This is a genomic window from Streptomyces sp. NPDC107517 (assembly GCF_055582645.1).
The window spans coordinates 1-57,671 of record NZ_JBVJPM010000011.1; the positions used below are offsets into that span (position 1 = coordinate 1).

A 57,671-nucleotide genomic window follows, 5' to 3' on the forward strand; every position below is an offset into this window, starting at 1 on the left:
CCGGTGGCCGTTCTCATATCCGGACCCTCACCCCGACGCCGGAACAAACACCCGGATCAGGTGGGAACCGGTACACCACTTCCTTGGACGTAACCTGTGAGGGAGGTTGATCAATTCGTACCCACTCACTGACCGGCATGGGGGAAAGCCCGCCCCCACCAGTCCGCAGGCGAACGGAAAACTGATGGAGGCTCCCGCAACCACCCACCCCCATCAGCCACGCAATCCGCTTTTGAGTTTGCGGGCGCGGGCGCGGGCGGGGTCGCGGGCGCAGCCGCTCACGCATCCCTGCGGCGCAGCATGAACAGGGTCGCCCCGCAGGCCAGTGCCGCCAGGCCCGTTCCGACGCTGATCAGGACCTGCGGGACGCCGTCGAAGGCGAGGCTGGTGGAGACGTTGACGGCGAGGGCCGCGATGAGGACGAGCCAGAGCAGGGCCTTCATGAGCTGGTTCCTTCCGATGTGTGGCGGGCGCTGTCGCGGTCAAGTCTGTCGTGGTGCGGGTGCCCGGGCGAGGGTGCCCTCCACCGGACTCATGGTGTAGCGCGCTACACCATGAGAGGGGAGTGGGCTGGACCGCGTACTCGTGCGGGGTCGCCTAGCCTGTGGCCATGGTCATGGCCATGGGGGAGACGGTGCGGGGGGCGGCGCGTGCCACAGGGGAGTTGGCCGTGGCCGCCGGTCTGGCGCTCGTCTCCTACCTCTTCATCGGGCTGCTGCTCTTCACGGCGGTGGTGACCCTGCTCGTGATCGGCGCCGGGGTGCTGCCCGAGACCGTGCTGCTCCTGCGTCGTGTCGCCGGATTCAAGCGGCGGCGCGTGGCGGCCTGGTCGGGGCGGGAGGTCCCGGAGGCGTACGTCCCGCTCACGGGGACGCTCGCCGAGCGCGTGCGTGCTGGGGTCTCGGATCCCTGCACGTGGCGTGACCTGCGCTGGCTCGCCGCGCACTTCCTGTACGGGTGGCTGCTGCTGTACGTGTCCCTGGTGGTCTGGGCGTTCGGGCTGCTCGTGGACGGCGTGTGGTGCGGGCTGCTCGGGCGGCGCGCAGTGGTGCTGCCGCTGGTGGCGCGGCTCGCGGACCTCGATGCCTCCTGGTCCGGCGCGCTCCTCGGGCCCCCGTCGAGCGCGCGGCTCACGGACCGGATCGAGCAGCTGACGGCGACGCGGGCGGGAGCGGTTGCCGCGCACGGGGCCGAACTGCGGCGTATCGAACGGGACTTGCACGACGGGGCGCAGGCCCGCCTCGTCTCCCTGTCGATGCGGATCGGGCTGGCCAAGCGGGCGTACGACCGTGATCCTGCGGCTGCGCGCAAGCTCATGGACGACGCCCAGGGCCAGGCCGAGGAGGCGCTCGCCGAGTTGCGGCACGTGGTGCGCGGCATCCATCCGCCGATCCTCACCGACCGTGGTCTGGCCGGAGCCGTGCGGGCGCTCGCCGCCGGAAGCGGGCTCGACGTGACCGTGTGCGAGGACGGCGTGGCGGACGGGCCGCGCGCCCCGGCGGCCGTGGAGGCGGCGGCGTACTTCGTGGTCGCGGAGGCGCTGACGAACGCGGCGAAGCACAGCGGCGCCGACCGCGCGACCGTGGAACTGGCCCGGACGCGGGGCGGGTTGAGGGTTTCCGTGCGGGACGAGGGGCGGGGTGGCGCGCAGGGGTCGGGCGGCTCTGGGCTGCTCGGCATGCGGCGCCGGGTTGCCGCGCTCGACGGGACGACGGAGGTGTCGAGCCCCGTCGGGGGGCCGACCGTGATCGAGGTGGAGCTGCCGTGCGTGTGGTGATCGCTGAGGACAACGTGCTCCTGCGCGAGGGGCTCGTCCTGCTGCTGAGCTCGGCCGGGCACGAGGTCGTGGCCGTCGCCGAGAGCGGGCCCGAGGTGCTGCCCGCGCTGCTGGAGCACCGGCCGGAGGTGGCGGTGCTCGATGTGCGGATGCCGCCGGGGTTCCGGGACGAGGGGCTGCGGGCGGCCCTGGAGGCCCGGAAGTCCGTGCCGGGACTGCCTGTTCTGGTGCTGTCGCAGTACGTCGAGGAGTCGTACGCCGCCGAACTCCTGGGTGACGGCGCGAGCGGTGTCGGCTATCTGCTGAAGGACAGGGTCGGCCGGGTCGACGAGTTCCTCGACGCGCTCGACCGGGTGGCCGGGGGCGGTACGGCCCTGGACCCCGAGGTCGTCACGGAGTTGCTCAGCCGCCGCCGGGACGATCCGGTCGACGGGCTCACGCTGCGCGAGCGCCAGGTGCTGGAGCTGATGGCGGAGGGCCGGGACAACACGACGATCGCAAAGACGCTGGTGGTGTCCGAGCGGGCCGTCAGTAAACACATCGGCAATGTCTTCGCGAAGCTCGGGCTGCCCCCGAGCGACAGCGGGCACCGGCGGGTGCTCGCCGTCCTGGCCTACCTCAACAGGGCGTAGGAGGCGGAGGCAGCCGGCAGTTGGTTTCTACGACTGGTTCCCCCGCGACCCCGCCGAACGCCGGGCAGATCTTCGGCTTCATTTCATGGCCCGCGCCGAACGGACCCACCTCACGGCGCGGCCCGTGCACCGCCCCAGCCCTGCCGTGCCGAACGGGACTCACCTCACGGCGCCCGTGCACCCCCAGCCCTGCCGCGCCGAACGGACTCACCTCACCGCGGTCCCGTGCACCCGGACCCACCCCTGCCACGCCGACTCGACCATGTCGCGTACGTCGCGCTTCGCCGTCCAGCCGAGTTCCTTCGCGATGCGGTCCGCGGAGGCGACGACGCGGGCCGGGTCGCCGGGGCGGCGCGGGGTGACGACGGGGTCGGTGCCGTGGCCCGTCGTCGCGTTGATCAGCTCGACCATCTCCAGGACCGAAACGCCTTCGCCGCGGCCGATGTTGAGGGTGAGGTCCGTGCCGGGGGCCTCGCCGGAGAGGCGGCGGGCGGCGGCCACGTGGGCCTCGGCGAGGTCGACGACGTGGATGTAGTCGCGTACGCAGGTCCCGTCCGGTGTCGGGTAGTCCGCGCCGAAGATCCGCGGGGCCTCGCCGTCGGTGAGCCTCTCGAAGACCATCGGTACGAGGTTGAAGACGCCGGTGTCGGCCAGTTCGGGGGTGGCCGCGCCCGCCACGTTGAAGTAGCGCAGGGAGGCCGTGGCGAGGCCGTGTGCCCGGCCCGTCGCGCGGACCAGCCACTCGCCGGCGAGCTTCGTCTCGCCGTACGGGCTCATCGGCAGGCACGGGGTGTCCTCGGTGACGAGGTCGACGTCGGGCATGCCGTACACGGCGGCGGACGAGGAGAAGACGAACGACGGGACGCCGCCCGCCGTGACCGCCTCCAGGAGGACGCGCAGGCCTTCGACGTTCTCGCGGTAGTAGTGCAGCGGCAGCTCCACCGACTCGCCGACCTGCTTCTTCGCGGCGAGGTGGACGACGCCGGTGATGCCGTGCTCGGCGATGGTGCGCGCCACGGCGTCCGCGTCCAGGGTCGAGGCGACCACGAGGGGTACGCCGTCCGGGACGCGTTCGGCGACGCCGGTGGACAGGTCGTCGTAGACCACGGTCCGCTCGCCCGCCTCCTGCATGGCGCGGACGACGTGCGCCCCGATGTATCCGGCACCGCCGGTGATCAGCCAGGTCATGTCGGTCAGGGTCCCCTCGGGTCGTGTCGTGCCTTGTCGTGCGCGTGCGGCCGGCGTTCTAGTGAACCAGGCGGTTGAGGCGGCCGCGTGCCACCGCCAGGGCTCCGCGTACGCCTGGTGCGAGGCGTACGGCGAGGGCGCCGGAGTGGGTCGCGTACGGGTGGGCGAGCAGCAGGCCGTGGCGCAGGCTCGGCAGGGCGGTGCGGCGCAGGAGGCCGGGGCCGGTGACGGCGTGGGCGCTCGCGTCGCGGCTCGTGCCGTCCGCGAAGTTCACGTGGAGGCGCAGGTCCCAGGTGCCGGCGGCGAGCGCGGACAGGTCGAGGGACGTCTCGGCCTCCCAGGTCCCGGCGTCGCGCCCGGGTACGAGGGTCACGGTGCGGCGCCTGGCGGGGCGGTGGCGCCGGCGGTCGATGACCTCGATGCCGACGGTGGCGGGGCCCGCCTCGGCGACGCGCCCGTACAGGTCGTGCAGGCGCAGCCGCAGCCGTGAGCCCCGCACGTGCGGCCGCAGTTCCGCCTCCATGGCGATGGGGAGGAGGCCCATGGGGCGTACGAGGAGGTGCTCCAGGGTCACCTGGGGGAGGTCGTCGGACCAGATCGGCGTGCCGTCCGCGGCGCGTGCGTAGGGCGGGCGCAGCCGGGCGGGGCGGGCCGCGACCTCCTTGAGGCGGGGCAGGTCGCGCGGGTGGTCGGAGGCGAGGATCACGCGGGCGACGACGCGGCCGGGGGCGGGCGCCGCGTCGATGTCGGCCGTGTCGAACGTGGCGAGGTAGGCGCGGGTGCGGTCCCACCACTTGTCGCGGTACTCGGTGCTGCGCAGGTCGAGCTCGCGTGCGTACATGCGCAGGCTGTGGTCGAGGAAACGGGTGCGGGCCGCGCGCGCCAGGCGCTTGTGCGAGGCGGTCAGGAGGATGTCGACGGACTGGCGGTGCGCCTCGATGCGGCCGGTCCAGTTGTCGAGTCCGGCCCGGTCGAGGGAGAGCGACAGGCGGTCGGCGTCGCGGCGCACGTTCCAGATGTAGACCGTGTCGGGAACGAGCGCGATGCGCGGTCCGGCGGCGAGCACGCGCGCGGTGAACACGAAGTCCTCGTAGAGGAAGCGGCCGTCGGGGAAGCGGATCCCGTGCTCGCGCAGGAAGTCCGTGCGGTAGAGCTTGTTGACGCAGAGGGTGTCGTGGACGAGGCGGGGGCGGCGCTCCGGGTGGGGGACCACGGCGGGCTCTGCGTACAGCTCCGCCTGCCACGGGATGTCGCGGCCCGAGGGGAGTTCGCGGCGCACGCACAGGCCGGCGGCGACCTCGGTGCCGTGGGCGAGCGCCGCGCCGAGCAGGGCGTCGACGGCGCCGGGCGGCAGCACGTCGTCGCTGTCCAGGAACATGAGGTACGGGGCCGAGGCAGTGCCGATGCCGTCGTTGCGCGGGGTGCCGCAGCCGCCGCTGTTCGCGGCGCGGCGCACCACCTTCAGCCGTGGCTCGTCGTCCGCCATGCGCCGGAGCAGCTCGCCGCTGCCGTCCGTCGAACAGTCGTCGACGGCGATCACCTCGCGGACCGCGGGGCCCTGGGAGAGGGCGGAGCGTACGGCGTCGGGGACCCGTGCGGCGTCGTTGTGGCCGATGACGACGACGGAAACCTGTGACTGCGGGGGCGACGGCTGGTGGGGCTGGGGCTGCACTGCTTCCACAGAAGGAAATCCTAGGCGTTTGCGGTAATTGTCCGGTAAGTAAAGTTCTTACGCCTCTGATCCCTTCCAGAGGGAACGGAACGAGAGGACGGCACCTCCGAGGAGCAGACCGTTGCGCGCCAGCATCAGCAGTGATCCCGTCCAGGTGGCGGCCTCGACGTCGCGGTACAGGACCGGGTACGCGAGCCCGCTCAGGCCGGCCGCCGCCACGACGAGTACGGCGACGAGGCGCTGGGTGGTGTGGCGCGAGGTGAGGCAGACCGCGGCGAGACCGAGCAGCCAGATCAGGTACTGCGGGCTGATCACGCGGCTGGTGACGGTGAACAGCAGGACGGCGCACAGGGCCGCGTCGTACGGCGTCGCGGGGCTCCAGGTCACCGCCCGCAGCCGCCAGAACATCAGCAGCGCCGCCGCGACGACGGTGAGTACCAGGGAGGCCGCGGCCGCCATGCCCACGTGCGGGCCGACGTACTCCATCGCCCCGAACTGGTAGCGGATGTGTCCGGGCCAGCCCGCCCGCCGCGCGAACGACAGGACCGTGCCGCCCAGCGACTCGATCTGCACGCCCCGCTCGCCCTGGTGGCGCAGGAACGAGAACGGCGAGCGGAACGCGACGGCGAGGGCCAGCAGGATCGCGACGGCGGAGGTGAGCGCCGCCGTCCACGCCTCCCGGCTCGTACGTCCCCGGGGCGTGCCGAGCAGCGTGAGCGCCGGCCACACCTTCACCAGCGCGCCGCACGCCGCGAGCGCGCCGCCCGTGCGCGGGAACCGCCCCATGAGCAGCAGCGCGAACACGGCGAGGGCGGTGACCTCGATGTCGTAGCGGGCCAGTGGGACGTGAAGCAGGAGCGGCAGCCCGGCCACCCACAGCCAGGCGCCGCCCGCGCAGCGTCTCGGCCGCGCGCCGGTCCGGGCGAGGACGAGCGTGACCAGGGCGTCCGTGGCGAGCGTGAGCGCGACGAAGGCCTGGAAGTAGGTGAGGCCGGGGATCAGGCCGGGCGCCAGGAGGACGGGGCCCGCGCCGGGCGGGTACTGCCACATCGCGTCACCGGCGGGGAAGGCGCCGGCGGCGAGGGTGACGTACCACTGGGCGTACAGCGTGTGCACCTCGTGCGCGACGCCTCCGACGCCGAGCGGGGCGCGCTCGTCCGTGACGAGCAGGGCGAGCATCGCGGCGCGGGTGGCCAGCCAGGTCAGGGGGAGCGCCGCCCGTGCGAGGGGTCCTGGGCGGACCCAGGTCGCGTGGACGGGCGCTGAGGTGCTGGGCGGCTGAGTCTCGAGCGTCACCTGTGCGAGCGTACGAGCGAATGCCCGTATATGCGGTGATAATCAGCAGAATGCGGCTTTCGTGTCGGGCGGAGTGGCGCTGCATCCGGCGCCGGTGGCCCGCTATGCGTCCAGCGCCGCCCCGTCCAGCGCCGTCGTCAGGCGGTCCAGGCGGGCGCGCATGTCCTCGATCTCCGCCAGGTCGAACCCCGTCGCGGCCGCGATCCTGCGCGGCACCAGCGCCGCGCGCTCCCGCAGCTCGGTGCCCGCGCCGGTCGGCCGGACGTTCACCGAGCGCTCGTCGCGCGCGCTGCGCTCCCGCTGGACGAGGCCGGCCGCCTCCAGTCGCTTGAGCAGCGGCGACAGCGTGCCCGAGTCGAGCCGCAGCCGCTCCCCGAGCCGCTTCACGGGCAACTCGCCGTCCTCCCAGAGCACGAGCATGACCAGGTACTGGGGGTAGGTCAGGCCCAGGTCCTTGAGGAGCGTGCGGTAGACGCCGCCGAACGCGCGCGACGCGGCGTTCAGGGAGAAGCAGATCTGGCGGTCGAGCCGCAGGAATTCCTCGTCGCCGGGCGTCTCGGTCGTCTCGGTGGTCATGGGTCCAGGGTACCGGGACATCCCGGTGCACAACTTGGTTGTGCACAACTGAATTGCGTGCTCTACTTGTATCTGTCAGCGCAACACGTACTCCACCGCGGACGTCACCGCGGCCCCACCGCAGGAGGATGTTTTTCCATGGAAGCGATCTACACCGCCGTCGCCACCGCCACCCACGGCCGTGACGGCCGTGCCGTCAGCTCCGACGGCCGCCTCGACCTCCAGCTGGCCATCCCCACGGAGATGGGCGGCGCCGGCGGCCAGGGCACCAACCCCGAGCAGCTCTTCGCCGCCGGGTACTCCGCCTGTTTCGCCAGCGCGCTCGGCCTGGTCGGCCGCGCCGCGAAGGTCGACGTCAGCGACGCCGCGGTGACCGCCGAGGTCGGCATCGGCAAGCAGGGCGAGGGCTTCGGGCTCGCGGTGACGCTGCGCGTGGAGCTGCCGGACACGGTCGACGCCGAGACCGGTCGCAAGCTCGTCGAGCAGGCTCACCAGGTCTGCCCGTACTCGAACGCGACCCGCGGCAACATCGACGTCGACCTCGTCGTCGAGTAGTCGAGTAGTCGAGCGGGTCGAGCAGGTCGAGCGGGTCGAGCGCTCGGCGGGAGCGCGCGGCCGGTCGGCAGGGTCGGCAGGGTCGTACGGCGGCGACGTCCCGGCCCCGCCCCCGTTCGTCGAGAACGGGGCCGGGCCGGGGCGTCGCCGCGAGATCCGGTCTGGTCGCTCCGGTCGGCAACTGCGCCTTCGCCCGCCCGATCGGGTGATGCGAGGTCTTCGGCGGTCGGGTGGCGCGCCCCGCCATCGCCAGGTGTTATGTCCCGTTTCTCCGCCACTGTCCCGCGCCGCACGCGTGATCCCTGACGGCAAGGCTGCGTCACGAATCGGATCATTTGGGACAGGATCGGCGCGTGCGCATCTCTCCGGACGGTCCGCGCGGCCGCGTCTCCAGGCCCCTTCCCGCCGCACCCGCCGTGACGGCGGTCCTGCTGCCGGGCCTGGTGATGATGGGCCTCGGGCTCTGGGGGCTCGACCGCGGCACGATCTGGCGGGACGAGGCCGCGACGATACTCGTCGCCACCCGCTCCCTGCCCCAGATCCACCATCTCCTCGGCAACATCGACGCCGTCCACGGCCTCTACTACGTACTGATCCACTTCGTGCTCGGCGGGCAGACCGACGCCTACCTGATGCGACTGCCGTCCGTCTTCGGCGCGACCGCCGCGGCCTGCCTCGTCGCCGCGCTCGGGGTCCGCCTGGCCCGGCCCCGCGTGGGCCTGTGGGCCGGACTCCTGTACGCCGTCTCACCGTTCACCGGCTACTACGCGCAGGAGGGCCGCTCGTACGCGATCGTCGCGGCGGGCGCCGCCGCGGCGACGCTCCTGCTCGTCCACTGCGTACGGCATCCGTCGTGGCCCGCCTGGGCCGGGTACGCCGCGCTCGTGACGGTGACGGCATGGCTCCACGAGTTCGCCGTGCTCGTCCTCGCCGCGCACGCCGTCACCCTCCTCGTCTCGCGCGCCGCCCCCGTGCTGTGGCGGGGCTGGGCGTCCGCCGCCGCTGCCGCCGTCCTGCTCGTCCTGCCCCTCGCCGAGCGGGCGCGGGGGCAGAGCTTCCAGGTGGCGTGGATCCGCAGGCCGGGCTGGGAGGACGCGGAGGCGTTGCTGCGGCTCGCCGCCGGCCACCCCGGTGGCGTCTTCAACACCACGCTCGTGCTCGCCGCCGCCGCGCTGCTCGCCCCCGCGGTCCGCCGGGGGACGTGCGGAGTGGTGGCGGTCGCGCTCCCGCTGGCCGTGGTGCCGCCCGCCCTGCTGTTCACCGTCTCGCAGTGGCAGCCGCTGTACGCGCCGCGCTACACGTTCTTCGCGTTCGCCGGGCTGCCCCTGCTGGTGGCGGCCGGCGGGGACGCGGTCCTGCGGCGCCTGCCGCACCGGGTGCGCCCTTCGCGGTACGTCCAGGTGACCGCCGGGGCCGCACTGGTCGCGGTGGCGTTCTGGATGCAGTTCCCGGCGCAGGTGCGCGAGCGGTCGCCCGAGGGCCGCAGGGACGACTTCGGGTCGGTGGCGCGGATGGCGGAGCGGGACCTGCGGCCCGGCGACGCGCTGCTCTACCTGCCGAAGACCGGCCGGCGCCTGACGGAGACGTATCCGCACGCCGTGGCCGGCGTGCGCGACGTGGCCCTGAAGTCGACGGGCGCCCGCTCCGGAACCCTGTACGGCGTGGACGTGAGCCCGGCCGAACTGCGCGCCCGGATGGCGTGCCTGACCCGCGTCTGGGTCCTCTTCGACGCGGAGGCGGGCCGCCCCGGCTGGCACACCCGCAACAAGATCGAACTCACCAAACTCGCGCTCCTGGAACGGGATTTCACCCCCCTTACCCAGTCGAGACGCCGCAGCGGGCTGCTGCGCCTGTACGAGCGTGTGGGCGGCCCGGCGCCCACGTGCGCGGCCTCTGCCGGACCGCCTGCCGGGGCGACCGCCGCTCCCACCGAGCCCACGCTGGAGTCACCGTGAACGCCACGCTCCTCGCCCTCCTCGACAACCGCCGCCCCCGCAGGGCGCGGACCGTGCCCGCCCCACGTGCCTCGCCCGCGTCCCGCGTGCGCCGCTGGGCCGACCCCGTCGCCGTCCTCGCCGCGACGGCGCTGATCGCGGTCAGGGCCGCGGGACTCGGGCGATGGATCGTCGACGACGCCGCCGTCACCTTCGCGTACGCACGCAGCGTCGACGAGGGCCTCGGCCCGGTCCAACTCCCGGGCGCCGCACCCGTGGAGGGCTACTCCAACCCGTCCTGGCTCGCCCTGATGGCCCTCGGCCGCAGACTCGGACTCTTCGACCACGGCGCGTTCCTGGGCGTCAGCGACCTCGTGCTCTACCCGAAAGCACTCGCCCTGCTGTGCACGGCCGGCACGCTCGCGTGCATCGCCCGGACGGCCCGCGCCGTGCTCCCCGGCCGCGCGTGGGCGGTGACGCTCCTGGCGGGCGCGGCCCTCGCCGCGAACCTGTCCTACGTGGCCTGGTCCTTCTCGGGCCTGGAGAATCCGCTGTACGGGCTGAGCGCCGCCGCTACGGCCGCGCTTCTCGTCCGGGGCGTCACCCGCGGAGGCCTCACCGCCTCCCGCACCGCGGTCGCCGCCGGCGCGATCGCCCTGCTCGCCGCGCTGACCCGCCCCGACGGTGCCGTACTCGCGGGCGCCTACCCCCTCGTCCTGGCCCTCTTCGTGCGCCGGTGCGAGCTGCCCCGCTCGGTCCGCGCGCTGGCCCTGCACGCAGGTGTCGTCGCCGTGCCCTACGGGGCGTTCCTGCTGTGGCGGCACGCCGTCTTCGGCCTGTGGGTGCCGAACACCGCGGTGGCCAAGGCGCAGCAGCCCCCGCGACTCGCCCAACTCGCCCAGGCCGGCGATCTGTTGACGTACGCCGGCTGGGCCTTCGCGTTGATCGGCGCGCTGTGCGCCGGTGCCGTCCTCGCGCGGCCGGGCAAGGGCCGGCGGGCCCTGGTGGCGCTGCTCGTGCCGCTGCTCCTGTCGCTGCTCGCGTACGGGGTGCTCGGCCGGGACTGGATGGCCCTGTACCGGTTCGCGACGCCGGTGTGGGTGCTCGCGGCGGCCGCCGCCGCGCTGTCGGCCGTAGCGCTGTGGGAGGGGGAGGAGGCACGCGGCCGGGCCGTCCTCGCCACGGCACTGACCGGCGCGCTGGTCCTCGCACACGCCGGACAGGCCGAGCGCGAGACCTCGTTCGAGGCTCACCCGACGCTCTCCATGTGCTTCGTCGCGGAACGCTACGGCCAGGTGTTCAACACGTACGCCGAGCGCCTCGGCCTGCGCCGCGCCACCGTCGCCCTGCCCGACCTCGGCGGCACACTGCTCACCACGCGACTGCGCGTACTGGACCTGGCCGGCCTGACGGACCGCCGCATCGCGCACGCGTACGCCTCCGGCGACATGAGCGCCCTGCGTGACCATGTCCTTCGCGCCGAGCGCCCCGAACTCCTGCACGTCCACGGGGCCTGGGTGGACAAGCCGGGCCTGACCCCCGCACGTCTGGCGGACGCCGGGTACGTCCCGCTGTACCGGCAGCAGAACGGCGGTGACTTCGTCCGGGCCGACGCCGTCCCCGACCCGGCCCGGATCGCCGCCGTACGCGCCTGGGCCAGACCCCGCCTCGACCACTTGATCGCAGGGCAGGACCACACCAGCGGCTGCGGCGCCACCCTCACCCCGGGCCGGGGAGCCGCCCTGTGACTGCCGTTCTTCTCCCCGCTCCCGCCCGCCCCCGCCGCGCGGATGCGCGCGTGCCGCGGCTCGATTCGCTGACCGGGATGCGCTTCGTCGCAGCACTCGCCGTCTTCGTCCACCACACCACCGGACTCGCCCCGGGCAGCGGTCTCGCGCAGGCGCCCGTGCTCTTCCCGTACTCGACCATGGGTGTCAACGGCGTCGGGTTCTTCTTCGTGCTGTCCGGGTTTCTGATGGCCTGGGGGCACCGTCCCGGCACGCCTCGCGGTCTCTTCTACTGGCGTCGCGCCGGCCGTATCTGGCCCGCGCACCTCGTCGCGACGATCCCGTGCATCTGGGTGTTCTACCTCTGGGGCGGCGTACCCACGGACGCGTTCAGCTTCGTCACGTCGCTGCTGCTCGTGCAGACCTGGTTCCCCGGCGTCGTGCCGATGTTCCCCGGCAACGGCGTGGCCTGGACGCTCAGTGTCGAGGTGTTCTTCTACCTCCTGTTCCCGTGGGTGATCGGCCCCGCGCTGCGCCTGCGCACCCGCACCCTCGCGCTCCTCGCGGCGTCCGGTCTCGCCGCCATGTGGGCCGTCAACTGGTGGGCCGCCGCGCACCTTTCGCCCTTCGCCCGCGAATGGGTCATGCGCCACCCGGTGACGCGCCTTCCCGAGTTCGCGGTCGGCCTCGTGTGCGCGATCGCCCTGCGCCGCGGCCACCGGATCGCCCTGCGCCCGGCCGCACTGCTCGCCGCCTTCGCCGCTTACACGGTCGTGTACTGCCACCGGGCCGTCTGGTTCCCGCCCGGCGTGGTGGGCCAACTGCAGTGGACCGTACGGCCGTTCGTCGCCGTGTTCTCGGTGCTCTTCATCGTCGCGTACGCCCAGCGTGAGCTGTCCGGGCGCCGCGGAGCGCTCTGTTCGCGCCCCATGGTGCTGCTCGGCGCGTGGTCGTACGCGTTCTATCTGCTGCACCAGACGCTGAACCGGTACGTGCAGGACACCTGGGGCCGGATGCGGCCCGACGACTCCGCCCTGTTCACGCTGTGCGGACTCGCCGTCGCGGTGATCGCTCTGTCCTGGGCGCTGTTCACGTACGTCGAGGAACCGGCCAGAAAGTGGTGGTCCCGGCACACACCGCGCCGTCTCGCACGGTGACCCCACGCGGACCTGCGCGTTGAAGAGCCGTCAAGCCGCCCCGAACCCCCTTGATGGAGGCCGACGTGCACCAGTCCGCGTACGAACAGATGGAGCTCTGTGTCCGGAGCTACCTGCCGCGCGGGCGGCGGCTGCGGGTGGTCGACCTCGGCGCGCGGGTCTCGGACGGGCAGGCGCGCACCCACAAGTCGCTCTTGGAGGGGTACGACACCGAGTACATCGGCGTCGACGTGCTGGAGGGGCGCAATGTGGACGCGGTGATGACGAAGCCGTACCGCATCCCGGTCCGGTCCGACAGCGCCGACTTCCTCATTTCCGGCCAGGCCTTCGAGCACATCCCGTTCTTCTGGGCCTCGATGCTGGAGATCGCCCGGGTCCTCAGACCGCAGGGCACCGCGTTCATCACGGCCCCCTCGCGCGGTCATGCGCACGACGCGCAGGACTGCTGGCGCTACTACCCGGACGGGATGCGTGCCCTCGCCGCGTACACGCGCCTCGAACTGCGCGAGGTGTACACCGACTTCCCGCCGATGAAGGGCATCCGGCACGCCTACGGCAGCATCGACGCCAAGCACGCCTACTGGGGCGACACCGTCGGCGTCTTCCGCAAGCCGGCCAAGTACCCGCGTCTGACCATGGCGTTCGTGCGCTCGACGACGCGCTGGTGGGCCAATCGCGTCGGTGGCGTCGACGGGGTGCCGCTGCCGACTCCGCTCGCGGGACGGGAGCGTTGCGGCCGGCCGCCGGCCGTTCCCCAGCCGGCCGGCGCATCAAATGGTGAGAAACGCCTACGGGTTGACGAAAAGTGACATGCAGAACAACACGGACGTAAGGTGCCGCGCATGGCATGGCGAAGCGCAGTGAATGGCGTCATCAAGCAGCTCACCGGTTATCAGCTGACCCGCGTACCGGTGCCCGCTCCCCGGCATCCCGCCCGTGCGTCCGAGCCTGTGCCGCCGGCCCCGGCCCCGGCGCCCAAGCCGACGCCGAAACCCAAGAGCCTGGTCCTCCCCGAGGACTACGACGACGAGGCGAAGGCCGTCATCCGCGCGGTCAAGCCGTACACGATGACCTCACCGGAGCGGCTCAACGCCTTCATCCTCGCCGTCCGTCACATCGTCAGGCACGACATCCCCGGCGACATCGTCGAGTGCGGCGTGTGGCGCGGCGGTTCGATGCAGGCCTGCGCCAAGACCCTTCTCTCGCAGAGCGACACGGAGCGCGGCCTCTACCTCTTCGACACGTACGAGGGCATGACGCCGCCCACCGAGGAGGACCTCAGGCGCGACGGCAAGTCCGCCGAGGAACTGCTCGCGGCCCAGGGCAAGGACCGCCCGATCTGGGCCGTCGCCACCCTCGACGACGTCAAGTCCGGTTTCCAGGGCATTCCTTACCCCGCCGACCGGCTCCACTTCGTACAGGGCAGGGTCGAGGACACCGTCCCCCAGCAGGCCCCGGAGCAGATCTCGATCCTGCGCCTCGACACCGACTGGTACGCCTCCACCAAGCACGAACTCGAGCATCTCTACGACCGGTTGGTGCCCGGCGGCGTCCTCCTCATCGACGACTACGGCTACTGGCAGGGCTCGCGGAAGGCCGTCGACGAGTTCCTGGAGAAGACCGGTGAGCGGCTGTTGCTCCTGCGCATGGACGAGGGGCGCATCGCCGTCAAGCCCTGATCCGGCCCGTGTCGGTGCTCCCGCACCCCCGACCCGACCGATCCCGCGCAACGCGGCCGCCCGCCGGCCCGCTGCGCGGGATCGCGTGCTTGATCACCCGATCGGCTCAGGCGTGGTGACCCGGATCCGGAGAGCGGGTTGTTAACAAGTAGGTCCCTCGCGGGTCGCGCAGCCGTGCCCGTCAGTTCTCCGGAAGGAATGTGCGCAGCGCATGACACCACGACTGACCGTCGTCGTCCCCATCTACAACGTCGAGGCGTACCTCGACGCCTGCCTGGAGTCGCTGGCCGCGCAGACCATGCCCGACCTCGAAGTCGTGATGGTCGACGACGGCTCCACCGACGGCAGCCCGTTGATCGCCCGCGCCATGGCGGAGCGCGACCGGCGCTTCCGTTATGTCGGGCAGGGGAACGCGGGCCTCGGCGCGGCGCGCAACGCGGGGGCGGCTCTGGCCACGGGCGCGCATCTCGCCTTCGTGGACAGTGACGACGTGGTGCCGCACGACGCGTACGAGCGCATGCTCGACGCCCTGGCGGAGTCGGGCTCCGACTTCGCCACCGGCAACGTGCACCGGCTGCGCGTCGACGGGACGACCGAGCAGTCGGCCATGTTCCGCAAGGTGATGGGCACCGACCGCTCCGCCACCCACGTCACCCGGCACTGGGGCCTGCTCGGGGACCGCATCGCCTGCAACAAGGTGTTCCGCAGGGACTTCTGGGACCGCCACGGGCTCGCGTTCCCCGTGGGCGTGCTGTTCGAGGACATCCCGGTCGTGGTGCCCGCGCACTTCCTCGCCCGCAGCGTGGACGTCCTGTCCGGGCCCGTCTATCTGTGGCGTGACCGGCCGGGCTCCATCACCAACCGGCGGGCGAGGCCGTGCGCCGTCGTCGACCGCACGGCCGCCGTCCGGTCGGCCAGCGGCTTCCTCGGGGACAAGGCGCGCGAGACGGCCGGCACCCCGCAGGCCGCGGGCTGGCTTGAGGGCAAGCGACGTTACGACGCGACGGTGCTCGCCGGGGACCTGTGGCTGTTCATGGAGGCGCTGCCGCTCGGCGACGCCGCGTACCACGAGGCCTTCCTCGACTACGCCAACTCCTTCGCGGACACCGTCGACCCGGCCGTCCTGGCCGGGCTGCCGCTGGCCCTGCGCGTCAAGTGGCAGCTCATCCGGGAGCGCCGTCTGACCGAGCTGTTGGCGTTCATGACGTACGAGAAGAGCAACGGCACGACGTTCGTGGCGCGCGGGCCGCGCCGGCGCCGGGCGAAGTTCCCGCCCGTCACCGGGCCCCTGCCGCGCGGCGTGACCGCGCTCCGCAAGGCCGATCTTCCGCTGAAGTCGCACATCACCGAGGCGTCCTGGGAGGAGGACGGACGGCTGCGGCTCAAGGGCTTCGCCTATGTACGGAACCTGCCGGCGGGCCGGGTCGAGGCGCGCGCCAAGTTCGCGTGGCTGCGGTCGGGCAAGCGGCGCGCGGTGCCCCTGAAGGTCCGCACCGTCCGCTCCCGCGAGGCGACGTACCGCTCCAAACAGGGGCTGCACAACTACGACCGGTCCGGGTTCGAGACGGTCATCGACCCGGCGCGGCTCGTCACCAAGCGGCCGACCACCGTCTGGAACGTCGAGATGGCCGCGTTCGGAGGAGGCCTGCTGCGCACCGGACCCGTGCGGATGGGCGGGCTCGCCGAGCTGCCCGTGCGCTACCTGGACGACTTCCTGCGGATCACTCCCCGGCTCAGCGCGGGCCGGCTCCGGCTGCGGGCCGAGCGCGTGAAGGCCCGGCTCGTGCGCCACGAGGAGTCCGGCGGCACCCTCAGGCTGGAGGGCGATCTCGCCCCGGGAGCGCCCGCCGACCTCAAGGCGCTGCGCGTCAAGAACTGGCACACCAAGGAGGCATACGACCTCCCCGTCGAGCGCTCGGGTCGCGCCTTCTCCGCCGAGCTGCGCCTCGACCTGATCGCGGATCCCGGGACCGACGACACCGGTGCGCCCCGCAAGACCGACCCGTGGGGCGTGGGCCTCGTGCGTGGGGACGACGCATGGGTGGCCCTCGCCGTCCGCCCCGACACTCCGGCGGGCCGCCACCCGCTCGGCGCCGGACGCGAACTCCTCGTACTCGCGAACGCCGCCGGGAACGTCGAGCTGCGCAATCAGACCGTACGGCCGCTCGTCGACACCCTGACCTGGGACGACGACGGGCGGCTCACCGTCGGGGGCAGCTTCCCCGACGAATCCGGGACGGCGTGGGAGCTGCTGCTCCAGCACAGCGGCCACGGCGAGGAGGCCGTCCTTCCGGTCGAGGTGTCCGGCGGAAGGTTCGGCGCGGCGCTGTGTCCGGACGCGGTCGCGGGTCCGGCCGGAGTCCTGCCGCTCGCCGAGGGCCGCTGGCACCTCTTCCTGCGTGAGCCCGGCGAGACCGACCCCGGCCGGTACCGCCAGGTCCATGTCGCGCCCGCCCGGCACGAGAGCCTGCCCCTCGTACGGGCCCTGGGCGGCCGGGACTTCAGCGTCGGGCGCCGCTCCTACGACCGCCTCGTCATCGGGTCGGGATCCGGCCTCGCCGTCACGGAGCGCGGCGGCGCCCAGCAGGGCGCGCTGCGCACCCGCTACGCGTCCCTGCGCGTCGAGCCCCGCACCGACACGGTCCTGTACTCCAGCTTCGACGGCCGCCAGTACTCGGACTCGCCGCGCGCCGTCCACGAGGAGCTCGTCGCCCGTGGCGAACCCCTCGAGCACCTCTGGGTCGTGCGCGACCAGCAGGCTACGGTGCCCGCGAGCTGCCGGCCCGTGGCCCTGTGGAGCACCGAGTGGTACGAGGCCCTGGCCCGCAGCCGCTACGTCGTCACCAACACGCAGCTGCCCGACTGGTTCGAGCGCGCCGAGGACCAGTACGTCGTACAGACCTGGCACGGCACCCCGCTCAAGCGCATCGGCCGCGACCTGGCGGACAGCCCGTTCGGGGACCAGCGCTACATCGCGACGCTGCCGGAGCGCGCCGCGCAGTGGAACCTGCTCGTCTCCCCGAACCGTTTCTCCACCCCCGTCCTGCGGGGCGCGTTCGGCTACCACGGAGAGGTCCTGGAGTCCGGCTACCCGCGCAACGACCTGCTGCACGCGGCGGACCGCGCGAAGGTCGCCGCCGCGGTCCGTGAACGCCTCGGCATCCCCGAGGGCAGGCGCGTCGTCCTCTACGCCCCCACCTGGCGCGAGAACCAGCCGCGCAGGGGCGGCCGTTACGGACTCGACCTCCGCCTCGACCTGGCGGCGGCCGAGCGGGCCCTCGGCGAGGACCACGTCCTCCTCGTGCGCCGCCACTACCTCGTCGGCGGCACCGTCCCGGGCGCCAGGTCCGGCTTCGTGCGCGATGTGACCCGTCACCCGGACGTCGGTGAACTCCTCCTGATCAGCGACGTGTTGGTGACGGACTACTCGTCGCTGATGTTCGACTTCGCGCAGACCGGCCGGCCGATGCTCTTCCACACCTACGACCTCGACCACTACCGGGACACGCTCCGAGGCTTCTACTTCGACTTCGTCGCGCAGGCGCCGGGACCGCTGCTCACCACCGGCGAGGAGGTCGTCGAGGCGCTGCGCGACCCGGCCGCCGCGACCGCCGGGCACGAGGAGGCGTACCGCCGCTTCCGCGAGGTGTTCTGCGACCTGGACGACGGGCGCGCCGCCGCGCATGTCGCCGACGCCATGCTGCCGGGAGGCCGCCGATGAGCACGCCCGAGGTGTACGACATCAGCTGCGTCGTCGTCTGCGGCACGGACGCCGCCGCCCTGCGCGCCACCGTACGGTCCGTGCTCGACCAGACCCTCGCCGGCACCGAGGCCGTCCTCGTCACGGCCGGGGCGGACGAGACGGCCGCGTCGCTCGCGGCCGGCGACCCCCACCGGATCCGGCTCGTCCACGCCGGTGCCGAGAGACCCGCGTGCGTCCTGCGCGACCTGGGCCTCGCCGCCGCCCGGGGCCGGTACGTCATGGTCGTCGCCCCGGGCGAGCGGCTCGAACGGCACGCCTGCCGCAACCTCTTCGAGGCGGCCCGCCGCACGGACGCCGACCTCGTCGCGGGCCGCTGGGACAAGGCGCCCGCCTGGCACAGGGAGCTGCACGCCAGGTCCCGTGTCGTCGAGGACCTCGCGGACGCGCCCGAACTCGTCACGCGCGACAGCCTGAGCGCCGGGTTCTGTGTGCGGCGCGGCGCACTCGGCGAGCTGTCCGGTGTCGGACGGGCCCCCCTCGGCGTGCGGGCCGCCCTCGCCGCCCGGCGCATCGCGCTCGTCCCGAACCTGATCACCACCGGATGCGCCCCGGCCCGCCCGGTACGGGACCTGCCCCGCGCCGCCGACGCCCAGCGCGGCACGCTGGAGCTCCTGGACGGCGACGCGCTGCGCGCGGCCCGCGAGAGCGCCTTCCTCACCGACCACGTCATCCCGTGCGTCCGCGCGTTCGTGGCGCTGGGCCCCGAAGACCGCCGGGAGACGGCGGAGGCCCTCGCCCCGAGCCTGCAAGGCCTCGTCACTTCCGACGCGCTGCGCGCTCTGCCGCCCGTCGAGCGCATCGGCGTACAGCTCCTCGTCGACGGGGACGCCGACGGCGTGCAGGCCGCCGCGTACGCCCTGGCCCGTCCCGGCACCGTCGTCTCCCCGCTCGTCATGACGGGCGGCGGGCGCGTGCGCTGGAGCGCTGAACACGCCGACGACGACACGTTCGACGTCACCGAACTCGGCCACCAGTACCGGCAGTTCACCGACCTCCGCCTCCTGAACCGCGTCACACGCTGCCTGCGTCAGGGCGCGGTGCTCGCCGTCGAGGGGCGGCTCGTCGTCCCGCTGGGCCTTCTGGACGACCGGCCCGCGCTCGCCGCCCGCCTCGACGTCTCGGTCCGCGACGGCCGCGCGCACACGCTCTCCGTGCCGGTGGCCCATGTACGCCAGGAGGACGGGGGTGTCGTGTGGCGGGCCGAGCTGCCCCTCACCGGCGCGCTGCGCCCGCGCGGCATCGGCGACCGCGTATGGGACCCGCGGCTCGTCCTCACCGTGGACGGCGTTCCCGTCACCACCGACCTGGTCGCCGACAAGGCGGCCGTCCCCACCCGGGCCACCGCCCTCCCGGCCCGCCCCCGTCTGACGCGCCTGACCGCCGACACCTGGCAGCCCTACGTCACGGCCAAGCACCACCTGGCCGTCTGCCTGCTGCCCCGCCGCCGCGCGGCCCGCACCGCCCGGACCGCCCTGCACTACGTCACCCACTTCAGGCCCGCCCGCAAGCTGAAGCCCGTACTGCGTGCCCTGAACAAGAAGCGCGAGGCGCTGCACTCCCAGCGGGTCAAGCTGCGCGTGTACCGGCGGATCCTGGTCAGGCTGCCCGTCAGCAAGGGCCTCGTCGTCTTCGAGAGCCACATGGGCAAGAGCTACGGGGACAGCCCGCGCGCCGTGCACGAGGAACTCCTGGCGCGCGGCGCCCGGGTGCGCTGCGTCTGGTCGTACGCCACGTCGCCCGCCGGGTTCCCGGACGGCGCGCGGCTCGTGCGCCGCTGGTCCTGGCGGTATCTGTGGGCGCTGGCCCGCGCCGAGTGGTGGGTCGACAACCAGGGGTTCCCGCACGCCCTCGACAAGCCGCGCCACACCACGTACCTGCAGACCTGGCACGGATCCGCCTACAAGCGCATGGGGTTCGACGAGGCGCGGCACAGGACGCGGAACGCGCCTGAGCGCGAGAAGCTGCGGCGCGCGGTCGGCCGGTTCGACCACTTCATGGTCCGCTCGGAACACGACGTGCGGACGCTCGCCCGCGCGTACCGCATCCCTGAGGAGCGGCTGCTGCGCGCCGGATACCCGCGCAACGACCGCCTCGTGGCGGCCCGCGGGCGCGACGAGCGCGAGGGCCGCTTCCCGCGCCCGGCGCCCGCCGCGGAACTCGGCATCCCGGACCATCGCACCGTGGTGCTGTACGCCCCCACGTTCCGCGGCGTTCCGAAGAAGGGGCGGACCGTCCGACTGCCGCTCGACGTGCGGGAATTCGCCGAGCGTTTCGGCGACACGCACGTCCTGCTCGTGCGCGCCCACTACATGGAGGTGGCGAGCCTGCCCGTCACCCCGCCCGGCACCGTCATCGACGTCTCGGGTCACCACGACGTGAGTGAACTCCTCGTCCTCGCCGATGTGTTGATCACCGACTACTCGTCGATCATGTTCGACTACGCCCTCCTCGACCGGCCCCTCGTCCATTTCACGCCGGACCTCGACGCCTACGCGGCGGACCGCGGTACCTACTTCGACCTGCGCAAGCGCGCCGGCGGGCCCGTCGTCGAGACGCAGGAGGAGCTGCTGCGGACCCTCGACGGGCTCAAGAAGGCGGACGGGGAGTGGCAGGCCGCGCGCCGCGCGTTCGCGGCCGACTTCGGCTCCTACGACGTCGGCGGCGCCGCCCGCGCGGCCGCCGACCTCATCCTCGGCGGAAAGAAGTCCCGCGCATGACCACCACGACCGCCCCGCGCACGGGCCGCGACCTCTTCCTCGTCGCCAACACCGTCGACGAACTGGGCGGCGTCACCGCCTGGACCCACCAGATGGCTCGCCTCTTCCAGCGCGCGGGCCACCGCGTGCACGTCATCGGCGTCCACGAGGCGGAGCTCAAACTCGCCCTGCCCGCCGACCTCGGCTACGAGGTGACCAGCCTCTATCCGGCCCATCCCCCGACCCCGCAGCCCGTGCGCGGTCTCAGCCGCCTCAGCCCCGCCGCGCACCGCCGCGAAGCCGCACGCCTCGCGGACCGGGGGCGCGCCGTCGCCCGCCTCTCGGAGCTCTTCCGCGCCGCCCGGCCCGGCGCCGTCGCTGTCGTCACCCAGGTGTGGCCCATGGAGTGGCTGCGCGAGGCGGACACCGCGGGCCTGCGGATCATCGGCATGAGCCACGAGTCGTACGCCTATACGCGGGCCTGCCACCGCTACCGCTGGGTCAAGCGGAACTACCCGTCCGCCGACCGCTGGCTCGTCCTCACCCAGGAGGACGCCGACGACTGGATCGCCGACGGCATGCACAACGTCGGCGCCATGCCGAACGCCCTCGCCCACCTGCCCGAGATCCCCTCGCCGCGCACCGCGAAGGTCGTGTGCAGCATCGGCCGCCTCGCCGACCAGAAGGGCATCGACATGCTCGTCGACACCTGGGCCGAGGTCGCCCCGCGCCGGCCCGGCTGGACCCTGCGGATCTACGGTGCCGGGGCCGACGAGCCGGACCTGCGGCGCCAGTGCAGCGAGCTGGGCCTCGACGGCTCGGTGGAGTGGATGGGCCGCACGGACGACGTGGCGGGGGCGCTCGCCGGGAGCGCCGTGTTCGTCCAGTCGTCGCGCGGCGAGGGTTTCCCCCTCGCGCTGATGGAGGCCATGGCCAGCGCCGTGCCGTGCGCCGCGTTCGACTGCGCGCCCGGGGTGCGGGAGATCGTGCGCGACGGCGAGGACGGCCTCCTCGCACCCCCCGGCGACACCGCCGCCCTCGCCGATCGCCTCCTGCGCCTCACCGGCAACCCGCGACTGCGGGACGCGATGGGGGAGCGGGCCCGGGTCAATGTGCAGCGGTTCTCCGAGGAGCGCGTCCTGGAGCGCTGGGAGGAGCTGTTCGCCCTGCTGGAGCGGTGAGGCGCGGCCCCGCGCCTTCCGTGCTCAGGCGCGCGGGCCGACCCGCTCACCCGTGGGCTCCGCGCGCGGCCCGCCGAGCGGCACCTCGCGCACGGACCGCTCCTCGTCCTCGCCGAGCACGACGTGCCGCACGACACGCTCGGCCGCCCGCCCGTCGTCGTACGGGCAGAAGCGCTCGCGGAACGCGGCCCGCAGCTGCGCCGAGCGCGAGCCGCGCCAGTGCCCCGTCGCGAAGATGTCGATCAGCTCGTCCTCGCTGCGGGCGACGGCGCCGGGCGGGGACGTGCGCAGGTCGAAGTACGTGCCGCGCGACGCCTCGTACGCTTCCCAGTCGTCGGCGTGGATCACGATGGGCCGGTCGAGGTTGGCGTAGTCGAACATCAGGGACGAGTAGTCGGTGACGAGCGCGTCCGCCGCCAGGCACAGTGACTCGACGCTCGGATGGTCGGAGACGTCGACGACACGGCCGGTACCCTGCGGGAAAGGTGCCTGGTGCAGCGGGTGGGCGCGGGTCAGGACGACGAAGTCCTTGCCGAGCCGGCGCAGCACCCGCTCCAGGTCGAGAGTGCAGCGCTGGGTGCGGCGGTAGTCGCGGTGGGTGGGCGCGTACAGGATCGCCGTCGCGCCCTCCGGGATGCCGAGGCTCTCGCGGATGCGGGCCATGTCCCGCGAACTCGCCCGGTGGAAGGCGTCGTTGCGCGGATATCCGTACTCCAGCGTCGTGTACGCGGACGGGTAGACGCGCTCCCACACGAGGGTGGAGTGCCGGTTGGCGGACAGGACGTAGTCCCAGGTGTCGACGGAGCGCAGGAGCTGGTCGAAGTCCTGGCCGCCGGCCGCCGCCGGGTGGTCCTGGAGGTCGAGGCCCATCTTCTTCAGGGGTGTGCCGTGCTGCGTCTGGATCACGACCTGGCCGGGGCGCTTGACCAGTCTGCGGTCGAAGTCGACGTTGTTGACCAGGTACTTGGAGCGGGCCAGCGCCGTCCAGTAGGCGGCGGTCCCGGGACTCAGGGCGCGGGTGCCGGACGGCAGGGTGTGGTGGTGCTCGGGTCCCGCGATCCACGCGGTGGCGACGTGCGGCGCGTGCGCGCGGAACGCGGCTTCCAGGGCGCCCGGGTTGCAGCCGTAGCCGCGCCCCCAGTAGCTGGAGAACACGGCCCGGTCCGCGCGCACCGGGAGCCGCAGCTGCACGCGGTAGTGCGCCTGGAGGACCGCCGCCCGGGCCGTGCGCCGCAGCCGGTCCGTGAACCCCCGGACCCGCCGCACGAGACGCATCGCCGCGGCCAGCGACCGGTACGTGCGGTGCGAGCCGAGCCGCACCAGGCCGTGCCGGAGGCGGTCGCGGGCGGTGACGGGTGCGCCGGGGACGCGGTAGCGGCGGTAGTGCGCGCGGGCCCTGCGCAGGAAGTCGGGGCGGGTGCCGCGCGCCAGCCGGTCCGGGTGAGTGAAGACCGTGGCGAAGTGCTCGACCATCCGCCGGAACAGCAACGGGCGCCAGACGGCCCCGAGGTCGGGACGGGCGTCGAGGAACGCGAAGACCCGGTCGTACTGGTCGAAGACGTCGAAGTGCTCGTGGGACGTGGTGCCCAGGATGTTGCCCCGGCGGCGCTGGCGGTAGTGGACGCAGACCCGGTCGAGGGTGGCGATCGTCCGAGCCGACATCAGGACCGGGTAGGTCCAGGGGGTGTCCTCGTAGTAGCCAGGCGGGAAGGTGAAGCCCTGTTCCTCGATGAAGGCGCGCCGGTACGCCTTGTTCCAGACCACCATGAGGAGTTGGAGGATCTCGGGCCGGTCGGCGAGCGTGAACGGCGCCGGTCCGTCCTGCGTGAGACGGTCCGCGTACTGGTTGCGCACGGCCTCGCCCGTCCAGTACGTGCGGGCGTAGTCGTAGACCAGGACGTCGGGGCCGCCGGTCTCCTCGATGCGGTCCGTGATCGCCTGGAGCGCGCCCGGCGTGAGGGTGTCGTCGCTGTCGAGGAAGAGGACGTAGTCCCCGGTGGCGTGTTCGAGACCGGTGTTGCGGGCCCGGCCCAGCCCCACGTTCTCCGGCAGACGCACCGTCCGCACCCGCTTGTCCCGCGACGCGAACTCGTCGGCGATCGCGCCGCTCGCGTCCGGCGAGCAGTCGTCGACCGCGATCACCTCGAGATCGGAACACGACTGTTCCAGGACGGACTCGAGGCACGCGTGCAGGTAGGCCTGCACCTTGTACACGGGGACGATGACACTGAACCGGGGCAAGGCACATCCATGGGTCGGCACGGGCAGACTGCCCGGCAACGGCCGATGGAGTGGTCCGGTTACGCCAGATGTGGCATACGAGGGACCCCTCAGTAGCCGAAGAGGGGCGAACCGTGACCGGTCCGCCCCTCAATTCGCCTGCGGATGCGGCTATTTCACCGCTCCTGCCATCACACCGGACACGAACTGCCGCTGGAAGGCGAAGAACACGGCCAGCGGGATCACCATCGAGATGAAGGCGCCGGGCGCCAGGATCTCGATGTTGCCGCTGAACTGCCGCACCTGCTGCTGGAGCGCGACCGTGAGCGGCTGCGAGCCGGAGTCGGAGAAGATCAGCGCGACCAGCATGTCGTTCCACACCCACAGGAACTGGAAGATGCCGAGCGAGGCGATGGCCGGGCCGCCGAGCGGCAGGACCACCGTCGCGAAGAGCCGCGCCTCTCCCGCGCCGTCGAGCCGTGCCGCCTCCAGGAGTTCACGGGGGATCTCCGCGAAGAAGTTGCGCAGCAGGAAGATCGCGAACGGCAGCCCGAAGCCGACGTGGAACAGGATGACGCCGATGATGCTGCCGAAGATGCCGATCTTCCCGAAGAGTTCGGACAGCGGGATCAGCGCCACCTGCACCGGCACCACGAGCAGCCCGACGACCGCCATGAACCAGCCGTCGCGGCCCTTGAAGTCCATGCAGGCGAAGGCGTATCCGGCCATCGACCCGATGATGACGACGAGGAGCGTCGCCGGGACCGTGATCCAGATCGTGTTGAACAGGGCGTGGGTGATCTCGTCCTTCTCCAGGAGCGTCTGATAGCTCTTGGTCGTCAGCTGGGCCGGGGCGGTGAAGACCTTCCACCAGCCCGACGCGGCGATGTCCGTCGGATCGCGGAACGAGGAGACCAGCAGCCCGAAGGTCGGCACCAGCCAGAACAGGCCGACCACGAGCAGGAAGGCGCGCAGCGCCCCGCCCGCCGCGCCGCTCGCGATCCGGGCGGCGAGCGAACGCTTGGCGTGCACGGACGTGTCGAGTGCGGTCACCGCTGACGCTCCTTCCGCAGCCGGCGGATGTTGACCCACATCACCGGGAGGACGAGCAGCAGGAGCAGCACGCCGATCGCGCTGCCCGCGCCGAAGTTCCCCTGGCCGCCGAACGCGGACAGGAACAGCTGGAGGGCCAGGACGTTGGCGTCGTCCTGCGACGGCTGCGGCGCGATGATGTAGATCAGGTCGAAGATCTTCATTACGTTGATCATCAGCGTGACCAGGACGACGGTGAGGACCGGCGCGAGCAGCGGCACGGTGACCTTGCGGAACACCTGCCACTCGTTCGCCCCGTCGACGCGCGCCGCCTCCAGGAGGTTGCGGTCGATGCCCGCGAGCCCGGCCGCGATCAGGACCATCGCGAAGCCCGCCCACATCCAGGCGTACGCGCCGATGATCGACGGCGTCACCAGGGCCGGGCCGAGCCAGTCGACGCCGTTGTAGGCGGTCGCGAAGTTCGATCCCGGGAGCCGGAGGTGGGCTCCGTCGGCCGACTCGGGCAGGGTGAAGGTGCCGTCGGCGCCGCTGGTGGCGGACGCGACGACCTTGCCGCCCTTCACCGCCTCCACCTTGACGCCCTTCAGGGCCTTCTCGCCCGGGTCGACGACACCCTTCTCGCCGCCTCCGCCGAGCTTGAAGTCCAGCCAGACCGTCCCGGTGACCTTGTCGCCCCCGGCGCTCGCCGGCTTGGCGTTCCGCGGGCTGCCGGGCACCTTGTCGGGCGCGATGCCGACGAGCGGCAGGAACGCCGGGGTACCGGCCCGAGCGGTCTGCTTCGTCGTGAACGAACCGCCGCCGGACGCCTTGAGGTCGCTGCCGATGGCGGGGCGCGCCTTCGGGTAGACGGAGGCGTCGGTGAACGTGTCGTGCACGGACGTGACGATCGCGTTGGCCGCGCCCTGGTTCGGGTCCTGCTCGTAGACCAGGCGGAAGATGATGCCCGCCGCCAGCATCGAGATCGCCATCGGCATGAAGACGATCAGCTTGAACGCCGTGCCCCAGCGCACCCGTTCGGTCAGCACGGCGAAGATCAGGCCGAGCGCCGTGCACAGGGCCGGTGCCACGGCCACCCAGATCGCCGTGTTCCTGACGGCGATCAGCGTCTGGTCGTCGCGGAAGATGTCGACGTAGTTGTCGACGCCGACGAAATGGGAGCCGCCGGAGTCGTAGAGGCTGCGCCAGACCGAGTACCCGATCGGGTAGACCACGAGCGCGCCGAGCAGGACGAGCGCGGGCAGCAGAAACAGCGCCGCCACCCACGGCCGGGTCCCGATCACGCTCTTGCGCGGTGTTGCGGGGGGAGCCGGCGGCAGTGCGCCGGCGCCTCCCGCCTTCGCCACGAAGGACGGCATACCGCGCCGTCAGCCGTTCTTGTACGCCTTGGCGGCGTCGGCCTCGAGCCGGCGCTGGGTGCCGGCGACGTCCTTCGGGTTCTTCAGGAAGTCCTGGAGGCCCTTCCACTCACCGACGCCCTGCGTGCCGCCGAACGCCGCGGGCGCCTGGTCGGACATGTCGAAGCGGAAGTCGTCGCCCGCCGCGAGCAGCGCCTTCGCGATGTCCCGGGTGACCGCGTCCTTGTACGTGGAGGTGTCCATCTCCTTGTTGGGGGAGATGTAACCGCCCTGCGCCGCCCAGATCTCGGCCGCGTCGGTCGAGGAGAGGAACGTGATGAGCGCCTGGGCGCCCTCGCCGCCCTTGAGTGCCACCGCCACGTCGCCGCCGCTGACCACGGGGGGCTTGGCGCCGACCGCGGGGAACGGGAAGACCTTGGCGTCCTCGCCGACCTTGGCCTTGGTGTCGGCGTTGATGTTGGCGGTCACGAAGTCGCCCTCGTAGACCATCGCGGCGGGGGTGTCACCGGAGAACGTCTGTGTGACGGACTTCGGGAACTCCGTGGCGAGCGCGCCCTTGCGGCCGCCCGCGATCAGGTCGTCCTTGCCCCACAGCTGGGCGAGCGTGGTCAGGGCCTTCTTCACGGAGGGGTCCGTCCACTTGATCTTGTGGGCGGCGAGCTGGTCGTACTTCTCCGGGCCGGCCTGGGAGAGGTAGACGTTCTCGAACCAGTCGGTGAGCGTCCAGCCGTCCGCGCCGCCGATGGAGACGGCGGGGGAGCCGGCGTCGGACAGGGTCTGCGCGGTGGACAGGAAGTCGTCCCACGTCTTCGGGGTCTTGGAGATCCCCGCCGCCTCGAACGCGGCCGTGTTGTACCAGACCAGCGACTTGTTGGCGGCCTTCACATAGACGCCGTACTGCTTGCCCTTGTACGCCCCGAGGTCCTTCCACCCGGCCGAGAAGTTCTTGTCGACCTGGGCCTGCGCGTCACTGCCCAGCGGCTTGATCCAGCCCTTGTCGGCGAACTGGTGCAACACGCCGACCTGCGGCAGGAACGCCACGTCCGGCGGCTTGCCGCCCTCGATCTTCGTACTGAGGAACGTGGCGGTGTTGTTGCCCGTCGGCACGAAGTTGACCTTGGCGCCGGTGCGCTTCTCGAACTCTTCGAGGACCTTGGTGAAGTTGTCCTGCTCCGGCCCGGTCCAGACGGCCGCGACCTCCAGGGTCTGCCCGTCGAGCTTGGGCAGCTCGACGGAGGCGCTGCTGGTCTCGCCGCCGCCGCTCTTGTCCTTGCCGCCCTTGTCCTTGCCGTCCCCGCCGCCACAGGCGGTCAGCGTCAGCGCGAGGGCGCCCGCGGTCAGAGCTGCCGCTGCGGCTTTCGCGGCCCCGGACGTCCTCGACGCCCTTGATGTCGTGCGTGTACGAATGCTGCGCATCGCTGCCCCGTTCTCGTCCCGAACGCTGAACGTACGTCCCGAACGCTGAACGTACGTATGCGCGCTGTCTCGTGGCGTCTGGTTCTACGCCCGGCCGGGGACACCCGGCAAGGGCACCTGCCGGGTCAGCTCGAAGATCGTGACGGGGTCGTGATGTCGGCCTTGAACATGGGGAGTTGGGAATTTTCGGGCCGTCCCGCCGGGCGTGTCGTCACAGCAGCGACGGCACCTCCTGCGCCGCGACGGAACGGGCGGCCCGCTCCAGCGCGCTGGCCAGCAGGGCGAGATCGGTCGGCCCGTTGCCCAGCTCCCTCACGGGCCGCCGGGTCGGCGGGTCACCCATCCGCGTCCAGTCGAGCGGCACCACCGTGGGCCGCTGCGTGGCCGTACGGGGGATCCGCCCCGTGACCCGGCCCGCCTGGAACGCCAGCTCGCGTCCGTCGGCGCCGGAGAGCCGGCCGCGGCCGGGCGCCGGGTCGTCGGGACCGGCCGACGGGGCGTCGAGCACGACCCGCAGCGCCACGCCCCACGCCGGCTCGGAAGCGGACGCGCGGGCCGCGACCAGATGCACCCCCAGGCGCTCGCCGTCCCGGACGACGGCCTCCAGGGCCCGTACGACCGATCCAGCGGCGGGCCGCCCCGGCGAGCCGAGCGGGGGTGAGAGCAGCGCGTCCAGGTCGTCGACCAGGACCACGAGGCGGGGCAGCGGCGGTCCCGGATCGGCCTCCTTGCGGGCGGCGGCGGGCCGCAGGCGCAGGGTCGAACTGGGCGGCGTGTCCAGGTCCCCGGCACCCTGGTCGGCCGTGCGGGGCGGCGCGGGGCGCTGGGCGACCATCCGGCCCGACACCTCGCGCTGGGTGTGCCACTCGGCGAAGTGCCGGCGCCCGAGCAGCTCGGCGCGGCGCTTCAGCTCGGCGGCGAGCGACTGGGCGAACTCCCGCATGCGCACCGGGTCGTTGGCGGCCAGATGGGTCGTGACGTGCGGCAGGTCCGTGCAGACGCGCAGTCCGTCGCCCCGGTCGGCGCCCGCGGTACCGTCCCGCCCGTCGACGAGGACGAGCCCGAGCCGGTCAGGACGCTCGGCCGCCGCGAGCGACGCGGCGATCGAGCGCAGCAGCTCCGTACGGCCACTGCCCGTCGGGCCCTCGATCAGCAGATGGGGGCCCTCGGCGGCCAGGTCCACGACGACCGGTCCGCGCGGTCCGGCGCCGAGCACGGCCCACGCGCGCCCGCCGAGCGCCTCCGTGTCGTCCCCGGCGGCGGCCCAGCGGGCCATCAGCGAAGCCGGCGTGGCCCGCGCGAGCCCCAGCTCGTCCAGGAGGCGGGCGATCTGGGGCAGTGGTGCGGAGACTCTGGGGTGCGGCTCGCTGGGGCCGCTGTCGGTGCGCAAGGGGGCGACGGCCCGCGCGAAGCGCTCGGCCCAGGCCGCCGACACCGCGTCTATCGCGGCGACCGTGCCGTGCCCGACGACCTGGCCGTGCGACGTCCGCATCAGGCGCAGCGCCGTCGCCACATCGCCGCTGAGCAGCGCGACGGCGCCGCACGACTTGAACGCGGGCGACACGGCGCACGCCATTTCATAGGTCTGCGTGACCGGCGACGCGGGCGAGGACGCGGGGGCCTCGGCGAGACAGATGACATGGATCCCGGCCCGGCCGCCTTCCGTCGCGAGCCGCACGGTGGCCTCGCGCAGCCCGGCCGATCCCGGGTCCCCGTCGACGACGAGGACGGTCAGCGGGCCGGTCCAGCGGTGCCCGGCGCCGGGGCCCCGGGGCGGCCAGGTCTCCTCGGCGGCGGGGTGCCCGGCGGGGTGGTCCGTCGTACGACCGTCCCGGTCGGCGGCGGGCCTGAAACCGGCGTGGCCGTCCGCCGGGGCGTCGCCCGGCCGGCCTCCGGCGCCCTCGTGCCCGTACGGCCCGGGCATCCGGCCGCCGCGCTCGCCGGCGTCCGCGGCTTCACCCGAACGGGACCTCGGCACCATGGGGCCGAAGCCGGCCGGCTGCTGCCCCGCGCGGGCGGCCGCCGTCCCGGCGTCCGGGCGGCGCGACTCGTCGGCGATGTGGTCGTCGAGGCGGCGCAGGAGCTCGCCCGTGCGGGCCACGGCCTGCTCGCGGTCGTACGCCAGGAGGAGCCGGCAGTCCTGGCCGTGCGCGGGACGCAGATGGGGGAGCCAGCCGAGCCAGGACCACTCGGCAGCCCGGTCCTGGACGCTGCGTGACCGGTCCGTGCTGACCAGGACGATCTCCAGGGCGTCCGGTGAGTGCAGCGCCGCGAGCTGCGCGACCACGGAACGGGCCACGCCCGACAGCCGCGCCCGCGGCCCGGCGAGACCGAGCGCGCCCGCCTCCCGCAGCCCCACCGTCACCGGCACGCCGGGCAGCAGCCCCGTGCGGTCCGGGGACGTCCGGTCGTCCGTGCCGAGCCGCACCGCGAGCGCCTCGGGGTGCTCGGGGCCGCGCTCCCAGAGCCGCGGCCCCGGGCCGAGCGCGGTGAGCAGCAGCGCGGCCGCGTCGGGCCAGGACTCGGAGGATCCCCTGACGGAGGCGGGGGCGAAGGTCTCGGAGGCGTGCGACGGCTCGCCGTGGTGGACGCCGGTGTCGTACGGGGACATGTCCTCGCCCGTACGCCCGCCGGCCAGGCGCCGAGCCCAGGCGCCGAGCCCGCCGCGCCTGCGCTGCTCGCGCGGCACGGATGTCCCGCGCGCGGGGGTGATGGTCGGCGTGCTCTCGGCGGCGGGCGGCCCGGCCTGCTCGGGCACGACGGGGCCGGAACCGGGGGCAAGCGCGACGGGCCCGTACGCGTGCCGGGTCTCGCCCGCGAGACCCGGCCGGGAGGAGGGGGCTTCACCGTCGCCCGCGTCCGGGGCCGTCACGCGCACGTGGCCCTCGCCGTCGGGCGTCGTGCGCAGCACGTGCCCCGGGGAACCTGAGAATCCCGTGAAAGCCGGGGAACCCGCGGCGCCCTCGGGGGCCAGCCGCAGCGTGGACTCGCCGAGCCGCAGGAGCGCGCCGGGGGCGAGCCGGGCGGGGCGCTCCCCGACAGGGCTGCCGTCGACCGTCGTCCCGTTCGTCGAGCCCAGGTCCGTGACCGTCACCCGGCCGTCCGTGCCGAGCGTCACAGCGCAGTGCATCCGGGACACATCGGGGTCGTCGAGCGCGACGTCGGCGTCCGCGGAGCGGCCCACGCGGATCTCGCCGCCGTGCAGCAGATGGACACCGCCCGCGTCGGGCCCGGCCACCACATGGAGCTGCGCCGCCGCGCCCTCGATCTCGGGTCCCGGCTCGGCGGGAACACCCAGGGACAGCACGGCCCCGTCGGTCAGCGGCGGCTCGCCCAGCGTGCAGCGCTGCCCGTCGAGCCGCTCGGGTCCCGCGTAGAGAATCGCCGTGCCCTCGCCGCCCGCGACGGCCGTCACCAGGGCGGAGGCCACCGCGGCGAGCGCGGTGCCCGCCGGGGCGGTCACCAGCACGTCGCACGACGCCGCGCGGTCTTGCGGGTCGGGGCGCGTCCCCAGGGGGTCTACGACGGTCAGCCGGATCTGCATCGCGTCAGCGGTCCCTTCTGCGCGGGCGCCCGGGAAGGGGCTGCACCGCGGTCACCCCACCGCAGATCCCCCACCGCACAACGGGCACGTAGGCCAGTACGAGAGGCATCCTCGCACTTGCCACCGACAACACGCCCGTCGGCCACCCGTAAGTGATCTTGATTGGTCGGCTCTGCCCGCAAAAGTGCCTGCATGATGCCGCTTGGGACCGCTCACGCCCTTGCCGGCGGCAACCAAGAGCCCGCCCCGAGCGTCTTTCCGTCGAACGTGCATGGCGGGCCGGCGGGCGGGAAGCTGCGGAAGATCAACAGACAGTGGGTTGTTCGACGGCACTACAGTGGGTCGGAACACCCAAGGACGAGCAAGACCAAGCAGTACGCCAGTACGCAGCAAGCAGGGAGCGCATGACGTGCGGCCGGTAGGCAGTAAGTACCTGCTCGAGGAGCCGCTCGGACGCGGCGCCACGGGCACCGTCTGGCGGGCCCGCCAGCGGGAGACCGCTGGGGCCGAGGCGGCCGTCGCCGGGCAGCCCGGCGAGACCGTGGCGATCAAGGTCCTCAAGGAGGAGCTCGCCAACGACGCGGATGTCGTGATGCGCTTCCTGCGCGAGCGCTCCGTGCTGCTCCGGCTGACGCACCCCAACATCGTGCGCACCCGCGACCTGGTCGTCGAGGGCGAGCTCCTCGCCCTCGTCATGGACCTGGTCGACGGCCCCGACCTGCACCGCTACCTCCGTGAGAACGGCCCCTTCTCCCCGGTGGCCGCGTCCTTGCTGACCGCCCAGGTCGCGGACGCGCTCGCGGCGAGCCACGCGGACGGCGTCGTGCACCGCGACCTGAAGCCGGCGAACGTCCTGCTGAAGCAGGACGGCGGTGAGATGCATCCCATGCTCACCGACTTCGGCATCGCCCGCCTCGCCGACTCCCCGGGCCTGACCCGCACCCACGAGTTCGTCGGCACGCCCGCGTACGTCGCGCCGGAGTCCGCCGAGGGCCGCCCGCAGACCAGCGCGGTGGACATCTACGGCGCCGGAATCCTGCTGTACGAGCTGGTCACCGGCCGGCCCCCGTTCTCCGGCGGCTCCGCGCTCGAGGTCCTGCACCAGCACCTGAGCGCCGAGCCGCGCCGCCCGTCCACCGTGCCCGACCCGCTGTGGACGGTCATAGAGCGCTGTCTGCGCAAGAACCCCGAGGAGCGCCCCAGCGCCGAGAACCTCGCCCGCGGCCTGCGCGCCGTGGCCGAGGGCATCGGCGTGCACGCGAACTCCGCGCAGATCGCGGCGGCCGAGGGCGTCGGCGCCCTCCTGATGCCGGACCCGGCGCCCGCGCAGGTGCCGGGCGTGCCCGGCGCGGCCGACCCGACGCAGGTCCTGCCCAGCAACGCCGGCTCGTACGACCCGAACGCGGCGACGAGCGTCATGCAGTCCACCGGCACCGGCGACGCCGACCCCACCTCGGTCCTGCCGAACCGGGGCGCCGCCGACCCGACGGCCGTCATGCCGCCGGTCCCGCCGCACCAGCCGGGCGCGAACCCGGACGACCCGCACCCCTGGCAGAACCAGATGCGGGCGGCCCGCGACCGCAACGAGCAGACGCAGGTCCAGTACCTGAACCCGGAGGAAGACCCGCTGCGCCGCCGGCCGCAGCGCCAGCAGGGGCGCCCGCAGCAGCCGCCCCAGCAGCAGTACGCGGCCCAGCAGCCCCGTCGGCAGCAGCCGCAGCCCCAGCAGCAGTACGCGCCGCAGCAGCAGCAGTACGCGCCGCAGCCCCAGCCCCAGCAGTACGCTCCGCCGCAGCAGCCCCGCCGGCCGCAGCCGCAGGCGCCGCAGCGCGAGCCGAGGCAGCGCAGTGCGAACCGGATGAAGATCCCGGGGCTCGGCTGCCTCAAGGGCTGCCTCTTCATGATCGTCATGCTGTTCGTGGTGAGCTGGCTCGTCTGGGAGTTCACCCCGCTCCAGGACTGGATCGGCACGGGCAAGGGCTACTGGGCCCAGCTGGCGGACTGGTACGAGACGGTCACCGGCTGGATCGGCGACCTCGGCGGCGGGGGTTCGGGCAGCGGGGGTTCCGGCAACTGAAATCGCCTCACGGCCCCGCTTCGGTCATGAGGTTGGAGATTTGTCGACTTCCGGGGGGTGATTTCCCCCGTGGATGTGATGGTTGGCGTCCGAGCCGCGTAGCTTGGGCGCCAACACGCGTCTGTAGGAGCAGTCTTGGCACGGAAGATCGGCAGCCGGTACACCGCGAACCAGATCCTGGGACGCGGCAGCGCCGGCACGGTGTGGCTGGGCGAGGGACCCGAGGGGCCCGTCGCCATCAAGCTGTTGCGTGAGGACCTGGCCTCCGACCAGGAGCTCGTGGGCCGCTTCGTCCAGGAGCGCACGGCCCTGCTCAGCCTGGACCACCCGCGCGTGGTCGGCGTCCGTGACCTGGTGGTCGACGGGAACGACCTCGCCCTGGTCATGGACCTCGTGCGCGGCACCGACCTGCGCACCCGCCTCGACCGCGAGCGGCGCCTGGCCCCCGAGGCCGCGGTGTCCATCGTCGCCGACATCGCGGACGGCCTCGCCGCCGCGCACGCCGCCGGGATCGTGCACCGCGACGTGAAGCCGGAGAACGTCCTCCTGGACATGCAGGGCCCCCTCGGCCCCGGCGGCTCCCACCCGGCGCTCCTGACCGACTTCGGCGTCGCCAAGCTCATCGACTCCCCGCGCCGCACCCGCGCCACGAAGATCATCGGTACCCCGGACTACCTCGCCCCCGAGCTCATCGAGGGTCTCCCGCCGCGTGCCGCCGTCGACATCTACGCCCTGGCGACGGTCCTGTACGAGCTGCTCGCCGGCTTCACGCCCTTCGGCGGCGGCCACCCCGGCGCGATCCTGCGCCGGCACGTCACGGAGACGGTCGTCCCGCTGCCCGGCATCCCCGACGAGCTGTGGCAGCTCCTCGTCCAGTGCCTGGCGAAGGCGCCCGCTTCCCGTCTGCGCGCCTCGGAGCTGGGGGCCCGCCTGCGCGAGCAGCTGCCCCAGCTCGCCGGGATGGCGCCGCTCGACGTGGACGAGCCGGACACCGAGCCCGACCCGGAGCCGGAGGCGGCCCCGGCCGCGCCCGAGGCGCCCGCCGCCCGCCGCGGCGCCGTCCCGCTGGTCCCCGGCGCGACCCCGGCCGACTCGAACAGGGACACGCACACGTCGATGCGCGTCCCGGCCCCCGACGAGCTGGCCGGAGGCGCCCGCGGCACCGCCCGCGCCCCCCGCGCGGCCGGAGCGCCCCGCCCCGGATCGGCCCGCCACCGCGCCTCCGCCCGCCGCCGCAGGATCACCCTCGGTGTCGCCGGAGCCGTCCTGGTCGTGGCGGCTGGCATCGGTACGTGGGCGGCCGTGGGCGGCGACGATGCGGACGCGACCCCCGGCAAGGACCCCGGACAGTCGGCCCCCGCCTCCCCCTGAGGCGGCCCGGCAGAGCGCCCGGGCAGCCCGGCCCCACGGCCACCAGGACCGGAGCACTTGCCCCAGCCGTTACGCTGGTGTCGTGGCAGTCGTCGACGTTTCCGAAGAGCTCAAGTCCCTCTCCTCGACCATGGAGTCGATCGAGGCCGTCCTGGACCTCGACAAGCTGAGGGCAGATATCGCCGTGCTCGAGGAGCAGGCGGCCGCACCGTCCCTGTGGGACGACCCCGACGCGGCACAGAAGATCACCAGCAAGCTGAGCCACCTCCAGTCCGAGGTGCGCAAGGCGGAGAACCTGCGCGGCAGGATCGACGACCTGAGCGTGCTCTTCGAGATGGCCGAGGAGGAGGACGACCCGGACACCCGTGCCGAGGCCGAGTCCGAGCTGACCTCCGTCAAGAAGGCGCTGGACGAGATGGAGGTCCGCACCCTCCTGTCCGGCGAGTACGACGCCCGTGAGGCGCTGGTCAACATCCGCGCCGAGGCGGGCGGCGTCGACGCCGCGGACTTCGCCGAGCAGCTCCAGCGCATGTACCTGCGCTGGGCCGAGCGCCACGGCTACAAGACCGAGGTCTACGAGACGTCGTACGCGGAAGAGGCCGGCATCAAGTCGACCACCTTCGCCGTGCAGATCCCGTACGCGTACGGGACGCTCTCGGTCGAGCAGGGCACGCACCGTCTGGTCCGTATCTCGCCCTTCGACAACCAGGGCCGCCGCCAGACGTCCTTCGCGGGCGTCGAGGTGCTCCCGGTCGTCGAGCAGACCGACCACGTCGAGATCGACGAGTCGGAGCTGCGCGTGGACGTCTACCGCTCCTCGGGCCCCGGCGGCCAGGGCGTGAACACGACGGACTCCGCGGTCCGCCTGACCCACCTGCCCACCGGCATCGTGGTCTCCTGCCAGAACGAGCGCTCGCAGATCCAGAACAAGGCGACCGCGATGAACGTCCTCCAGGCCAAGCTCCTCGAGCGGCAGCGCCAGGAGGAGCGGGCCAAGATGGACGCCCTCAAGGGCGACGGCGGCAGCTCCTGGGGAAACCAGATGCGTTCGTACGTCTTGCACCCGTACCAGATGGTCAAGGACCTCCGGACGGAATTCGAGGTCGGTAATCCGCAGTCGGTGCTCGACGGCGAGATCGACGGATTCCTCGAAGCGGGAATTCGCTGGCGCAAGCAGCAGGAGAAGTAAGCTCAGGCCTTTTCCAGCTTTGTCGACAAGGCAACTGCCGCCCACCGGGCGGCAGTTGCCTTTTACGTCACAGTCACATGTCCGTACGTCGGTCAACTCCCCTGATTTCGGGCATCACGTACGCAACGACCTTGACGCTGACATGAAAACTGGGAAGGCTGACGCGCGGCATGCGTACGAGTGGGACGCGTGTGCACCGGGGGGCGGGCCAGCAGTCGCCGACTACCCCCGGGCGGCCCCCGTCCCGCGCGCTGCTCCATCAACGATTAGCTACTGGGGGTAGCAAGCAGATGACCAAGAAGACGCGCATCCGTGTCGCGCGGATAGCAGCCGGTGCGGTGATCGCGGCCGGTGCGTCGCTGACCGCCGCGGGCGCCGCTTCGGCCCTCGACATCGGCGTGAACCTTCCGGGCGTCGGTGCGAACGTGCACGCGGGCGAGGACGGTGTCGCGGCCGGTGTGAGCCTCGGTGGCGAGAACGACCCGACGCCGCCCGCCCCGACGGAGGAGCCGCCCACCGGCCTCCCGACGGACCAGCCGCCGACGGAGCAGCCTCCCACCGAGGAGCCTCCGACCGAGCCCACCGAGGAGCCCACCGAGCCCACCGAGGAGCCGACCACGCCGGGCAACGGCGGCGGTAACGGTGGTGGCAACCACGGCGGCGGCAACGGTGGCGGCAACCACGGCGGCGGGAACGACAACACCGACCCCGACGGCGGCAACAACCCGGTCGAGCAGGGTCAGGGCAAGGACAGCCTGCAGGACACCGGCTCCGTGCCGGCCGCCCAGCCCGCCCAGAACGGCAAGTCGGGCGGTGAGCTGGCCGAGACCGGCGCCGCCGAGACCACGTTCCTGCTGATCGGTGCCGCGACGATGATCGCCGGCGGCATCGGCTTCCGCATGCTGCCCCGCCTCGTCGGCGGCGGCCGCACGGTTGCCTAGGCAGCCGTAGGCGCGTACGTCATGTACGTCCGCACGTAACGCGAGAAGGGCCCGGAGCGTCGCTCCGGGCCCTTCCTCGTGTCCCTAGACGGTCTGGTGCGCGAGAAGCGCCACCGCCGCGATGAGCACAGCCACCAGGGCTATCAGGGCCATCGGGTGAAGCCCCGCGAACGGGCTCTCCTGCTGAAGCCGCTCGCGGTTCGCCCGGCACACGGGGCAGCGGCCCTCGCTCACGGGCGCCGCGCAGTTCGCGCACACCAGCCGGTCATAGGTCATGCGCTCTTCCTCCTCCCGCGCGGCGGAGCCGCCACAACACAATTCTCTCCGCACAACGCTCCGGGGACCGCAACCGTTCCCCCTACCACTGTGCCAGCTTCCGGGGAATTCGGCGCGCCTCCCCGGATGCTGCCCCTTTGGACCCGTTCCGTTCCCGCCATGACCCGCCCACGACAGGCAATCAACGGGACAAAACGCTCATCCAAGGACGCCGACTGCGCCGCGGAGCCCGGTTCGCGTATGGTCACGCTCACCTACCCCCGACGCCCACGATGCACCGAGGCGCACCCGTGATCCGATTCGACAACGTCTCCAAGGCCTACCCCAAGCAGACCCGGCCCGCCCTCAGGGATGTGTCCCTCGAGGTCGAGCGCGGCGAATTCGTCTTCCTTGTGGGATCTTCCGGCTCCGGAAAGTCCACCTTCCTGCGGCTGATCCTGCGCGAGGAGCGCACCAGCCACGGCCAGGTGCACGTCCTGGGCAAGGACCTGGCACGACTGTCCAACTGGAAGGTGCCGCAGATGCGCCGCCAGCTCGGCACGGTCTTCCAGGACTTCCGGCTCCTGCCCAACAAGACCGTCGGCGAGAACGTCGCCTTCGCGCAGGAAGTCATCGGCAAGTCCCGAGGCGAGATCCGCAAGTCCGTGCCCCAGGTGCTCGACCTCGTCGGCCTGGGCGGCAAGGAGGACCGGATGCCCGGCGAGCTCTCCGGTGGTGAGCAGCAGCGCGTGGCCATCGCCCGCGCCTTCGTGAACCGCCCCAAGCTCCTGATCGCCGACGAACCGACCGGCAACCTCGACCCGCAGACCTCGGTCGGCATCATGAAGCTGCTGGACCGGATCAACCGCACCGGGACGACCGTCGTGATGGCCACCCACGATCAGCAGATCGTGGACCAGATGCGCAAGCGCGTCATCGAGCTGGAGAAGGGCCGTCTCGTCCGCGACCAGTCGCGCGGCGTCTACGGCTACCAGCACTGAGCCCCGTGAGCACCAGAGCACTGAGAAAGGCCTGAGCAGACGCCATGCGTGCCCAATTCGTCCTGTCGGAGATCGGCGTCGGTCTCCGCCGAAATCTCACGATGACCTTCGCGGTCATCGTCTCGGTCGCCCTCTCACTCGCCCTGTTCGGCGGCTCGCTGCTCATGCGTGACCAGGTGAGCACGATGAAGGGCTACTGGTACGACAAGGTCAACGTCTCGATCTTCCTGTGCAACAAGGGCGACGCCGAGTCGGACCCGAAGTGCGCCAAGGGAGCCGTCACCGCCGAGCAGAAGCAGCAGATCGTCTCCGACCTGGACAAGATGCCGGTCGTCGAGAAGGTCACCCACGAGTCGGCGGACCAGGCGTACAAGCACTACAAGGAGCAGTTCGGCGACTCCCCGCTGGCCAGCTCGCTGACGCCGGACCAGCTCCAGGAGTCGTACCGGATCAAGCTCAAGGACCCGGAGAAGTACCAGGTCGTCGCGACCGCCTTCGACGGGCGTGACGGGGTCCAGTCCGTGCAGGACCAGAAGGGCATCCTGGACAACCTCTTCGGACTCCTCAACGGCATGAACTGGGCGGCGCTCGCCGTGATGGCGCTGATGCTCGTCGTCGCGCTGATGCTGATCGTCAACACGGTGCGCGTCTCGGCGTTCAGCCGCCGCAGGGAGACCGGCATCATGCGCCTGGTCGGCGCGTCCAGTTTCTACATCCAGATGCCGTTCATCATGGAGGCCGCCGTCGCCGGAGTCATCGGCGGTGTGGTCGCCTGCGGCATGCTCCTCGTGGGCCGCTACTTCATGATCGACCACGGTCTGGCGCTCTCCGAGAAGCTGAACCTGATCAACTTCATCGGCTGGGACGCGGTCCTGGCCAAGCTGCCGCTCGTCCTCGCGATCGGCCTGCTGATGCCCGCGATCGCCGCTTTCTTCGCGTTGCGCAAGTATCTGAAGGTGTGACAAGACTCCCCGGGGATACAGGGCGCCGTGCGGTTCAACGAGCCGTACGGCGCTTCTCGTTGTCCTAGACTCACCGTCATGTCGGGCCCCGAACTGTTCTCCCGGCCCCGCCGCTTCGGCCGCGGGGCGGCCCTGACATTGGTCTTCGCGAGCGTCCTCGCGACCGGTGTCGCGACGGGTTCGTGGAGCGCCGACGGCCACAAGTCCGAGGAGCTTCCGGCAGGTTCGGTCACCGGCGCCGGACACGAGGACGTGAGAGACGCGGCCGCCGGAGCGATGGCCGACGGCAAGTCCCCTACGCAGGCTGCCGAGGAGGCCGTCAGCCGCAGCGGCGACCGATGGGGCGCGGTGTACTCGCAGGGTGAGTACAAGGAGTTCGAGCAGGAACTCGACGGCCAGTACACGGGCGTCGGCCTCTGGGCCCGGCGCACCGCCGACGGCCGCATCGAGGTCTCCAAGGTCGGTCCCGGGTCCCCCGCGGCCCATGCGGGCGTGCGCCCCGGCGACCGGCTCCGCACCGTCGACGGCCGGCCCGTCGACGGCCGCCCCGTCACCGAGGTCGTCTCCCTGCTGCGAGGCGAGCACGCGGGGACGGCGGTCCGGCTCGGCCTGGCGCGCGGCACGCGCGCGTGGACCGAGACCCTGCGCCGTGCGAACCTCGCCACCGAGTCCGTCACCGTCTCCCGCCTCCCCGGCGGCACCGTCCTGATCAAGGTCGCGGCCTTCACCAAGGGCTCGGGCGAGCGCGTGCGGTCCGCCGTGCGCGACGCCCCCCGCGGCGACGGCGTCCTTCTCGACCTGCGCGGCAATTCCGGCGGCCTGGTCACGGAGGCGGTCACCGCGGCGTCGGCGTTCTTCGACGGCGGGCTCGTGGCGACGTACGACGTACGCGGACGGCAGCGTGCCCTGCATGCCGAGCGCGGCGGCGACACCTCCAGACCGGTGGTCGCGCTCGTCGACAGCGGCACGATGAGCGCGGCCGAGCTGCTCACCGGGGCCCTCCAGGACCGTGGCCGCGCGGTCGTCGTGGGCTCGAAGACCTTCGGCAAGGGCTCGGTCCAGATGCCGAGCCGGCTCCCCGACGGCTCCGTCGCCGAGCTGACCGTCGGCCACTACCGCACCCCCACCGGTCGCGGCGTCGACGGACGGGGCATCACCCCCGACCTCGAGGCCGACGAGAGTGCGCGGCAGCGGGCCGAGACAGTATTGAGTGGCCTCGGGGACCCCTCATAGTGCGAAAATGGCCGCACTATGTCTAAGGGAATGTTCGTACCGAAGGAATCACAGCCCAAGCAGGGCGCGTCCGGTAAGTCCGCAAAGGGCGCTGACGGCAAGCGCAAGATCGTCGCGCAGAACAAGAAGGCCCGGCACGACTACGCCATCGTCGACACGTACGAGGCGGGCATCGTCCTGACCGGCACCGAGGTGAAGTCGCTCCGGCAGGGCCGTGCCTCGCTGGTCGACGGCTTCGTCCAGATCGACGGGAACGAGGCGTGGCTGCACAACGCCCACATCCCCGAGTACAGCCAGGGCACCTGGACCAACCACTCCGTGCGCCGCAAGCGCAAGCTTCTCCTGCACCGCGAGGAGATCGACAAGCTGGAGTCGAAGTCCCAGGAGACGGGTCACACGATCGTGCCGCTCGCCCTGTACTTCAAGGACGGCCGCGCGAAGGCGGAGATCGCGCTCGCCAAGGGCAAGAAGGAGTACGACAAGCGGCAGACGCTGCGTGAGCAGCAGGACCGGCGGGACTCCGACCGCGCGATCGCGTCGGCCAAGCGGCGGCAGCGGGCGCGGGAGCGCTGACGCCCCGCTCGGGTCCGGCCCGGTCCGCCGGGAATTAGCTGGCACCGTCGGCCGTTGGTCACGTACGATGGGTCATGTCCCGCTGGTGACGGGACACATTTTGAAAAATCAACATGGGGATGATCGGTTTCGACAGCGGCTGTCGAAGCAGGGGAAGCGTGTCGAGGAAGCGGCAATGATCTCGTTAACCATATGTCGCAACCTATAATCGCCAACACCAAGCGCGATTCCTTCGCCCTCGCTGCCTAAGTAGCGACTTGCGAAGTGTCAGCCCGGGGGTGATCCCGACCCGGATCCTGGCATCATCAAGGGATCTAAACTTCTAAGCCCGGTCACGGGGCCTAGAAGGAAATCAAACAGTGACTGAGCCCGTCGGAGACTTGTTCGCGTGATCTCCGGGGCTGAGAAAATCGAAGCGAACTGCACACGGAGAAGCCCTGATTCTGCACCGTTGGACGCGGGTTCGATTCCCGCCATCTCCACAGAATTCCCATGTGAGACCAAGGCCCGGCTGCATTGCAGCCGGGCCTTCGTCGTGCCATGGGTGCGCGGTTCTGTTGTGCGGCCCGGGTGCGCCGGGTCCTGGCCGCGGCTGACCGTCTTCCCGGGCAGCGCCGACTGCACGGTGAAGCCCGTGATCATGACAGGCCTGATGAAGCAGTGGACCGATGCCCGGGGCGCCGATCAGGCCGCCGACGGCATCGACGGCGTGGCCGGGTTTCCGCGCCAGGCCTTGCGCCGGGCTGACGGAAGCGGGGGCTGTGGAGACGTACGGCATGACGGCGACGGGGTACGGGCAGCCCGTCGAACCGGGGAGCGGGGCCGCGCAGTGCGGGACCGCGGGTGTCTGCATCGTGAACCTCTGCGCTGCCTACACCATCGGCCACTCGTGGGGACTCGGCTGACGCACCCTGTTCCCCGGCGCCGCGATCGTGGATGCTCCTGAGGCATGAGTAGACCCGATGGACCTGTGAGACGACTCCTCAATCCCCTGGCGCGTCAACGGCGTTACTTCGTCTGGCCCGCCCTCGTCGCGCTCGCGGCGGGCCTGACCTGGGGCTCACCGGCCGGTGCCGACGGTGACAGCACCGGCCTCCCCGAGGCCATAGACACCATCCTCGGCGACCCGTCCGTGGAGGGCGACGCGGCGAGCGTCGTCGTCGCCGACGCCGGGACCGGCGACATCATCTACCAGCACAACCCCACCGGGCGCCTGATGCCCGCGTCCAACACCAAGCTGCTCACCTCGACCGCGGCGACCGAACTCCTCGGAACCGGCTACCGGTTCACCACCGACGTGCTCGGCGACGGGCGGCGGCGGGGGAGCGTCCTCGACGGTGATCTGTATCTGCGCGGCACCGGCGACCCGACCGCCCTCGCCAAGGACTACGACGAGCTCGCCGCCAAGGTCGCGGCGTCGGGCGTGAAGTCGGTCAGCGGGAACCTCGTCGCCGACGACACCGCGTTCGACAGCCAGCGCCTCGGCCGCTCCTGGGCCGCCGACGACGAGTCCTCGTACTACTCGGCACAGATCTCCGCCCTGAGCGTCGCGCCCGACACCGACTACGACACCGGAACGGTGATCGTCGAGGCCTCGCCGGGCGCGAAGGCGGGGGACAAGCCGAAGATCAGCCTCACGCCGAAGACGCATTACGTCGACATCGACGTGCGGGCCACGACCGTCGCGGCGGGCGGTGACGACACCCTCACCGTCGAGCGGCAGCACGGCACGAACACCGTCACCGTCAGCGGCACCGTTCCCGTCGGCGGATCCACCACCAAGGAGTGGGTCACCGTCTGGGAGCCCACCGGCTACGCGGCCTCCGTCTTCCGTGACGCGCTCGCCGCGCACGGGGTGAAGGTGTCGGGCGGCACGAAGCTCGGGCGTGCCGCCCCGAAGGGCGCCGTGCGGATCGCCACGCACGACTCCATGCCCCTGAAGGACCTGCTGATCCCGTTCATGAAGCTGAGCAACAACATGCACGCCGAGATCCTCACCAAGGCCATGGGTGCGAAGGCGACCGGCCGCCCCGGGAGCTGGGACGACGGGCTCGCGGCGATCAGCGGCTATCTGAAGGGCATCGGCGTCGACACCGGGCGGCTGCGGCAGGCCGACGGGTCCGGGCTCTCCCGGATGGACAGCATCCCGGCGGGCCAGATCGCGAAACTGCTGGTCGCGGTCCGCTCCGAGCCGTGGTTCGGCGACTGGTACACGTCGCTGCCGGTGGCCTGCGACCCGGACCGGTTCGTCGGCGGCACCCTGCGTTCGCGGATGTGCAAGACACCGGCGGCGCTCAACGCCCGTGGCAAGACCGGGTCGTTGACCGGCGCCTCCGCGCTCTCCGGCTACGTCAAGGACGCCGGCGGACGCGAACTCGTCTACAGCATCGTCCAGAACAACTATCTGGTCGACTCGGTGAAGCCCCTTGAGGACGCGATCGTGGTGACGCTCGCGAAGTCCGATGCCGACGCGGCGGTGGCGGTGAAGCCGCGCTCGCTGCGCTCCGTGCCGGTCTCCGAACGCAAGGGCGACCTGGAGTGCTCATGGCGCAAACCGGCCGTGTGCTGACGGGGGCGGGTGCGAGTGAGGGAGAGGGCGCGGGTGACTACGTACGGTTGCGTGCCTCGCTTCGTACGTAACCGGTGAGCGCCAGTACGAGCGCGCACGCCGACGCGGCGGCCGGGATCACGTAGCCCGCGGTGGGGCCGAACCGTTCCACCGCGGAGCCGCCCGCCGCCGCGCCGCAGGCGATGCCCCCGAGCAGGCCGGTCACGGCGAGGGTCATGCCCTCGTTCAGCTGGCCCTCGGGGGTGCGGGTCTGGACCAGCGTCATGCCCGTGACCATCGTCGGGGCCGTCGCCATGCCGGCCACAAGGAGAGCCCCGGCGACCACAAGGAGAGAGCCGGTGAGCGCCGCGAACAGGGGGAGGGTCAGCAGGACGGTCATCGCGGCGACGCACCACGGGTGGCGTCGCGCCGCGGGACCGGCCGGCCGTACGGCCCCGTAGACCAGCCCCGCCACACAGGACCCGGCCGCCTGCAGTGCGAGGACCGCGCCGGCCGCCGCCTTGTGGCCCCTCTCGTCCGCGAACGCGATCGTGACCACCTCCATCGAGCCGAACACGGCCCCGGTGGCGAGGAACGACGCCAGGAGAACGGGCATCCCGCGCGCGCGGAGGGGCGATTTCGTGGCCGTGCGCCCATGGGTGGGCGGTTCCGTGGCGCGCTGCGCGGCGAAGACGAGCACACCGGTGAGCAGCAGGACCGCGCCGATCAGGGTGCCGGCCTCCGGGAGGAGTGCCCCGCACAGGAAGGCGGCGAGGACCGGGCCGAGCATGAAACACAGCTCGTCCGCCGCCTGTTCGAAGGAGTTCGCGGTGTGCAGGGCGGCCGGGTCGCCCTTGAGGAGATGGGCCCAGCGGGCGCGTGACATGCCGCCCGTGTTGGGCGTGGTGGCCGTCGCCGCGTAGGCCGCGAAGAGCGTCCAGTCGGGTGCTCCGTAGTGCACGCAGAGGAGGAGCGCGAGCGATCCGCAGACCGCGACCGCCGTGGCGGGCACGGCGATCCTGGCCTGCCCGCACCGGTCCACGAGGCGCGCCGTCCACGGGGCGACGACCGCGGTCGCGGCCATCCCGGTCGCGGTGACGGCCCCGGCGAGCGTGTACGAGCCGCGCGCCCCGGCGATCATGATGACGGCGCTGACGCTGAACATGCCCATGGGGAGCCGGGCGAGGAGGTTCCCGAGCGTGAAGGCGAGCGCGCCGGGGGTGGAGAGCAGTCGGACGTACGGGGAGCGGCTGGGCCGTGTCGGGGCGGTGGGGACCGGGGGAGCGGTGACGGGCTCGGATATCGCATCGGGCATGTGATCAGCGTCGTCGTGGGCCGCGCGCCCGGTCCAACACCTTCTCCGTACCGATTCACGCGCCCGCGTTGTAAGTTCGCCGGATGCCCGACCAGCCCGCCGCGCCCGGCACCCCGGCCCCCGCCCACCTGGAGCCCCGGCTGCTGCGCGCCTTCCTCGCCGTTGCCGAGGAGCTGCACTTCACCCGTGCCGCCGCCCGGCTCTACGTCGCTCAGCAGGCCCTCAGCAGGGACATTCGCCGCCTCGAACGCGAGCTGGGCGTCGAGCTGTTCGCGCGGAGCACGCGCCAGGTCGCCCTGACCGCGGAGGGTGCGCGGCTGCTGCCGTACGCGCGGCGGGTGCTGGACGCGCAGGACGAACTGCTCGCCGCCTTCGCGCGCCGCCCGGCGGCGGGGACGCGGCCGCTGCTCGTCGACGTGAACAGCCCCGGCCTCGTCTTCGAGCGCATCCTGGAGCGGGCCCGCGAGTTCGCCCCGGAGTGCGAGCTGATGGCCCGCTACGAGAGCGGCCTGACCGGGGCCGCCGCCGAGATGACGGCGGGTCGCCTGGACGCGTCGTTCGGGCGGTACGCAGGGCTCGACCCGGCGGTGCGGGCGCGCCTTTCGCAGCAGCCCGTGCGGTACGAGCCGATGACGGTGGTCCTGCCCGAGGACCATCCCCTCGCCGCCCTGGAAGCAGTGCCGCTCGCGCGGCTCGCGGGCGAGAAGGTGTACGCGGGCGCGGGCAATCCCCGTACACCGGAGTGGACCGACCTGGCCGGGCGGCTCTTCGAGGGGCGCGGGATAGCGGTCGCGCCCCCCGCGCCGTTCGCCGTGGGCGTCGAGGAGTTCCGGCGGATCATGGCCAAGACGGGGACGCCGGTGCTCGCCGCGGGGGACTTCCCGGCCATGCCCGGCTCCGTCGTGCGGCCCCTTACCGACCCCGTACCCCTGTCACCTGTGTCGCTGGTGTGGCCGACAGGGCTCGTGCACCCGGGGATCGACGCGCTCCGTGCGGCGGCGGCCACGCTCGCGGAGGAGAACGACTGGCTCCTTAAGCCCTCAGGCGCCTGGATTCCCGGCATAGATGCACTCATCATGATGAATGGGGACTGAGGATCGGGCGCGGCGGTCATCCGCGTGCGCTACATTCGTCGTCCGAGCGCATTGTGATAAGGGGGGCGCTCGGATCGGGTGGGGGCCCGGTCCGAACGACGAGTGCTCGGTACGTCGTGCGCGCACCCATATTCATGTCCTTGGGGGGATGTGCGTACGGTGGAACACTGGCAAGAAAATGCCCGTTCTGGGCAGACTCACGACCCTAATGAAGTGACGGTCCAACTCGACGGCGCAGGACGCCAGTTGGGCGAACTGATCACTGCGCGGCGCGCGGGCGCCGGCGCGGCCGACAAGGAAGTCCCGGTCTTCGTGGACGACTCGGGCCGGCGCGGTCGCAGGTACCGCCGCTTCGGCGCGATCGTCGGGATGATCTGCGCGGTCTACGCCGTGGTCATCGTGGCGACGCTGCTCTCCGGAAACTCGAACGCTCCCTGGCTGCCCATCACGGGCGAGGACCGGGACAAGCCCGCGGGCAAGGTGGACACGCCGCGGCTGCCGGCCGACCCGGCGGCCGGGCCGTCCTGGCCGACGGGAGCCACGGCCGGTCCCAGCGCTTCCGGCACAACGGGAGCGGTGGCCGGCGAGCCGGGTGCCCGCTCGTCGGCCAAGCCCGGGGCCAGCGAGAGCGCCGAGCCGGGCGACAAGCCCGGCAAGTCGTCCTCCCCGAAGCCGTCCGGCGGCCCCGCCAAGCCCGACCCGGGGCACTCGCCCGACGCCCCGGGCCCCGGCCCCTCGCAGGAGCCCAGCTCACCGGGGTCCGGCGAGCCGTCCCCGTCGGACAGCGGACCGCCCGTCGAGCCGACGCAGTCCCCGGCCCAGGGCGGCACCGAGACCGTCGCGGCACCGCCCGCCGAGTCGTCGGTCGCGCCCGTCGACCCGAGCCAGAGTCCGGCCGGACCGTCGTCGGCCTCGTCCCCGGAAAGCGGCATCCTGTAAATGTCCTCCCGCCCACGCAGCAGCCGCAGGGCGTCGCGTCGCCGCCGCCTGCCCATGCGCTACCTGCTTCCGTCGCTGCTCCTTGTCGCCCTGCTCGCGATGCTCATGCTCCGCGGGTACGTGCACAGCGAGATCCTCGCCGACCACCGCGTCCGGCCGCCCGCCGCCACGGATCACGTGCCCGAGAAGATCCTCGACGGCGGACCCGTCATCGACACGCGCGGCGGGCGTGAGACCGGCATGAGCGTGCCCGACCACCGGCTCGTCCTCACTTTCGACGACGGCCCCGACCCGCAGTGGACCCCGAAGGTCCTCGACGTCCTGAAGGAACACCACGCGCACGGCGTCTTCTTCGTCACCGGCACCATGGCCTCCCGCTACCCGGACCTGGTCAAGCGCATGGTCGACGAGGGGCACGAGGTCGGCCTGCACACCTTCAGCCACCCCGACCTCTCGTACCAGTCCAAGAGCCGCATCGACTGGGAACTCACCCAGAACCAGACGGCCCTGGCGGGCGCGGCGGGCATCCGCACCTCGCTGTTCCGGCCGCCCTACTCGTCGTTCGCCGACGCCATGGACGACAAGTCGTGGCCGGTGACCAAGTACATCGGCAGCCGCGGATACATCACCGTCGTCAACAACACCGACAGTGAGGACTGGAAGCGCCCCGGCGTCGACGAGATCATCCGCCGTGCCACGCCCCAGGGCGGCAAGGGCGCGATCGTCCTGATGCACGACTCCGGAGGCGACCGCGCGCAGACCGTCGCCGCCCTCGACCGGTTCGTGCCCCAGCTCCAGGGCCAGGGATACGACTTCGTCAACCTCACCGAAGCGCTCGGGGCGCCCAGCGCCCACACGCCCGTGCACGGCCTCGAACTGGCCAAGGGCAAGGCGTGGATCTACGCCGTCGAGGCCTCGGACCAGGTGACGGACGTCCTTGCCGTAGGACTCGCGATCACCGGCGTCCTGGTCTTCACCCGCTTCGGCCTGATGCTCCTCCTGTCCGGCGTGCACGCCCGCCGCGTGCGGGGCCGCGGATTCTCCTGGGGGCCGCCCGTCACCGAACCGGTGTCGGTCCTGGTCCCGGCGTTCAACGAGGCCAAGTGCATCGAGAACACGGTGCGTTCACTCATGTCGAGCGAGCACCCCATCGAGGTCGTCGTCATCGACGACGGCTCGACGGACGGCACGGCCCGCATCGTCGAGGATCTGCGCCTGCCGAACGTCCGGGTGGTCCGCCAGCACAACGCGGGCAAGCCGGCCGCGCTCAACAGGGGCCTGGCCAACGCCCGGTTCGACCTGATCGTGATGATGGACGGCGACACGGTCTTCGAGCCGTCCACCGTCCGCGAGCTCGTCCAGCCCTTCGGCGACCAGAGCGTCGGCGCGGTCGCGGGCAACGCGAAGGTCGGCAACAAGGACTCCCTGATCGGGGCCTGGCAGCACATCGAGTACGTGATGGGCTTCAATCTCGACCGCCGCATGTACGACATGCTGCGCTGCATGCCCACGATCCCCGGGGCCGTGGGAGCCTTCCGCCGCAGCGCCCTGGAGCGCATCGGCGGCATGAGTGACGACACGCTCGCCGAGGACACCGACGTCACGATGGCCCTGCACCGGGACGGCTGGCGCGTGGTCTACGCCGAGAAGGCCCGCGCCTGGACCGAGGCCCCGGAGTCGGTCCAGCAGCTCTGGTCCCAGCGCTACCGGTGGTCGTACGGCACGATGCAGGCGATCTGGAAGCACCGCCGCTCCGTGATCGAGCCGGGCCCCTCCGGGCGCTTCGGCCGCATCGGGCTGCCGCTCGTCGCCCTCTTCATGGTCCTCGCGCCGCTCCTGGCGCCCCTCATCGACGTCTTCCTGCTCTACGGCCTCGTGTTCGGCCCCACGGAGAAGACGATCGTCGCCTGGCTCGGCGTCCTCGTCATCCAGGCCGTCTGCGCGGCGTACGCCTTCCGGCTCGACCGCGAACGCATGACCCATCTCATCTCACTCCCGCTCCAGCAACTCCTCTACCGGCAGCTGATGTACGTCGTGCTGCTCCAGTCCTGGATCACCGCGCTCACCGGCGGCCGACTGCGCTGGCAGAAGCTGCGGCGTACCGGAGGCGTGGGCATGCCGGGCGCGGCACCGCGTAATCGCCAGAACGTGGCAGATCGGAAAGCAGTGGCATGACCAACCCGCCGATCCCTGTCGGGCAGATGCCCGCCGAGCACCTCACCATTCCTGCGCAACCCGCGGTGACAGAACCCCGGCGCGCTCCGGGAAGGGACCGCTACTTCGACTTCCTCCGGGCTCTGGCCCTCTTCCGCGTCGTGTTCTACCACTTGATGGGCTGGGCCTGGCTGCCGATCGTTTTCCCCTCCATGGGCGTGATGTTCGCCTTGGCGGGCAACCTGATGGCCCGTTCCCTCAAGCGTCCAGCCGCTCAGGTCATACGAAGCCGGATGCGCCGGCTGCTGCCTCCGCTGTGGCTCCTGGGCGCGATCGGGCTGTCGGGGATGCTGCTTCAGGGCTGGGGTCCCGATTCCGATGGTCATCCGGGCTGGTGGTGGCTTCACCTCACCTTCTGGATCGTGCCGCTGAGTGATCCGCCCTACGCCGAGGGACTGCACGGAATCCACGGCGTCCTCGGCGACGACTGGGCCTCGGAACTCGCGGGCCCGCTCTGGTACATCCGTGCCTACCTGTGGTTCGTCCTGCTGTCACCGTTCCTGCTGCGGGCCCTGCGCGCACTCCCGTGGGCGACGGTCCTGTCCCCGATCGCACTGTCGGCGGCCCTTGAGTTCGGCTGGATCACCATTCCGTACGTGCGGATCGACTCCGACGTCACCGATTTCAGCACGTTCGGCGCCTGCTGGCTCCTGGGCATGGCGCACCAGGAAGGCGTTCTTCAGCGCATCCCGCGCTATGTCTTCCCGTCCGTCGTCCCGGCCATCGCGTGTCTGGGCCTGTGGTACGCGTTCACACACGGCTTCAGAGAGGGCCACGACCTGGACGACATCCCGTTCGGGCAGTCGCTCTGGTCGTTCTCGACGGTGTTGCTGCTCCTGCACTTCAGCCCCTCGTGGTCGCAGTGGCCCCGGCTGCTGCGCCCCTTCGACAGGCTGATCACTCTGCTCAACTCCCGGGCCGTGACGATCTACTTGTGGCACAACGTGTGCATCCTCATCGCCGCGACGATGTGGGATCAGCTGTGGAACGTCGACATGATGTGGCGGCACTTCCCCCGGCTGCTGGAGAGCCCGTGGCCCGTACTCGTCGTTGTCTGGGTGCTCGTCTCGGTCTGCATCCTGGCGTTCGGCTGGGTCGAGGACCTGGCCGCCAGGCGGAGCCCGCGGCTGTGGCCGAACGGCGTCAAGAAGCGGGCACATAGTCGTTAGGCGGGGTTGTGCGGCCGGTGGGGGTGGGGGAGGTTGGGGCGTGAGCGACCAGTGACCGCAGGACCACGAGGGGAACCCGGACCGATGACACAGCCTCCCGGCCAGCCGCCGCAGGACGGATCCGGGCACCACCCGGCGTACGGGCCGCCGCAGGCGCCGTCCGGCGGCGGGCAGGACAACCCGTACGCCGGCGCGCCGACCCCGCCACCGGCTCCGCCGCAGATGCCGCAGACCCCGCCACCGGCACCGGCCCCTCAGGGCCGGCCCGGCTATGGGGACCAGCCCGCTTACGGGGACCGGCCCGGCTACGGCGACCAGTCCGGATACGGCGCTCAGCCTCCCTACGGTCATCCCCCGCAGGGCCAACAGCCTTACGGGCAGCCCTCGTACGGCGGGCAGCCGCCCTACGGCGGGGGTGCCTATCCGCCACCACCCCCGCAGGGCGGCGGTGGCAAGCGCCGGACGGCTGTCATCGTCGGGTCCGTGGTCGCGGCGCTCGTCGTGATCGGCGGCGGGATCTTCCTCGCCACGAACAGCGGCAGTGGCGACGACAAGCCGCTGAAGGCGAAGGAATCCGTGTCCGCGGAGCCCAGCGCCGACGAGAGCGGGTCGGACGTTCCCTCCGAGGACCCCACGACCGGCGATCCCGCCACCGAGGACCCCGTGGAGGAGCCCACGGATGCCACGGGGACGGCACAGGAGCGGCCCGCGGGGTCCATCGGCTATCAGGGGCAGTGGCAGGACGAGCAGGCCAGGACCCTCACGGTCGGCGACAAGGTCGCGACCGGCACGGCCAAGGGCAAGTACAGCGTGTCCTACATCGACGCGGGCGGTAAGGGCATCTGCACCGGCATCGGCGAGAACCGCAGCGGCGGGGCGTTCCGGATCGCCGTCAAGTGCATGGGCAAGGACACCGGCGACGAGGTCTTCGGCGCGAACCTGACGCAGGCCGACGACGTGGTCACGCTGAAGTGGGACAAGGGCGGCTCGGCCAGCCTCAAGTGGGCGGGCACCACGACCTGACCCATGCCCACGGCCTGACCCATGCCCACGGCCTGACCCATGCCCACGGCCTGACCCGCACCCACGACCTGACCCACGCCGTGGAGCGAAGCTCACCGCCGGACCCCGCGCCCGGTGAGAGCAACGTTCCCCGGCGGTCACGGTGCGGCACAGTGCGGTAATCCCGCCTCCCTACGTTCGAGGTCATCAGCCGAGAACCGTGACCCTGGAGGCGTGTGATGGCAGCCCGGAGTTGGATCCAGAGGTGGGATCCGGAGGACGAGACGTTCTGGTCGCGCGAGGGCGGCGAGCAGGTCGCGCGGCGCAATCTCGCGTTCTCCATCCTGTCCGAGCACATCGGGTTCTCGATCTGGACCCTGTGGTCCGTGATGGTCCTGTTCATGGGGCCCGAGTACGGCATCGACCCGGCCGGCAAGTTCTTCCTGGTCTCGATGGCCACACTGGTCGGGGCGGTCGCCCGCGTGCCCTACACCTTCGCCGTCGCCCGCTTCGGCGGCCGTAACTGGACGGTCATCGCGGCGAGCCTGCTCCTCATCCCGACGGCCGCCGCGTTCGCCGTGATGGAGCCGGGGACCTCGTACACGACGTTCATGGTGTGCGCGCTGCTCACCGGGGTCGGCGGCGGCAACTTCGCCTCGTCGATGACGAACATCAACTCCTTCTTCCCGCTGCGGAAGAAGGGCTGGGCGCTCGGCCTGAACGCGGGCGGCGGCAACATCGGCGTCCCCGTCGTGCAACTCGCCGGGCTCGCCGTGATCGGCGCGAACGGCGGGCCGCGCGTACTGCTCGGGATCTACCTCCCCCTCATCGCGGTGTCGGCGATCTGCGCCGCGCTGTTCATGGACAACCTCGCGACCGTGAAGAACGACACCGGCGCGGCCAAGGAGGCCGTGCGTGACCCGCACACGTGGATCATGTCGGTCCTCTACATCGGGACGTTCGGGTCGTTCATCGGCTACAGCTTCGCGTTCGGGCTCGTCCTGCAGACGCAGTTCGGCAGGACGCCGCTCCAGGCCGCGTCGATCACGTTCATCGGCCCGCTGCTCGGCTCCCTGATCCGGCCTGTGGGCGGCCGGCTCGCCGACCGGTTCGGCGGCGCCCGCATCACGCTGTGGAACTTCGTCGCCATGGCCGCCGCCACCGCCGTGGTCGTCCTCGCGTCGACGCAGAAGTCGCTGCCGCTGTTCACCACGGCGTTCATCGCCCTGTTCGTGCTCACCGGCCTCGGCAACGGGTCGACGTACAAGATGATCCCCGGCATCTTCCAGGCCAAGGCGGCGGCCCGAGGGCTTGCGGGGGAGGAGGCCGCGGCGTACGGGCGGCGCCTGTCCGGGGCGTCGATGGGACTGATCGGCGCGGTGGGCGCGCTCGGCGGGCTCGGTATCAACCTCGCCTTCCGCCAGTCCTTCCAGACCGCGGGCACCGGCACGGGCGCCTTCGTCGGGTTCCTCGTCTTCTACGCGGTGTGCTTCGCCCTGACCTGGGCCGTATACCTTCGCCGCCCGGCCGCGGCGGAGGCTCCCGTCGAGGCCGCGGAGACGGAGCCCCGCCTCGGCTACGCCGAGGTGTGACGTAACACCGCTGACATCATGGGGAACCGAGCCCGTCACGGGATCTTGACAGGCTCGGTCGACCCCGGCAGAACCACCCGAGCGGGACGAGAGCCACATGTACGACGCACAGCAGGGCCCCCCTGCGGGGCAGCACGGCCCCCTCGCGGGCTTCACCGTGGGCGTGACCGCCGCGCGCCGCGCCGACGAGCTCGGCGCGCTGCTCCAGCGGCGCGGCGCGGCCGTCCTGCACGCGCCCGCGCTGCGCATCGTCCCGCTCGCCGACGACAGCGAGCTCCTCGCGGCGACCAAGGACATCGTCGACCACGCGCCCGACGTCGTCGTCGCGACCACCGCCATCGGGTTCCGCGGCTGGGTCGAGGCCGCCGACGGCTGGGGCCTGGGCGAGGCGCTCGTCGCCCGGCTGCGCGGCGTGGAGCTGCTCGCCCGCGGGCCCAAGGTCAAGGGCGCCATCAGGGCCGCCGGACTCACCGAGGAGTGGTCCCCGTCGTCCGAGTCGATGGCCGAGGTCCTCGAACGGCTCCTCGACGAGGGCGTCGACGGCCGCCGGGTCGCCGTCCAGCTGCACGGCGAGCCGCTGCCCGGGTTCGTCGAGGCGCTGCGCGAGGCGGGCGCCGACGTCGTGGGGGTGCCGGTGTACCGCTGGATGCCGCCGGAGGACATAGGGCCCCTCGACCGGCTGCTCGACGCGACGCTCAGCCGGGGCGTCGACGCGCTCACGTTCACCAGCGCGCCCGCCGCCGTGTCCCTGCTCTCCCGGGCCGAACTGCGGGGACAGCTGCCGGAGGTGCTCGACGCCCTGCGCCACGACGTCCTGCCCGCGTGTGTCGGCCCCGTCACCGCGCTGCCGCTCCAGGCCCACGGCGTGGACACGGTGCAGCCCGAGCGCTTCCGCCTCGGACCGCTCGTCCAGCTCCTGTGCGCCGAACTCCCGGGCAGGGCACGTGCGTTGCCGATCGCGGGCCACCGCGTGGAGATCCGCGGCCAGGCCGTCCTGGTCGACGGCGACCTGCACCCCGTACCGCCCGCCGGGATGTCGCTCCTGCGTTCCCTCTCGCGCCGCCCCGGCTGGGTGGTCCCCCGCGCCGAACTCCTGCGCGCGCTGCCCGGCGCGGGCAGCGACGAACACGCGGTGGAGACGGCGATGGCCAGACTCCGTACGGCCCTCGGCACCCCCAAGCTGATCCAGACGGTGGTCAAGCGCGGCTATCGCCTGGCCCTGGACCCGGCGGCGGACTCCAAGTACGGGACGGACTGAGTCGGCTCGGCGTGCGGTGAACGCTGTGCTCGTCGAGGTCCGCCGGCGGGCCCGCGGCGGCAGGGCGGCCCGTGCTGCGCACATGGCGCTCGGTGTCCCGGGCCGGCCCGTCCGTGAACCCTTCGTGAGGGGGCCGGTACCAGGGGTTCCGGCGGTGCGTGCAGGCGGGCACTGTAGGGGCATGGCATCGCCATCGTCCTCGTCCTCGTACGAGCTGCGCTTCGACTCCGGACGCAGTTCGCTGGATCTCCTGGCCACGGCGCACCCCGACGAACGGCTCGACTCGGTGGGGCGGTTGCGGGCCTGGCTGGTCGGCTCGGGGCTCGTGCCCGCGGACACGCCGCTCCGGGACGCCGACGCCTCCTGGCTCGCCGCGATGCTCGAACTGCGCGGCCATATCGGCCAGTTGGTGCGCGGCGAACTCGACGGCAGGCCCGCGTCCGCCGCCCTGGAGCGGGTCAACGCCCTCGCCCGCGCGGCGCCGCCCGCACCCCGCGCGACCCGCGGCGCCGACGGCACCCTCGCCCGGGCTCTGCACGCCGACCCCGGCTGCGGCGAGCTGCTCGCCGCCGTCGCCCGTGACGCCGTGGAGCTCCTCACGGACCCGGTCGCCCGCTCCTGCCTGCGCCGCTGCGAGGGCGACAGCTGCCCGATCATCTATCTCGACACGTCCCGGGGGCGGCGCCGCCGCTGGTGCTCCAGCGAGGTGTGCGGCAACCGGGAGCGGGTGGCGCGACACCGGCGCAGGGCGGCACTCGCCCGGGCCTGAAGATCACCCGAAGGCCTCCTCGAAACCCCTTTTGGCATGTCCCGGCAGAACGATTGAACACATCGCGGGCCTCTTACGTACTGGGGTGCGTCCAGCCGAGCGGCGACAGAGCCGGAACGCTCAACCAGGGGACAGCGGAGGTAGGCGTGCGCAAGGATTCCGCCGTGGCCGATGAACGCCCGCCGAGGGCACGACATCGCGCGCCGCAGCCTCCTGAGCCCGACGAGGAGCTGATGCGCGCGCTCTACCGTGAGCACGCGGGTCCACTTCTGGCCTATGTGCTCAGGCTGGTGGCGGGAGACCGGCAGCGCGCCGAAGATGTCGTGCAGGAAACGCTCATCCGTGCCTGGAAGAACGCCGGTCAGCTCAACCGAGCGACCGGTTCGGTACGCCCCTGGCTGGTGACGGTCGCCCGGCGCATCGTCATCGACGGCCACCGCAGCCGGCAGGCCCGGCCGCAGGAGGTCGATCCGTCGCCGCTGGAGGTCATCCCCGCGGAGGACGAGATCGACAAGGCGCTGTGGCTGATGACCCTTTCGGACGCGCTCGAGGACCTGACGCCCGCCCACCGCGAGGTGCTGGTGGAGACGTACTTCAAGGGGCGTACGGTCAACGAGGCGGCCGAGACACTCGGTATTCCCAGCGGAACGGTGCGCTCACGGGTGTTCTACGCGCTGCGTTCCATGAAGCTGGCGCTGGAGGAGCGGGGGGTGACGGCATGAGTGCCTCGTACGACGACTACGGACCGCATGGGTCCGGTGACGTTCACGAGACGGTCGGCGCCTACGTGCTCGGCGTCCTCGACGACGCCGAGGCGAGCGCCTTCGAAGCGCATCTGGCGGGCTGCGAGCTGTGCGCGCGCCAGCTGGAGGAGTTCGCCGGCATGGAGCCGATGCTCGCCGCGCTCGCGGACATCCCCGAACCGCAGGGCACCCCCCGCAGAGCACACCTCGGTGCGCAGCTCGGCGCCCGCCCGAGCGACCGGCTCGCCGGCCGGCTCTTCGACGAGGTGGCGCAGAAGCGCGCACGCAAGCGCCGGCGCGGGATGTACCTGGTGGCGGCCGCCGCCGCGCTGATCATCGGCGGCCCGCTGACCGTGCTCGCCGTGAACGACGGCGGGACGGACCAGGTCGCCGAGGGGGCCCACCCCACCAGCCCCGCCCAGGACGCCTTCTTCAACCACATGGACGAGAAGGTCAAGGCGACCGACCCGGTCACGAAGGTGACCGCCACCATCGGCATGGAGAAGAAGGCCTGGGGCACCCACACCGTCCTGGAGCTGAAGAACGTCACGGGCCCGCTGAAGTGCTCCCTGATCGCGGTCGGGAAGAACGGCCAGCGCGAGACGGTCACCACCTGGTCCGTCCCGAGGTGGGGCTACGGCATTCCCGACAGCAAGCACGTGGCGTCGAAGTACCCCTTGTACGTGCACGGGGGCGCCGCGTTCGAGCGCAACGCCATCGACCACTTCGAGGTCGAGACCCTCGACGGCAAACGCCTCGTGGAGGTCGACGCGTAGCCCCGGCAGCAGGATGCGTAGCCTCCCGGGCCTCCCTTCGCGTACCTTTGACGGCTGCCCAGCACGTCAGAAGGGGGCCCGGTGGCCGCTCAGGCTCATCAGCAGACCGCGCTCGACCAGGACCGCGATTCCGTACGGGATCGCGAGATCGGTGTCGAACAGGAACACCTCGACCAGGTGTACCGCCGGCTCGAGGAAAAGATCCACGAGGCCGAGTTCCTGATGAACGACGCGGCCCAGCGGGGGCAGGTCGGCACGCCCGGCGCCCTCGCCGAGCGCGACGCCCAGGTGTTCCGCGCCGGAGTCCACCTGAACCGTCTCAACAACGAGTTCGAGGACTTCCTCTTCGGCCGGATCGACCTGCTGCTCGGCAAGGACGGCAAGAAGGGCCCCGACGGCGCCTACACGGCCGTGGAGCCCGCGGAGGGGACCGTCAGCGAGGACGCGGACGGGAAGCGGACCGCCGACATCGCCGAGACGCTCCACATCGGCCGGATCGGTGTCCTGGACGCCGACTACTCGCCCCTGGTCATCGACTGGCGCGCGCCGGCCGCGGCGCCCTTCTACCGCTCGACCCCGGTCGATCCGGGACGGGTCGTACGCCGCCGGGTCATCCGCTCCAAGGGCCGCAAGGTGCTCGGCGTCGAGGACGACCTGATGCGCCCGGAGCTGACCGCGTACCTCGACGGCGAGCAGCTGCCCGTCATCGGCGACGGCGCCCTGATGGCCGCCCTCGGCCAGGCCCGCAGCCACACCATGCGCGACATCGTGGCGTCCATCCAGGCCGAGCAGGACCTGGTGATCCGGGCGCCCGCCGCCTCGGTGACGTACGTGGAGGGCGGCCCCGGCACCGGCAAGACCGCCGTCGCCCTGCACCGCGCCGCGTATCTGCTCTACCAGGACCGCCGCCGGTACGCGGGCGGCATCCTGATCGTCTCCCCGACCCCGCTCCTCGTCGCCTACACCGAGGGCGTGCTGCCCTCGCTCGGCGAGGAGGGCCAGGTCGCGATCCGCGCGGTCGGCTCACTGGCCGACGACGCCTCCGGCGCGGAGGCCACGGTCTACGACTCCCCGGCGGTGGCCCGCGTCAAGGGCTCCTCGCGGATGCTGCGCGTCCTGCGCAAGGCCGCGCGCGGAGCCCTGGAAATGGGGACCGTGGCGGCGCCGCAGCCGAGGCAGGGCCAGCTGGCCTTCGGCGACGACGACCCCGACGGGGACGAGGCACAGGC

44 protein-coding genes and 1 other RNA gene (1 of these 45 running past the window's edge) are annotated in these 57,671 nt (G+C 72.1%); 33 read left to right on the forward strand and 12 right to left on the reverse strand.

Annotated elements, in window-relative coordinates; genetic code table 11:
* Window positions 1-278: 278 nt before the first annotated feature.
* Complete coding sequence (locus tag ACZ67T_RS24400) at window positions 279-443, reverse strand: hypothetical protein (RefSeq protein ID WP_469986835.1); 165 nt, start codon at window positions 441-443, stop codon at window positions 279-281.
* Window positions 444-622: 179 nt separating this feature from the next.
* Between ACZ67T_RS24400 and ACZ67T_RS24405 the strand changes: the two genes are divergently transcribed.
* Both ACZ67T_RS24405 and ACZ67T_RS24410 read left to right on the forward strand, forming a co-directional pair.
* The gene (locus tag ACZ67T_RS24405) at window positions 623-1,777 is read left to right on the forward strand and encodes a sensor histidine kinase (RefSeq protein WP_469987264.1); all 1,155 of its coding nucleotides are present in this window, start codon (window positions 623-625) and stop codon (window positions 1,775-1,777) included.
* Window positions 1,765-2,409 (forward strand): response regulator, encoded by a 645-nt coding sequence (locus tag ACZ67T_RS24410; protein ID WP_469986837.1) that lies wholly within the window; start codon window positions 1,765-1,767, stop codon window positions 2,407-2,409. The genes ACZ67T_RS24405 and ACZ67T_RS24410 overlap by 13 nt, the downstream gene beginning before the upstream one ends.
* Window positions 2,410-2,616: 207 nt before the next feature.
* Here the strand turns inward: ACZ67T_RS24410 and galE are convergent, their stop codons facing one another.
* From galE to ACZ67T_RS24430, 4 genes are all read right to left on the reverse strand, one after another.
* On the reverse strand, window positions 2,617-3,597 hold the full coding sequence (galE, locus tag ACZ67T_RS24415; protein ID WP_469986839.1) for a UDP-glucose 4-epimerase GalE: 981 nt from the start codon (window positions 3,595-3,597) through the stop codon (window positions 2,617-2,619).
* A gap of 58 nt (window positions 3,598-3,655) precedes the next feature.
* Window positions 3,656-5,278, reverse strand: a complete 1,623-nt coding sequence (locus ACZ67T_RS24420) for a glycosyltransferase family 2 protein (RefSeq protein WP_469986841.1) — start codon at window positions 5,276-5,278, stop codon at window positions 3,656-3,658.
* 48 nt (window positions 5,279-5,326) lie between these two features.
* A complete protein-coding gene (locus tag ACZ67T_RS24425) occupies window positions 5,327-6,565 on the reverse strand; it encodes a glycosyltransferase 87 family protein (protein ID WP_469986842.1) in 1,239 nt (412 codons plus the stop codon).
* Window positions 6,566-6,667: 102 nt separating this feature from the next.
* Complete coding sequence (locus ACZ67T_RS24430; protein WP_383095179.1) at window positions 6,668-7,141, reverse strand: MarR family winged helix-turn-helix transcriptional regulator; 474 nt, start codon at window positions 7,139-7,141, stop codon at window positions 6,668-6,670.
* Window positions 7,142-7,279: 138 nt separating this feature from the next.
* Between ACZ67T_RS24430 and ACZ67T_RS24435 the strand changes: the two genes are divergently transcribed.
* From ACZ67T_RS24435 to ACZ67T_RS24475, 9 genes are all read left to right on the forward strand, one after another.
* Window positions 7,280-7,696 carry an organic hydroperoxide resistance protein gene (locus ACZ67T_RS24435; protein WP_469986844.1) on the forward strand — a complete coding sequence of 139 codons (417 nt, stop codon included), beginning with the start codon at window positions 7,280-7,282 and terminating at the stop codon, window positions 7,694-7,696.
* 353 nt (window positions 7,697-8,049) lie between these two features.
* Entirely contained in the window at window positions 8,050-9,651 is a 1,602-nt protein-coding gene (locus tag ACZ67T_RS24440) for a glycosyltransferase family 39 protein (protein ID WP_469986846.1), read from the forward strand.
* Window positions 9,648-11,378 carry a hypothetical protein gene (locus ACZ67T_RS24445; protein WP_469986848.1) on the forward strand — a complete coding sequence of 577 codons (1,731 nt, stop codon included), beginning with the start codon at window positions 9,648-9,650 and terminating at the stop codon, window positions 11,376-11,378. Before ACZ67T_RS24440 ends, ACZ67T_RS24445 begins: the two co-directional genes overlap by 4 nt.
* Complete coding sequence (locus ACZ67T_RS24450) at window positions 11,375-12,514, forward strand: acyltransferase family protein (protein ID WP_469986849.1); 1,140 nt, start codon at window positions 11,375-11,377, stop codon at window positions 12,512-12,514. Before ACZ67T_RS24445 ends, ACZ67T_RS24450 begins: the two co-directional genes overlap by 4 nt.
* A 65-nt stretch (window positions 12,515-12,579) precedes the next feature.
* Window positions 12,580-13,323, forward strand: a complete 744-nt coding sequence (locus ACZ67T_RS24455; RefSeq protein ID WP_469986851.1) for a methyltransferase domain-containing protein — start codon at window positions 12,580-12,582, stop codon at window positions 13,321-13,323.
* Window positions 13,324-13,356: 33 nt separating this feature from the next.
* Window positions 13,357-14,193 carry a TylF/MycF/NovP-related O-methyltransferase gene (locus ACZ67T_RS24460; RefSeq protein WP_469986853.1) on the forward strand — a complete coding sequence of 279 codons (837 nt, stop codon included), beginning with the start codon at window positions 13,357-13,359 and terminating at the stop codon, window positions 14,191-14,193.
* A 211-nt stretch (window positions 14,194-14,404) separates the two neighbouring features.
* Window positions 14,405-17,914, forward strand: coding sequence for a CDP-glycerol glycerophosphotransferase family protein (locus tag ACZ67T_RS24465; RefSeq protein WP_469986855.1), 3,510 nt, complete (start codon window positions 14,405-14,407; stop codon window positions 17,912-17,914).
* The gene (locus ACZ67T_RS24470) at window positions 17,911-20,673 is read left to right on the forward strand and encodes a bifunctional glycosyltransferase/CDP-glycerol:glycerophosphate glycerophosphotransferase (RefSeq protein WP_469986857.1); all 2,763 of its coding nucleotides are present in this window, start codon (window positions 17,911-17,913) and stop codon (window positions 20,671-20,673) included. Before ACZ67T_RS24465 ends, ACZ67T_RS24470 begins: the two co-directional genes overlap by 4 nt.
* Entirely contained in the window at window positions 20,670-21,833 is a 1,164-nt protein-coding gene (locus tag ACZ67T_RS24475) for a glycosyltransferase (protein WP_469986859.1), read from the forward strand. Before ACZ67T_RS24470 ends, ACZ67T_RS24475 begins: the two co-directional genes overlap by 4 nt.
* Before the next feature lie 24 nt (window positions 21,834-21,857).
* On the opposite strand, the gene ACZ67T_RS24480 is transcribed toward ACZ67T_RS24475, so the two are convergent.
* The 5 genes from ACZ67T_RS24480 to ACZ67T_RS24500 all read right to left on the reverse strand — a co-directional run bounded on the left by ACZ67T_RS24480 (window position 21,858) and on the right by ACZ67T_RS24500 (window position 31,421).
* Window positions 21,858-24,074, reverse strand: a complete 2,217-nt coding sequence (locus tag ACZ67T_RS24480) for a bifunctional glycosyltransferase/CDP-glycerol:glycerophosphate glycerophosphotransferase (RefSeq protein WP_469986860.1) — start codon at window positions 24,072-24,074, stop codon at window positions 21,858-21,860.
* A gap of 150 nt (window positions 24,075-24,224) precedes the next feature.
* Window positions 24,225-25,106: a carbohydrate ABC transporter permease gene (locus tag ACZ67T_RS24485; protein WP_469986862.1), complete on the reverse strand. Its 882-nt coding sequence runs from the start codon at window positions 25,104-25,106 to the stop codon at window positions 24,225-24,227.
* Entirely contained in the window at window positions 25,103-26,461 is a 1,359-nt protein-coding gene (locus ACZ67T_RS24490; protein ID WP_469986863.1) for a carbohydrate ABC transporter permease, read from the reverse strand. The genes ACZ67T_RS24485 and ACZ67T_RS24490 overlap by 4 nt, the downstream gene beginning before the upstream one ends.
* Window positions 26,462-26,470: 9 nt before the next feature.
* Window positions 26,471-27,877, reverse strand: a complete 1,407-nt coding sequence (locus ACZ67T_RS24495) for an ABC transporter substrate-binding protein (RefSeq protein WP_469986865.1) — start codon at window positions 27,875-27,877, stop codon at window positions 26,471-26,473.
* A 211-nt stretch (window positions 27,878-28,088) separates the two neighbouring features.
* Window positions 28,089-31,421 carry an FHA domain-containing protein gene (locus ACZ67T_RS24500; RefSeq protein WP_469986867.1) on the reverse strand — a complete coding sequence of 1,111 codons (3,333 nt, stop codon included), beginning with the start codon at window positions 31,419-31,421 and terminating at the stop codon, window positions 28,089-28,091.
* Between the two features lie 409 nt (window positions 31,422-31,830).
* On the opposite strand from ACZ67T_RS24500, the gene ACZ67T_RS24505 reads away from it, so the two are divergent.
* The 4 genes from ACZ67T_RS24505 (at window position 31,831) to ACZ67T_RS24520 (ending at window position 36,999) form a co-directional block, all read left to right on the forward strand.
* Window positions 31,831-33,498 carry a serine/threonine-protein kinase gene (locus tag ACZ67T_RS24505; protein WP_469986869.1) on the forward strand — a complete coding sequence of 556 codons (1,668 nt, stop codon included), beginning with the start codon at window positions 31,831-31,833 and terminating at the stop codon, window positions 33,496-33,498.
* Window positions 33,499-33,633: 135 nt separating this feature from the next.
* Complete coding sequence (locus tag ACZ67T_RS24510) at window positions 33,634-34,869, forward strand: serine/threonine-protein kinase (RefSeq protein WP_469986871.1); 1,236 nt, start codon at window positions 33,634-33,636, stop codon at window positions 34,867-34,869.
* 82 nt (window positions 34,870-34,951) lie between these two features.
* Window positions 34,952-36,058: a peptide chain release factor 2 gene (gene prfB, locus ACZ67T_RS24515; RefSeq protein ID WP_469986873.1), complete on the forward strand. Its 1,107-nt coding sequence runs from the start codon at window positions 34,952-34,954 to the stop codon at window positions 36,056-36,058.
* Between the two features lie 290 nt (window positions 36,059-36,348).
* Window positions 36,349-36,999: a hypothetical protein gene (locus ACZ67T_RS24520; protein WP_469986875.1), complete on the forward strand. Its 651-nt coding sequence runs from the start codon at window positions 36,349-36,351 to the stop codon at window positions 36,997-36,999.
* Window positions 37,000-37,083: 84 nt separating this feature from the next.
* Here ACZ67T_RS24520 and ACZ67T_RS24525 read toward each other — a convergent pair whose 3' ends face one another.
* Window positions 37,084-37,275: a hypothetical protein gene (locus ACZ67T_RS24525; RefSeq protein ID WP_100593906.1), complete on the reverse strand. Its 192-nt coding sequence runs from the start codon at window positions 37,273-37,275 to the stop codon at window positions 37,084-37,086.
* Between the two features lie 290 nt (window positions 37,276-37,565).
* Here ACZ67T_RS24525 and ftsE point away from each other — a divergent pair, with 290 nt between their 5' ends.
* The 7 genes from ftsE (at window position 37,566) to dacB (ending at window position 43,592) form a co-directional block, all read left to right on the forward strand.
* The gene (gene ftsE / locus ACZ67T_RS24530; protein WP_100593907.1) at window positions 37,566-38,255 is read left to right on the forward strand and encodes a cell division ATP-binding protein FtsE; all 690 of its coding nucleotides are present in this window, start codon (window positions 37,566-37,568) and stop codon (window positions 38,253-38,255) included.
* A 44-nt stretch (window positions 38,256-38,299) separates the two neighbouring features.
* Complete coding sequence (gene ftsX, locus ACZ67T_RS24535; protein WP_469986877.1) at window positions 38,300-39,217, forward strand: permease-like cell division protein FtsX; 918 nt, start codon at window positions 38,300-38,302, stop codon at window positions 39,215-39,217.
* 78 nt (window positions 39,218-39,295) lie between these two features.
* A complete protein-coding gene (locus ACZ67T_RS24540) occupies window positions 39,296-40,450 on the forward strand; it encodes a S41 family peptidase (protein WP_469986879.1) in 1,155 nt (384 codons plus the stop codon).
* 30 nt (window positions 40,451-40,480) lie between these two features.
* Entirely contained in the window at window positions 40,481-41,023 is a 543-nt protein-coding gene (smpB, locus tag ACZ67T_RS24545) for an SsrA-binding protein SmpB (RefSeq protein WP_469986881.1), read from the forward strand.
* Window positions 41,024-41,138: 115 nt separating this feature from the next.
* Window positions 41,139-41,508, forward strand: a transfer-messenger RNA (tmRNA) gene (gene ssrA / locus ACZ67T_RS24550).
* A gap of 291 nt (window positions 41,509-41,799) precedes the next feature.
* Window positions 41,800-41,928, forward strand: coding sequence for a hypothetical protein (locus ACZ67T_RS24555; protein WP_469986883.1), 129 nt, complete (start codon window positions 41,800-41,802; stop codon window positions 41,926-41,928).
* Window positions 41,929-41,972: 44 nt separating this feature from the next.
* On the forward strand, window positions 41,973-43,592 hold the full coding sequence (gene dacB / locus ACZ67T_RS24560) for a D-alanyl-D-alanine carboxypeptidase/D-alanyl-D-alanine endopeptidase (protein WP_469986885.1): 1,620 nt from the start codon (window positions 41,973-41,975) through the stop codon (window positions 43,590-43,592).
* A 37-nt stretch (window positions 43,593-43,629) separates the two neighbouring features.
* Here dacB and ACZ67T_RS24565 read toward each other — a convergent pair whose 3' ends face one another.
* Window positions 43,630-44,886 carry an MFS transporter gene (locus ACZ67T_RS24565; protein ID WP_469986886.1) on the reverse strand — a complete coding sequence of 419 codons (1,257 nt, stop codon included), beginning with the start codon at window positions 44,884-44,886 and terminating at the stop codon, window positions 43,630-43,632.
* Between the two features lie 83 nt (window positions 44,887-44,969).
* Here ACZ67T_RS24565 and ACZ67T_RS24570 point away from each other — a divergent pair, with 83 nt between their 5' ends.
* The 11 genes from ACZ67T_RS24570 to ACZ67T_RS24620 form a co-directional block, all read left to right on the forward strand.
* Entirely contained in the window at window positions 44,970-45,980 is a 1,011-nt protein-coding gene (locus ACZ67T_RS24570) for a LysR family transcriptional regulator (protein ID WP_469986888.1), read from the forward strand.
* A gap of 213 nt (window positions 45,981-46,193) precedes the next feature.
* Entirely contained in the window at window positions 46,194-46,919 is a 726-nt protein-coding gene (locus ACZ67T_RS24575; protein WP_469986890.1) for a hypothetical protein, read from the forward strand.
* Complete coding sequence (locus ACZ67T_RS24580; RefSeq protein ID WP_469986892.1) at window positions 46,920-49,094, forward strand: glycosyltransferase; 2,175 nt, start codon at window positions 46,920-46,922, stop codon at window positions 49,092-49,094.
* Window positions 49,091-50,302, forward strand: coding sequence for an acyltransferase family protein (locus tag ACZ67T_RS24585; RefSeq protein ID WP_469986894.1), 1,212 nt, complete (start codon window positions 49,091-49,093; stop codon window positions 50,300-50,302). Before ACZ67T_RS24580 ends, ACZ67T_RS24585 begins: the two co-directional genes overlap by 4 nt.
* A gap of 84 nt (window positions 50,303-50,386) precedes the next feature.
* Window positions 50,387-51,325, forward strand: coding sequence for a hypothetical protein (locus ACZ67T_RS24590; RefSeq protein ID WP_469986896.1), 939 nt, complete (start codon window positions 50,387-50,389; stop codon window positions 51,323-51,325).
* Window positions 51,326-51,543: 218 nt separating this feature from the next.
* Complete coding sequence (locus ACZ67T_RS24595) at window positions 51,544-52,896, forward strand: nitrate/nitrite transporter (RefSeq protein ID WP_469986897.1); 1,353 nt, start codon at window positions 51,544-51,546, stop codon at window positions 52,894-52,896.
* A gap of 97 nt (window positions 52,897-52,993) precedes the next feature.
* Entirely contained in the window at window positions 52,994-54,154 is a 1,161-nt protein-coding gene (locus ACZ67T_RS24600) for a uroporphyrinogen-III synthase (RefSeq protein ID WP_469986899.1), read from the forward strand.
* A 181-nt stretch (window positions 54,155-54,335) separates the two neighbouring features.
* On the forward strand, window positions 54,336-54,923 hold the full coding sequence (locus ACZ67T_RS24605) for a CGNR zinc finger domain-containing protein (protein WP_469986901.1): 588 nt from the start codon (window positions 54,336-54,338) through the stop codon (window positions 54,921-54,923).
* Window positions 54,924-55,069: 146 nt separating this feature from the next.
* Complete coding sequence (locus ACZ67T_RS24610; protein WP_100593923.1) at window positions 55,070-55,645, forward strand: sigma-70 family RNA polymerase sigma factor; 576 nt, start codon at window positions 55,070-55,072, stop codon at window positions 55,643-55,645.
* Window positions 55,642-56,442: an anti-sigma factor family protein gene (locus tag ACZ67T_RS24615; protein ID WP_469986903.1), complete on the forward strand. Its 801-nt coding sequence runs from the start codon at window positions 55,642-55,644 to the stop codon at window positions 56,440-56,442. The genes ACZ67T_RS24610 and ACZ67T_RS24615 overlap by 4 nt, the downstream gene beginning before the upstream one ends.
* Before the next feature lie 81 nt (window positions 56,443-56,523).
* Window positions 56,524-57,671: the beginning of a HelD family protein gene (locus ACZ67T_RS24620; protein ID WP_469986905.1), read on the forward strand. The gene runs 1,255 nt beyond the window's last position; 1,148 of the gene's 2,403 nt are visible here — the first part of the coding sequence; the start codon lies at window positions 56,524-56,526; its stop codon lies beyond the right edge, outside the window.

Bases quoted from the DNA above. Each gene is read 5' to 3' on its own strand.
- ACZ67T_RS24400 (WP_469986835.1), bottom strand. From the start codon at position 443: ATGAAGGCCCTGCTCTGGCTCGTCCTCATCGCGGCCCTCGCCGTCAAC.
- ACZ67T_RS24405 (WP_469987264.1), top strand. From the start codon at position 623: ATGGGGGAGACGGTGCGGGGGGCGGCGCGTGCCACAGGGGAGTTGGCC.
- galE (WP_469986839.1), bottom strand. From the start codon at position 3,597: ATGACCTGGCTGATCACCGGCGGTGCCGGATACATCGGGGCGCACGTC.
- ACZ67T_RS24430 (WP_383095179.1), bottom strand. From the start codon at position 7,141: ATGACCACCGAGACGACCGAGACGCCCGGCGACGAGGAATTCCTGCGG.
- ACZ67T_RS24435 (WP_469986844.1), top strand. From the start codon at position 7,280: ATGGAAGCGATCTACACCGCCGTCGCCACCGCCACCCACGGCCGTGAC.
- ACZ67T_RS24460 (WP_469986853.1), top strand. From the start codon at position 13,357: ATGGCATGGCGAAGCGCAGTGAATGGCGTCATCAAGCAGCTCACCGGT.
- ACZ67T_RS24465 (WP_469986855.1), top strand. From the start codon at position 14,405: ATGACACCACGACTGACCGTCGTCGTCCCCATCTACAACGTCGAGGCG.
- ACZ67T_RS24470 (WP_469986857.1), top strand. From the start codon at position 17,911: ATGAGCACGCCCGAGGTGTACGACATCAGCTGCGTCGTCGTCTGCGGC.
- ACZ67T_RS24475 (WP_469986859.1), top strand. From the start codon at position 20,670: ATGACCACCACGACCGCCCCGCGCACGGGCCGCGACCTCTTCCTCGTC.
- ACZ67T_RS24490 (WP_469986863.1), bottom strand. From the start codon at position 26,461: ATGCCGTCCTTCGTGGCGAAGGCGGGAGGCGCCGGCGCACTGCCGCCG.
- ACZ67T_RS24495 (WP_469986865.1), bottom strand. From the start codon at position 27,877: ATGCGCAGCATTCGTACACGCACGACATCAAGGGCGTCGAGGACGTCC.
- ACZ67T_RS24500 (WP_469986867.1), bottom strand. From the start codon at position 31,421: ATGCAGATCCGGCTGACCGTCGTAGACCCCCTGGGGACGCGCCCCGAC.
- ACZ67T_RS24520 (WP_469986875.1), top strand. From the start codon at position 36,349: ATGACCAAGAAGACGCGCATCCGTGTCGCGCGGATAGCAGCCGGTGCG.
- ACZ67T_RS24525 (WP_100593906.1), bottom strand. From the start codon at position 37,275: ATGACCTATGACCGGCTGGTGTGCGCGAACTGCGCGGCGCCCGTGAGC.
- ftsX (WP_469986877.1), top strand. From the start codon at position 38,300: ATGCGTGCCCAATTCGTCCTGTCGGAGATCGGCGTCGGTCTCCGCCGA.
- ACZ67T_RS24540 (WP_469986879.1), top strand. From the start codon at position 39,296: ATGTCGGGCCCCGAACTGTTCTCCCGGCCCCGCCGCTTCGGCCGCGGG.
- smpB (WP_469986881.1), top strand. From the start codon at position 40,481: ATGTTCGTACCGAAGGAATCACAGCCCAAGCAGGGCGCGTCCGGTAAG.
- ACZ67T_RS24555 (WP_469986883.1), top strand. From the start codon at position 41,800: ATGACGGCGACGGGGTACGGGCAGCCCGTCGAACCGGGGAGCGGGGCC.
- dacB (WP_469986885.1), top strand. From the start codon at position 41,973: ATGAGTAGACCCGATGGACCTGTGAGACGACTCCTCAATCCCCTGGCG.
- ACZ67T_RS24565 (WP_469986886.1), bottom strand. From the start codon at position 44,886: ATGCCCGATGCGATATCCGAGCCCGTCACCGCTCCCCCGGTCCCCACC.
- ACZ67T_RS24570 (WP_469986888.1), top strand. From the start codon at position 44,970: ATGCCCGACCAGCCCGCCGCGCCCGGCACCCCGGCCCCCGCCCACCTG.
- ACZ67T_RS24580 (WP_469986892.1), top strand. From the start codon at position 46,920: ATGTCCTCCCGCCCACGCAGCAGCCGCAGGGCGTCGCGTCGCCGCCGC.
- ACZ67T_RS24585 (WP_469986894.1), top strand. From the start codon at position 49,091: ATGACCAACCCGCCGATCCCTGTCGGGCAGATGCCCGCCGAGCACCTC.
- ACZ67T_RS24590 (WP_469986896.1), top strand. From the start codon at position 50,387: ATGACACAGCCTCCCGGCCAGCCGCCGCAGGACGGATCCGGGCACCAC.
- ACZ67T_RS24595 (WP_469986897.1), top strand. From the start codon at position 51,544: ATGGCAGCCCGGAGTTGGATCCAGAGGTGGGATCCGGAGGACGAGACG.
- ACZ67T_RS24600 (WP_469986899.1), top strand. From the start codon at position 52,994: ATGTACGACGCACAGCAGGGCCCCCCTGCGGGGCAGCACGGCCCCCTC.
- ACZ67T_RS24605 (WP_469986901.1), top strand. From the start codon at position 54,336: ATGGCATCGCCATCGTCCTCGTCCTCGTACGAGCTGCGCTTCGACTCC.
- ACZ67T_RS24615 (WP_469986903.1), top strand. From the start codon at position 55,642: ATGAGTGCCTCGTACGACGACTACGGACCGCATGGGTCCGGTGACGTT.